Raw genomic sequence first — 57,671 nt, 5'->3', positions numbered from 1 at the left:
CAACGTGTCCAGACCCTGCCCTCTCAGTCGCCGGCGGAGGCGGTCTGAGAGTTCCAGGACCCGTTCCCGCCGTCCCGGGTCGCCCCCGGCGATTTCCAACGCCGCCTCCAACGCGTAGAGGAGAAGGGGCGGCGTGGATGTGGTGAAGATGAAGCTGCGGCAGGCGTTGACCAGGTACTCGATGACGGTTCGGGGGCCGGCCACGAACGCGCCGGCCACGCCCAGACCCTTGCCGCACCCCGAGACGATGGCGGCGGCGCGCTTCTCGATCCCGAAATGCTCCGTCAGGCCCGACCCTCGACCGGTGCCGAAGAGCCCGGTGGCATGGGAGTCATCCACGATCAGGTCCGCTCCCCATTCCTCCGCCAGGTCCGCATATTGGTCCAAGGGCGCGATGTCCCCGTCCATGCTGAAGAGGGACTCGGTGACCAGGAAGGTTCGGCCGCGGGGATGGGGAGTCGCGAGAGCGGCTCGCACCGCCTCCAGATCCCGGTGGGGATGGATGACCTTCCGCGCCCCGCTCAAACGAATTCCGTCGATGATGCTGGCGTGGTTGAGACGGTCCGACACCACCCGGTCCCGGGGGCCCATGAGGGCGGAAAGGAGACCCATGTTGGCCTGGTAGCCGCTGGGAAACACCAGGGCGGCTTCGGTCCCCTTGAACCGGGCCAGCTTCTCTTCCAGCAGCCGGTGGTGCGGCGTGTTTCCCCGCAGCAGCCGGGAGGAGGGTGCCGAGACGGGACGAGACTCGGGCTCGTCACGCAAACGCTCGATCAGGAACGTCCTCAGCCGCGGATCGCGGGACAGGTCCAGGTAGTCGTTGGAACAGAAATCCACGGCCTCGGGGGACGCGTCCTCGAGGGACCGGTAGAGCCCGGACGAGCGGACCCGCTCAAGACGATTCCCCAATTCCCGAACGAGAGTTCTCACGGAGTCCCTGCCAGCATGAGCTGCAAGCTATTGGAAATGCCGCAACCGGTCAAGAATTCCGCTGGGACACGGAGATTCGATCATTTGAGTTCCGATTCCGGCGTTTCCTATAATGGACGGAAACGGTGGCGGCGTACCCAAGTGGCTAAGGGAGAGGTCTGCAAAACCTCCATTCACCGGTTCGAATCCGGTCGCCGCCTCCAAATCCTTTGAAGAACCGTCCGGAGGCGAGAAATGGGCCCAGCCCGCCGGTTCCTCCTGCTTGCAGCGGCAGTCATTCTGGTTTTTCTGCTCTTCCGAATCGACCATCAGAATCAGGAACCCGTCCCGGCATCGGATTCTCGATCCGGCGGCCAAGCCCGGATTTCACAAGATGGACGCGGACAGCTTCCGTGGCTGCCAAACGGCGGCGGAAACGGCAGGGCTCGCGGGGTTCCGCCAATCCGGACCTCGAAGAGATCGGGCGAATGGACCGATGCACCCACCCGCCTCGAGATATTGGTCGTCGACGAAGAAACGCAGTCTCCCTTGCCGGAAGCCTCGGTTCAGGTCAGACAAGTGTGGTCGCGATCCAAGGAATTGTCGGGACAGACCGGATCCGATGGAAGGGCCTATTTCGAGCTGGACCGCGGCCAATACTGGGTTTGGGCCAACCACCCCGCGTATGTTCCCGACCATGTCGGCTTCGCCGCTGAGGGGTCGGAGTCTCGATGCACCGTTGTACTGACTCCCAGGAATCCGCCAGGGTTACTCGTGACCGGATCGGTCCGTGACACTGCAGGCCGGGGAGTTCCAGGCGCACGTGTTTCTTTGGAAATTCCACGCAGGAGGCGTAATGTCCGTTCCTCGGACCCGACAGAATCCCCGACTGCGCCGGTCCAGATCCGGAACCGCTACCTGAGAAGAATGGGGATACCGGGCTATTCCGAGACCGATCAGGCCGGCTCCTTCTCTCTGGAGATACCGGAGGGCACCTATCGACTCTCCGTTCACTCGATTTCCCACGAACCGTTTGAGGACGACGTGCAGGTTCCCACTTCGTCGCCTCTCGAAATCGTCGTGACGGAATTGGACGAGCTGGTCCGGCTTTCGGGCCGGGTTTCGGACGGGGATGGACATTCTCTCTCCGGCGCAACCGTTGACCTGGCAGTCAAGGCCAATTCCGGACGAATGGGATTTGCCGACTCCACAACTGGCGGCGGCGGCTTTTTCGAATTCATTTTGCCTCCAGGCGACGTCACACTGGAGGTCAAGATCAAGGGACACAAGACCTACTGGCAGACCCACGAGGTGACTCAGGACACCGAGATCTTTCCCGTCCTGGAGGAATTCAAGAAGTATCGGCGCTTCACGGTGCGCGTCTATGACAGCAAGGGACAATCCGTGGCGAATCCCTTCGTGATCGGGACCGCCCTGGAGAGCGGCAAGGGCGTCGTCTCCCCGGTCACCCGGAAGATCGACAGATCTGAGCCGACACAGACCTACCAGGCCAGCGAATATCCCTTTCGCATCTACGCCACGGCCCTTCATGTGGGACTCGGTATCACCGAGGCCAAGGTGATCCGCTCCTATCAGTCCAACATCGATCTTCGGGTCAAGGGCGGAGGACGGATCGAGGGCAATGTCGCCGACACGGATGGCAACCCCGTGCGGGATTTCACCATCGTATTGAGGAAGGATGGGTTCGATCTGGGGATCTTCCGGAGCTTTTCCCAGGAGGGCCGATTCATCCTTGAAGGAATCCCAACGGGCCTCTACTCCTTGAGCTTTTATTCGCGCCCCGAGATGACCCAGACGGAACTGGTGACGTTTCGACCGAAATTGGTCATGATTCAGAATGATCGGACCAGTTTCCTGGACGTCGTGCTCCGGCCGCAGGGATGGGTCAGGACCGCCGGTCAGAGGGGCGGAGAATCGGACTCCCGCCGCGAACTCCGCCCGGAATATTGATGCGAAGCGTCGTATTCCGTATCTTCCATTCCGATTCAGACCAGTGACGTTCCGTATTCCAGGAGGTGACCCGTGTCCAGTTCTCGAATCGACGGCGGCCAGACGCGCCGCGGTTTCCTTCACCGATCCGCCCAGGCCCTGGGGACCGCCGCCGCGGCCCACCTCGCCGGAGCCGAGGCGAGAAGCGCCGGTATCTCAAGTCAAACCAGGAAAGACGACACACCCATGAAGATCGATGCGCATGGCCACATCAGCCAGGTTGAGATTCAGGACCTGGAGGGCGAGTACAGGAAGAACTGGAAGTACGGGATGGGCGCCCGGGACAACCTCTACCTGATGGATTCCGTCGGCATCGACATGCAGGTGCTCCAGTGCGCCTTCTACCTGCACCGGTACCACCGCCGGATGATGAAGGAGCATCCGGGCCGGTTCGTCGCCATCAGCAAGATCGACGAACGGTTGCTGCCCGGTGACCGCGGGCTGAAGCTGATCCAGAATCACATCGAGGAATGGGGGTTCAAGGGGTGGTACTACGACTGCTGGCCGCCGGAGCAGAGGGTGGAAATGGGGATGGACCCCAAGGAGTGGGGTACTCCCGACCCCTTCCACCACTTCGACCACTCCCGTTACGACCCTCAATGGGAACTGGTCCAGTCACTGGGGGTTCCCGCGTGCGTCACTTCCTATTCGTACAACTTCAAGACCCTGGGACCGGGCCTCTTGAACGTGCTCAAGAAGTTTCCGGATCTGAAGGTGGTCATCATTCATGGTTACTGGCCGCCAAGCTGCGTGCAGGACGACGGTTCCGTCCGAATTCCTGACGCGGTCGTCGAGTTGGTCAAGAATTACAACGTGGTCATGGAGATCCTCCCCGGACTCCAGCACCGGTCCGACATGTACGGCCCCGGAGATGCGGTCCTCAAGGCGTATTACGACACCTTCGGCCCGTCCAAGCTCATGTGGGGCTCCGAGTACACCCACGTGGACCTTCCCACCGTCGAGCAGTACCTGCACCAGTTCGATTACATCAAGGAGCGGTGCCCGTACATGAGCGAAAGCGACATCGCCCAGATTCGCGGCGGGACCGCCATGGAGATTTACGGGATTCAAGGCTGACGGCGGATTGCGGTTTTTTCTGCCTTCACACGATCCGATAATCCAAAATTCGCTAAAGGCATGCTGACATCACCGATCCGCATACACCATCACTCGATGGGACTTGATTGTAAGACTATAGTTGGTAATACTCTTACAATGAAAATTACATCCAAGGGTCAGGTGACGATCCCCCAGCGATTCAGGCTGAAGTTCGGACTGCTCCCCAATACGGAGGCGGCCTTCGAAGAGTCCGACGGTGGAGTGTTGATTCGTCCCGTGTTGAGCAAACGAGCTCTCATCGAGCAGCGCCTCCGTGACGCACGCGGCGTCGCGGACAGAGGACTCAGTACCGATGATGTGATGCGGCTCACGCGCGGGGACGACTGAGTGTTTCTGGTCGACACCAACGTATTGCTCGACATCCTCTCGGACGACCCGGTCTGGCGTCCCTGGTCGGAGCACGCAATACGTGATTCTCTGGTTTCCGGAGTCGTTGGAATCAACCCGATCATCTACGCCGAGACATCCGTCTCTTTCACCGATCCCAGAGAATTGGATCATTACCTGAACTCCCTTATGCTGGTGCGTTTTCAGCTACCGTACGAAGCTGGATTCCTCGCGGCGAGAGCCTTTATCCAGTATCGCCGAGCCGGAGGTGTGCGGGCATCGCCGCTGCCGGATTTCTACATCGGCGCGCACGCCGAGACACAAGGACTGACACTTCTCACCAGAGACACAAGGCGATACCAGACCTACTTCCCTGCAGTGAAACTGGTGACACCGCGAAGCGCGTAGGCTACTTCGGTACCGAGGTTTTGTGGAGATCAGTCACGTTGAGAACGAGTCCCACCGTCTCCGGATGGAAATCGTAGAGTCTCCCCGGTTGCAGATGCCGGGAGCGAATCCCCTACCGGAACAGCACTACGACTTCTTCCAGGATCGGCGATACGACTCCCGTCGCTGCCGGATGGAGAGTCGCCCGGTATTGAATCACTGCATGTGAGGGGTCCGTATCCGGGATGGCGCCGGGATGCTCGAAGAAAGTCGCCGGACCGCCGGGTCCCCGCCACGCGGCGCCGTCCAATTCTTCTTCCGACTCGGCCGTCCTTATCTGGAAAAGCACCCGGCTGCCATGGGGCGTCTGAGCCTTCCAGGTCAGGTTGGCCGGACGGCCCTCCGAGAACGAGTGCGCCGACGAGACGTAGTCGAACTCGAAACGCCGGTCGTAGATGTTGCCCAGGTCCACTCCCGAGTCGTTGTGGGGTCCGCGGACCGGGATCTCCAGCCTGCGGTCCGCCCGGAAGCCGTCGCCTCCTCCCCAGTAGAGGAAGGAGTTGGTGACGTGATCGCCGAAGGAGCCGATCCGGTTGGGATCCCCCTCGGAACGATGGCAGACGAAGAGGATGTCGGCGTATCCGTCCTGGTTGAAGTCCGCCACCATGCTTCCGGCCCCCGAGTTGGTGGGCAGCTCGAACATCCGCTTCGGGTCGAACCCGTCGGGTCCGCCCAGATGGACCCGTGAGAGTGTCGCCCGGCTCGATCCGGTGTTGTAGTTGGGGCACACCAGGTCCAGCCATCCGTCCTGGTTCACGTCCGCCACCGTGATCAGGTTGGTCCCCTCGATCTCGAATTCGGTGCGCCGGCCGGCCGAGTATTCTCCTTTCCCCGCACCCCAATAGACGAAGCCTGTGGTCGACCGGGAGCCTGCTTCGATGGAGCGGCTCAGCACCAGGTCCAGCACTCCGTCCCGATTCAGGTCGGCGACCTCCACGCCCCGGAGGCTGGCCGATCCGGGCACGATACTGCGGCGCGACGAGGAGTAGCCCCGGCTTCCGTCACCCCAATAGATGGGGACGCCCTCCGCGTTGGCCGAGAACAGGAGGTCCAGGTGTCCGTCCCGGTTCAGGTCGGCAATGGCGGGGATGCCGGTGGGTCCGTTGTCCAATTCCAGCCGCTCCGTGACCACGAACCCTTCGCCGCCGCCCCAGTAGATGAACGCTCCCGTTTCCGCCAACTCCTCACTGGGGACGTTGGACAGGACCACGTCCAGCCATCCGTCCCGGTCCAGATCGGCGATGCTCACGCCGGCGCTGCCGCGTCCCATCAGGGCGGATCGCTTGCCGGCGTGGAACCCCTGCCTGTCACCCCAGTAGATGTGGCTTTCCTGGCGCCACCGGACCGTCTCTCCGAAATTGGAGACCACCAGATCGGTCCATCCGTCGTCGTTAAGGTCCGCCGATCCCCATTCATAGGGATCGACGGCGGGCAGCGAGATCCGCCGCTCGGCGCTGTACCGGCCATGCGCGTCTCCCCAATAGAGGAAAATGGGACTGTCCCCACCCCGGCTGCGCGCCACCGTGTTGTTGAAGAGGACGTCGAGGTGGCCGTCGCCGTCGAAGTCGGTCACCAGGTTGCCCACCGCTCCCGTTGTGAAGAGGGAGGTGCGGCGGGTGGGAGCGAACCCTTCTTCCGAGTTCCACTGGATATAGGAGGGAACCTCGAACGAAAAGTGTTCCTTGTAGTTGGAGATGACCAGGTCCACGTGCCCGTCCCGATTCAGATCGGCGGCCGAGGCGCCCCACGCTCCCACCGTCTCGAATTCCTGACGCCGATCCGCGGAGAACCCCTCCTCAGAGCCCCAGTACAGATAGGAGTGGGTGAGGGGGTTTCCGTGGGACTGGTGATTGGTGAAGAAGATGTCCTGGTGGCCGTCGCCGTTGAAATCGGCGACGGCGGCGTCCCGGGCGTCGCTGGTGGGAAGCTCCAGGCGCCGGTCGGCCGAGAAGCCCTCCTCGCCGTTGAGATAGACGAACGAAGCCGGTCCCTTCCCGTTGGCGAACACCAGATCGGTGCGGCCGTCGCCGTTCACGTCGGCCGGTTCCACGGCAAAGGCCTGATGGGTCGGAAGATCCACCTTGCGTTGGGGACTGAAACCCTTCTCCCCTCCCCACAGGACATAGGAGTCGATGTCCTGGTTCCCCTTGTCTTCCTGGTTGGCCAGAATGAGATCGGGCCATCCATCCTGGTTCAGATCGGCGACGGCGGCGTCCGAGGCCCCGAGCGCCGGGACGTCCACATAGCGCTCCCGGTCCGGTCCCTGCGCCGACCCCCAGAAGACCCGGGACGGTGAATCGTAACCGCCGTCCCGAAAGCCGACGCGGTATTCCCAGAACCCGGCGGACAGAGCCAGAATCACGTCAGGGTGCCCGTCCCGGTTAAGATCGGCGACGGCGGCTCCCTGGGCCGCCCGAGACGGAAGGGAGATCTTCCTGGAAAAGGGGTGGAAACCCCACGCCGAATCGTCGCGGCGGGTCTTCAATTCTTCGATCCCGCCGAAGTAGACGAACGAATCCATGCCGTCCCAAGTTCCGTTGGTATAGTTGGGGAAGACGACATCCATCCGCCCGTCACCGTTCAGATCGCCGGAGGCAGCCCACTGGGCGCCGTCGTTGGGAATGAAGGAGCGCCGGGACACGTCGAAGTCCCTGCCGTTTCCCCAATAGATGGCCGCGTCCATCTTCTCCTTGTGGGGATGCGTGTTGGAGAAGACCAGGTCGATGAACCCGTCCTGGTTCAGATCCCACCGATTCACCAACTGGATGCGCCCCCTCCGTGAAACGTAGGTGTTGGCGCCGCCGTCTCCGAAGCGGCCGTCGGCGAAATCCTCGAAGCTGGATTCCTGCCAGATCTTGGGCCCGGTCTGGCCCCGGGCCGCAACGGCGCAAGACAGAAAAAGCAAGGTCAGCCCCAGATTCCAGCGCATATCAGACCTCCAGGAATTCAGTGGCCAGCCCGTTCCAGGTATTTCCGGGCGAACTCCAGCAACTTCCGGGACCGCAGGCCAATCCTCCGGGCCTCTTCCTCCGCCTCGGCCAGGCTCCAGCCATGGTTGACCACCCGGTGAAGAATCCAGAACGCTCCGACCCGGTTGGCGCTGGCGCAATGGATGAAGAGAGGCCGATTCGACTCGTCCGAGACGATCCGCAGAAACTCGTCTCCCAACTTCGGAGTCAATTGGCTCGAGTCCACCGGCAGATGAAAATAATTGAGTCCCAGCGCCTGGACGGCAGCTCCCTCTTTCGCCACACCGGGATCCTCGGCGGTGGTCCGCAGGTTCAAGACCGATTGGACCCCTTTCTGCTTCAGCCGGATCAGGTCCTGGTGGGTCGGTTGCCCGGCGGTGCAGAAATCCTGGTTGACCCAGAGAAAGTTTCGAGCCGAAATCGGCGGCTCTGAATCCTGAGCCAAAACCGTTCCAGGCAAAATGACCACCCAGGCCAGAGCGGCCGGAAAGATGAACCTCATGGCTCGAGTATACCGGAGCTTTCCGGTGAAGGCGGACCCTGAAAAATTCCGGCGTCATCGGAAGACCGGGCCTGATAAAATGTTCCGCCTGTATTCTGTGACCGGACTCGAAGTCCTTTCTGTTGCCGCCATGCGATTTCGCCGCCTGTCGTGCGCCGTCGGTTTCCTGGGGTTCACTCTGGTTCCCGTCGATGCCCAGCAGGAGCCGGTCCCCTCTTTCCGGGCCCAATCCGAGGTCGTCCTCGTCGACCTGGTGGTCACCGACAAGCGGGGACAGTTCGTTCATGACCTGAAACCCGAGGAAATCCAGGTCTTCGAGGATGGCAAGCTCCAGCGGCTGACCTTCTTCGACCTGCGCAAGAGAGCCGGATCCGAGGAACAACTGGTTTCGGAAGTCGGAACGGGCTCCGTTCCAGCACCGGCCCTCGCCGCCAGGGCCCTCCCCACGACCCCGCAGGACAGGGGCTATTTCGTCTTCCTGTTCGACCTGCAGTCCATGTCCTTTCATGGGCTGGAACGGGTCAAGGAATCCATTCGACGGTTCGCCCGCTCCGAACTGGCTCCCACCGACCAGGTGATGGTGGCCAGCATTCGGCCGCAGTTTAAAGTCGAAATGCCCTTCACCAGCGACATTTCCCGATTGGACGCCACCCTCGACCAACTGGTCGCGAGGGATTTTGAAGAGACCAGCATCGCCAAGTTCATAGAGCAGATGGACTATGCATTCGCCCGCATGGAGGCGGGAGCCCTGGACACTTTCGATCCCGGCCAGACCGGGACCGGAGAGCAGAGACTCGATCCGAATCTGGATGGGGCCATCTCCGAAGCAGCGGACTACGGCCGCGATCTCCTGGTGAAGGTCGAGCTGCAAGTGGACTTCACCTGCGCCGCCATCAGCGCCCTCTCCCGGCATCTTGGCTCTCTGCCGGGACGAAAGCAGTTGATCTACTTTTCCAAGGGTTATCCTCTCGACGCCAAACGGACCATCAGCCACCTGATTTCCCAACGAGCCATCACCTACTCGCCGGGACAGATCACCCTGATCCATCTGGCAGCCAACAACTACATGGCGGGAGCCTCCCAGGCCTCCCACCTGCTCAACCGGCTTGGGTCGGCCGTACGCCAGGCCAATCGAGCCCAGGTTTCGGTGTACAGCATCGATCCTCGAGGTCTGATGGTCCCGGCGATCGGCAACCCTGAACACAGAGGTTCGGGCAATTATCTCTACCCGACCTATTCCACCGAGGACATTACGTCCCCGCACCAGTTTCTGGCCTCCCTCTCCATGGAGACCGGCGGGCTCTGGTTCGCCGACGACAACGACCTGGAACGCCCGATCCGCAACGCCTACCGGGACGGCAGCCGCTACTACCTCATGGGATATGTCCCGTCCTCGATTCGGAAGAAGGGCAAGTTCCACAAGATCAAGGTGAAGGTCAAAAGAAAAGGCGTCCGGTTGCGGTACCGGGAAGGTTACGTCGAAGAGGACCCGAGGGAAGCCGAAACCGTCGATCTGGCCAACGCGTTCAAGTTCCCCGATCTGTTCCAGGACTTTCCCGTCGACACGCAGGTCCTGAACCGGAACGGTCAGGTGCAGGTCCAGGCCCGAATCCCGACCGGAGCCTTCATCTTCAGATCCCAGGGCGGACAGAACCAGTGCGTCATCGAGATGTTCGGGGCACTCTTCGACGACTCCGGGAAATGGGTCGGGGAAAACTTCTACTTCGTTGAGAAGTTCGATCTGGACTTCAATCAGCAGGATCTGGCCAAGTTCCTACGCTACAAGCACTTCGTCCCCATGGCGGCAGGGATTACGCCGGACGGGCCCCGCGACCTGGTGGTCGTGGTTCGCCAGCGTCTCACCGGAAGAATGGCGACGTCGACCCATCGGATCGTTCCGAACTGAGGGGAAGCACGCAGGATCGGTAGAGTCCACTCGAGTTGAAGACGATGGACAAGCCCAACCTCGTCTACATCACCGCCGATCAACTCAAGGCCTCGGCGGCCCCCATTCTGGGGAACTCGCTGATCTCCTGCCCCTTCATGGGAGGCCTGGCCGCGGAAGGAATCACTTTTCCCGAGACCTATGCCGCCAGCACCATCTGCACTCCCAGCCGCGCCTCCGTCTTCACCGGCGTCCACCCTCTGGTCCACCAGGTCACCTGCTGGCAGAACAAGGCCCCTCTGAACCTGCCTCAGATGTCCGAGCTCTTCGCCTCAGCCGGTTACTACACGGCGGTGGCGGGTCATTTCGAGCAAGGGCGCAACCTGAGCCGCGGCTGGTACGAGCAGGTGGACCTGCGTGAGCCGGGGCCCCTGGCCCGCGCTCTGGAGACCAAGTACTCGCATGGCCGAAAGGACGTGGGCTGGTCGTGCGGAGCCATCGAATGCGCTCCCGAGGAGGGACATTCGGCGCTGCTGGCGGACCGGGCGATCCGCATGATCGACACGGCGCGGCGATCCCGGATGCCCTTCTTTCTCCACTTCTCCTTCAACGACCCCCATCCCTCCTATTTCGTGCCTCCTCCCTACGATTCCCTGGTGGACCCGGACCAGGTCGTTCTCCCGGTGATGGACCACGACGGGGCGAGGCCCGCCTGGCAGCGCCAGGCCCTCAGGGAAGTCAGGACCGATGAGGCATCGGAACGCGATCTCAAGAAGGTGGTGGCCGTCTACAACGGCATGATCCGCTACGTGGACGACCAGATGAATCGGGTCTTCCAGGCCCTGGCCGAACGGGACCTGCTGGAGAACACCTGGGTGGTCTTCGCCTCCGACCACGGCGATTTCATGGGGGAGAAGGGACTCTTCGAGAAGTGCGAGGTTCCGTACGAGTGCCTGACCCACGTCCCGTTGGTGATTCGTCCCCCCACGAACCTGACGGCCCGCCGGGAAATCCGGATCCCCGGCCTCGTGGATCTGGTGGATCTTTTCCCCACTTTCCTCTCCCTGGCCGGCATTCCGGTTCCCGAGTACGCGCAGGGCCGGGACCTGATGGACTGGGTGGGCCGGGGAGCGGAACGGCCGTTGCGAGATGCCGTCCATGCCCAGGTGGGCGACTACCATGGACATCTCCAGTCCACCTTCCCCACCGGAACCTTCAATTCGGGGCGGCGAAACGCCCTGGTTCGAGCCGGCCGGAGCCGGGAGTTCTCCTACATCCGGGATCCCCAATACGGCGATGAAGCCTACGACCTCACCCGTGATCCAGGCGAGCTGGACAACCTCCTGCAGCGGGGGGCGGTCCCCGAAGGCGTCACCCGGCTCAGGGACGAACTCGACCGCTGGGAGGAGGCCTGCCTCGACTTGCGGAGACAGTTGAACGTCATTCCCGGAGACCGGGGGTTCGAACCGGGGTGGGAGTAGCGGATCGGTGCGGGGGTTGGCCGCCCCCGACTCCGGAGTGTGGGGGACAGGGATGTCCCCTCTCCTATTTGGCGGCGCCGGCCTCTTGCAGGTAGCGGACGACTTCAGTGTGGCGATTTGAGGCGGCCGCCGAAAGGGCGGTGAGACCCTTCTGGTCCTTGAGGTCCAGTCGAGCTCCCGCGTTCACCAGCGCCCGGACCACCGGAAGGTGGCCATCCGTCGCTGCGCCGATGAGCGCGGTCTTTCCTTCGTTCTCGCGGGCATCAATGGCGGCGCCGGCCGCCAGCAGCGCTTTTGTGGTCTCCAGGCGGCCGTTCCACGCGGCCCACATCAGGGCGGTGGCGCCGGTGTAATCGCGCGACTCCAACTGGGCGCCGGCGGCAACCAACATGCCGATGATTTGGGTGCGACCCTCCCAGGCCGCCCCCATGAGCCCGCCGCGGTCGTTCTTGTCCTTGAGGTTCACGTCGGCTCCGGCTTCCAGAAGAACCCCCACGGTGTCTCCATATCCCTTCCAGCAGGCCCAGATGAGTGGCGTCATCCCAGCCAGCTCATCCTGCGGATCGATCTCGGACCCTCGCTCCAAAAGGATCTTGACCACTTCGCTCTGCCCCTCCCAGGCGGCGGCCGTCAGAGCCGTGGTCCCCTGCTCGTCCCTCCCGTTGACGTCCACGCCGAGATCCAGCAGGTATTTCACGGTGTTCACGTCTCCCCGTTCGGCAGCCTGGATGAGATGGACGGGTTTCTCCTGCTGCCGGAGGGCGCCAAGCACGGTTCCTGTTATCAGGAGCGCCGCACCCAGCGCCCACACCAATGCTTTTCCGCTCCTTGATCTCATGGTTGTGCAATCCTGGCCATGGAGTCGGCCTTGAGCCATCCCACGTTACCGTCGGCCAGCAGGACCTCGACCCACGATCCCGAGACTTCCTGCATTCGTACTTTGGTTCCCTCGTGGAGCGTGAAGACCTGGATGCCCTCTTCTCCCGGAGCGCTCACGGCTCTGACCTCCTTGGCCAGGATGATGGCCTCGGTGGATTCTCTCTCCTGGCGGACCTGACCCACAAGGCAGGAGGCGGACACGATCAGCATCATGGATCCGATCCAGACGATCTTGCCGGCAACCTTGCGGCCGCGACTCCACAGAAGCCTGAGGATCCAGGCCGCCGCCGCGACGGCGTAGGAACTCCACAACAGGATCCATAGAGCGTCGCGTGGAAAGTAGAACACGAGGCGTTCCAGAAGCACCAGTGGCCGGAAACGGGGCAGCTCCGGAATCCGGTCGACCACCTTGAGCCGGGCCAGCGACAGGTTGACCTCCAGGTCCTCGTCTCCGGGGATCAGCCGAGACGCTCGTTCGTAGTGAAGAATGGCCGGCCCCGTCTCGCCCAACTTGTAGTAGCAATTCCCCATGTTGAAATAGAGCGGACCCGACTCGTAACCCATGGCGGCGATGGCGGCATAGCTCTCCAACGCCTTCCGGTAGTCGCCGGCCTCGTAGTGACGATTCCCCTGCAGAAAGAGCCCCTCTCTGGAGTCTCCACGAAGCGGAGCGGCAACCAGAATCAGGAAGAGCAGAGCGGCTGCCCCCGGTTTCATTGAGCAGGCCTCCCTTCCGGCCGTGACGTCAATTCCTGCTCCATCCGGGTCACGGCCTCCCGGGCGCCGGCCATCAGGTCGCGCATTTCCTCCCGGCCGGAGGAAGAGGGCGCGAACTGCTTCAGGTCGCAAATTTGGAGACAATCGAAATAGCGAGAGAGAGATTCTTCCGAGACTCCCCTGGCCCGCAAGGATTCCTTGACCTCCTGACTGACCATTCCGGCCTGGGCGACGTTGAGCTTGTCGGCAAGATAGCCCATGAGCGCCTGTCCCACGGCCGGATAGAACTCCTGCTCGGCCCCCCCGTCCAGATAGGACTGGGCCTGAGCAAGTCGTTTCCTGGAGACTCGCCGAGCCCGCCTGGCCCGCGCGTAAGCCACGTCTCCCTTGAGCCTCATCTGGTGCCGCCGGTAACCGACGGCGCCCAGAAGACACAGAAGCGGCAAGGAAAAGGGAATCCAGAACCCGGTGACCGTCAGAATCGAATCCCCGATCTTGTGAAACGGCCCGGACCCGATCTTGATGAACCGGATATCCTGCGCCAGCAGCTTCACCTCCTGGCGGGAGAGCCCCGCTTTCGCCGCTTCCGCCAGTTGATCGCCCGGCGTTACGTTGACGGACAACTCGGGAGCGCGGCTGATGCGATAGGCATCCGAGGCCGGATCGAAGTAGGCCATCTGCACCGGTCCCAACCGCACCGGACCGGGGCGGCGTGGAATGAGCACGTACTCGAAGGTCTTCTCTCCGGAGATCCCGCCCGGGTCCCGGCGGATCTGCTGCTCCATCTTCGGCGGGTAGACTTCGAAGCTGGAAGGAAACTCAATCCGGGGTTCGCTCAGGCCGGCCAGATTGCCGTTGCCGGAGATCCGAACCTTGAAGCTCAAGGCCTCGTTGGCCTTGACCTCCGACTTGTCCAATTGACCGGAAATGGAGAAATCTCCGACGGCGCCCTGGAATTCCTGGGGCCTGCCCTCCTGGGGCAAGGGAAGGACCTGCACCCGAAGCGGATTGGAGGCGACCTGGCGGGTCACCTCGCGGCCAAAGATGTCACTGGAGAAAAAGCCCCGGAACGGATCCCGGGAACCGAAGGGATCCCACGAGCCGCCTCGGGTCTGCACCCGGCATTCCAGAACCAGGGGACCGATCTCCTTCTGCCCCGCACCGGTGGGGAACAGCACCATCTTCTTGATCTGAGCCACCGTGTAGCGCCGTCCGCCGATCACCTCCCCCTCGGTTTGGGGCTGCCGGGGCTGCGAATAGTCCTCCACCCAGAACCCGGCCGTCTCCGGCTGCTTGGAGATTCCGTATGAGGAAATCCTGACACCCGTATAGATCTTGTAGGTCACCACCAACGCCTGATTCCGGTAGACACGTTCCCGGTCGGCGGCTGCCCGCACGAAAAGATCCGCTGGCGATGCCGTATCGGCGGACCGGCCTCTGCCGGGAGGAGTGGGAACCGGCCTTCCCCCACTGCCGACTTGAATCCGAAGGGGAGCGGACTTGTGGATGTTGCCGTCCAAACGGACTTGGACCGCGCCGATCTCGAACTCGCCTTCCCGGGTCGCCCGAAAATGGAAACTGAAGGTCCGGGACGTGGACATGCGTCCATTCACCAGCCGATACTGCTGCGAGCTCCTCCGTCCCAGAAACGCAGCGAACTCCTCCATGGGGGGCAAGCGGGGTTCTCCGGCGCTGGAGGCTCCTTTGCCCGAAACCTCCACCGTCAGCGTAAACTGCTGTCCCCTGGCGACGGAGGTCCGGTCCAGAAACGCGCGGACGGCCGGGTCCTGGCCGCCCACCGGTCCGGTAAGCAGGACCGCCGCCAGAACTGTTCCCCGGAACTTTCTCACCAGTCCTTCTCGACCTTCGCGGTTCCGGGTCGCATTTCGAGCTTCTTCCTGACTCCCGCCTGGGCCTGAGCCAGGGCCTCCAGCAGGCGCTCGGCCGCCTCGCGAGACATGGGTTGAGCGCCGTGGGAAGAGGCTTGGGCCTGATCCTCCCGGGAAGACTCCTCTTGCCGGCCGCCGGAGGCGCGAGACTCTTGGTCCCTGTTTTCCTGCCGGTCTCCCGGGCGCTGTTCAGGATTTCCGGAATCCTGCCGGTCATTCCGGGCCTGGGACTGTTGCTCCTCGTCCTGCCGGTCCTGGTTCTCCTGCTCTTCCGGCTGGTCCTGCCGTCCCTGCTGCGATTGATCCTCGTTGCCGGACCCGCTCTCGTCCTGGTTCTTGTCCTTGTCCTGTTCTCCCTCGCCCTGCTGGTCCTGGTTCTGCTGTTGCTGTTCCTGCAACTGCTTGAGCACGAATTCCAGATTGTGCTTGGCGTCCCGGTCGCCGGGCGCCGCCTTCAGCGCCTCCCGGTAGGCGTTCAGGCTCTCCTGGAGCTTTCCCTGGCGATAGAGCGAGTTGCCCAGATTGTACTGGGCCCGCGACTTGATCCCGGGGTCCTCCGTCTGCAGCGCTCTGGAGAAAGAATCGGCGGCATCCTCCATCTCTTCCTTCTTGAATTGCGCATCGCCCAGATTAAAACGGATGGCCGGGGAATCCGGGTTCTCTTCCAGAGCCTCCCGGTACAGTTCCAGAGCCTTGTCGTAGGCTCCCTCCGAGTAGTTCCGGTTCCCCTCCAGAACTTTCTCCCTGCCGGCCTGGCTCCAGAGAGGCTGGGAGCCGGACAACAGTCCCGCCAGCAACAGTCCCGCGAACAGGCGCCGAAATCCCATCACCGAAAACGTCCCTTCCAGACTCTGTCGACGCGACGCCGCTCGGCCAACAGGAGGTCGGCCAGCAGCAGTATCAGACCCAACAGTACAGGGATCTGAAACCGCTCCTCATATTGGGCCACCTGGATGGAGGCGAGCTGCTTCTTTTCCATGGCCGCCACCTCCCCGTAGATCCCCTCCAATTCCGACTCGCCGGGGGAGGCCCTCCGATAGGCGCCACCCGTCTCCTCCGCAACTTCGCGAAGCGTGCTCTCGTCCAGCCGTGTCATCACGACTTCGCCGGACCTGTCTTTCTTGAAACCTTGGGTCCGGCCTTCCGAATCGAAGACCGGTATGGGAGTGCCCTGCATCGACCCGATTCCGACGGCGTGGATGACCACTCCCTGGCCGGCCGCTTCCCGCGCCACCTCCAGGGGCCGTCCCAGGTGGTCTTCTCCGTCGGTGATCAGAACCATTACCTTGTGCTTCTTCTCCTCGGCCGAGAAGAGCTCCAACCCCTTGCGCAGGGCTTCACCCAACGCCGTTCCCGGCACCGGAATCGACTCCGGTCCCATGGAGGCCAGCAGGGTTCTGGCCGCCCCGTAGTCGAGGGTCAGGGGACATTGGACAAAAGCCTCCCCGGCGAACCCCACGATCCCGATGCGGTCCCCCTCCAGCAGGCCGATGAGCGTTCCGATGGCGTGCTTGGCCTTTTCCAGGCGGCTCGGCTGGATGTCCCGGGCCAGCATGGAGGCGGACAGATCCAGGACCACCACCAGGTCCTGCCCCTCTCTTTCCACCGTCTCCAGACGGGTCCCGAACTGGGGCCGCGCCAGACCGCCCAACAGCAGGCCGACGGCCGCCACCACCATGAGCCCTTTGGACCACTGGCGCCGGCTGCTGGAGTTCCCGGTGAGCCGGGACGCCATGTGGGGCCCCACCAGAACCTGGACCGCGCGCCGCTTCCGCCGGATCACCCAGAACAGAAAGGCGAACAGCAGCGGCAACAGGACCAGCAGATACAGCAACTGTGGCTCACCGAATCGAAACAAGATCCCTTCCCTCTTGCCTGTCTGGTTTCACGGCACCTTGCGAAACCAGGTTCCGGAGAGTCCCACCTCGCCCAACAGAAGCACGACCGCCAGGGCCAGCGGATAAGGGAACAGCTCTCCGTATTGGGTATATTGATTCACCTTGATCTCGCTCTTTTCCAACTCGTCGATCTCGCGGTAGATCTGCTCCAGGCTCTCGCGATCCGTCGCCCGAAAATACCGCCCGCCCGTCACCTCGGCGGCTTGTCGAAGCGCCTCTTCGTCGATGTCGACTCGAATCCGGGTCTGGCGGCGGCCGAAGACCGGGTCGTCCACCGGATAGGGCGCCACGCCGCGGGTTCCGGCACCGATGGAGTAGATGCGGATTCCGAAGGCCTGCGCCATCTGGGACGCGGTGGCGGGGTCGATTTCTCCCGCATTGTTGCGGCCGTCGGTGAGCAGGATCAACACCTTCGATTCGGCTTCACTCTCCTTGAGACGGCCGACCGCGGTGGCGATGCCCATGCCCAGGGCGGTCCCGTCGTCCAGCAGGCCCACCTTCAACTCGTCCAGAAAATCCAGGAGGATCCCGTAGTCCAGGGTCAGCGGGCACTGGACGAATCCGTGGCTGGCGAAGACCACCAGTCCGATCCGGTCGTTGGTCCGGCGCCGGATGAAGTCGGCGGCGACCTGCTTCGCCGCTTCGATCCGGTCGGGCTCGATGTCCTGGGCCAGCATGGAGCTGGACAGGTCCAAGGCCAGAACGATGTCGATCCCCTCCGCCGTGACCTCCTCACGCGTGGCGCCGCTCTGGGGCCTCGCCGCCGCGAGAACCAGAAGCCCCAGGGCAACCAACCGAACGGCGAAGAGGAAATGGCGGGAACGGGCCGCCATGGGCTTGTACGCCTTCTTGAGAGAGCCCACATGCGGAAACCGCAGGCTGGAGTTCCGGCGGCGTCCCCGGCTCAGGATCCAGAACAGGATCAGGGGAAGGATCACCAGCAGGCTGAGAAACCAGGGATCCGCGAAACGGTACGACATGGTCAATTCTCAGGGCAAAGCAGCATCAGAGCGGAGGTCCCGAATCTGCGTGGCCTCAATGCCGGACACAATCCTCATCCGAGGAACCAGAGAAGACCGGCAACCACGCCCGCAATGCCTACGGCCTGCACCACCAGGGCTCGATAAATCCGCGTTTCCAGATCGCGAATGGTCGATTCCAGGTCTTCGGTCGTGGGACGAGACGCGATGGCCGCCCGGATTTGAAACAACTCGGCGTTCAGGGTCATCGTGGCCGCTTCGACGCCTTGGCGCACCTCGTCCGCACCGATGCCGGCGGGCTCTGCGCCTCGGTTCAGGCGCGAGTCAAGCACTTTCGAAACTCCCGTGACGACAGCGTCGACCAGGGCCCCAACCAAAATCGGGGGAATAGCAACCATGATGACCTCCTCAATCTTGTCCGTGGCGGCGACGATCCCGTCGCTGATGTCCCGCGGATTCCGGCGTGGACTCCTCCGTAGCAGGCAAAACCGGTTCCGTGGGGCGGGTCACTTCCAGAATTCGGAAAGCCAATTCTGTGATCCGCTCCTGCTCCGGAACCGTAGGGGCGTATTTGGCGAATTTGACCAGGTCGCAGCAGGGGAAGAAGTCCCGAAACAGTTTCAACTCATCCAGGGCGAGAGACATCTTCCGCAATTGGTCCAGGAGCTGCGTGGTCGTCGACTCCATGGCCTGAATCAGATACCGCCGTTCCAGGTAGCGGCGGATGATCTCCGAGAGCCGGGTGAAATACGGCTTCAGTTGACCCTCTTCCAGCAGTCCCGAGTCCCGGAGCCGGCGGAGCGCCTGATAGGCTTCATCATACGGCGAGAGCCGGGGTTCCCGCGAGACCGCCGACGGGGCCTCACCCCCTTTCCGGCGAAGATACAGGAAGATCAGGGCCGCCAGACCCAGGGCGGCGGCGAACCAGGGCCACAGGGACCAGAGGCTTCGCGGAATCTCCAGCGGCCCTTTGATGTCCAAAATGTCCTTGGAATCGTCAGACAGGGTGCTCTCGACCCGAACCGAATGCTCCTGGGTCCGGACCGATCCGGCCTGGACACCCTCGCCACGGTAGCTCACCGCCACCGGAGGAATCTCGAAACTGCCCGTCTTGTAGAGAGCCAGAGTGTAGACCACGGTCCAGATCCGGCGCCCGTCATCCTCGACCGGACCCGCGACCTCATGGCCGAGGACCTCGAACTCGCCCATATCGGGGTCCGGTTCGGGCAGGTCCACTTCCACGCCGGGGTCCGCCGTCACCGTCAAGGTGAGGCGAATCAGATCTCCCACGGTGACCTGTGCCGGATCCACCCGGGAATCCAACTGGACGGGGGATTGCCCCGGCAACGCCGGCAGGCAGAAGATCAGGATCGCGATCGGAATAATGCGGTGTCTCATCGCCGCAACCGCCGGCTCCGGGTCCGGAAGAACCGGATCAACAACTCCAGATAGCTGCGGTCCGAATCCACCTCGATGCTGTCGACGCTGATGGAGTTGAGGAAGCTCCGGAGTTCTTCGTCCTCCCGGCGAACCTGGGCCTTGAACGCCTCTCGAACCTCCGGGTCATTGGTGTTGAGAATCAGTTGCTCTCCCGTCTCGGCATCCTCGAACTCGACGAAACCCACTCGCGGAAGCTCCCGTTCCCTGGGGTCCCGGACCCGGACGGCCACCACGTCATGCCGCCGGTTGGCGACCCGGAGCCCGCGATGGAACCCGTCCGCGAGGAAGTCCGACACCAGGAAGACGATGCTTCTTCTGCGGATGACCCGCATCAGGTACTCAAGGGCCAGACCGATGTCGGTAGCCTGATTCCGGGGCTGGAAATACAGCAGCTCCCGAAGGACCCGGAGCACGTGGGAGCGGCCCTTGCGGGGAGGCACAAATTTCTCGATCTGGTCGGTGAAGATGATCAGGCCCACCTTGTCGTTGTTCTTGATGGCGGAAAATGCCAGCAGAGCGCAGATTTCGACGGCGACCTCTCCCTTCATGCGCTCTCCGGACCCGAACTCGCCCGAAAGGCTGGCGTCTACCAGGAGCATCACCGTCAAGTCCCTCTCCTCGTCGAACAGCTTGACGTAGGGACGATCCATCCGGGCCGTCACGTTCCAGTCGATGGTCCGGACGTCGTCCCCGATCTGGTACTCGCGGACCTCGGCAAAGCTCATGCCGCGTCCCTTGAACACCGAATGGTATTCACCCGAAAAGACGTTGTTCACCAAGCCTCGAGTGGCGATCTCGAGACGGCGCACCTTGCGTAGGATCTCGCGTGGAATCATCTCGGCAGATTTTCACCAGGCCGCAGCCGCGTCATGGCACTTCCACGTTGTCCAGGACCTTGCGGACCACGTCCTCGGCGGTCACCTCTTCGGCCTCCGCCTCGTAGGTCAGAATGACACGGTGCCTGAGCACGTCCATGCCGATGGCCCGGACGTCTTCGGGTGTCACGTAGGCGCGATGGTCCAGGAAGGCATGGGCCCGGGCCGCGCGAGCCAGAAAGATGGAGGCCCTGGGAGAAGCGCCGAAATTGATCAGGTCGACCAGCTCGTCCATGCCGCACTCGCCGGGAGTTCGCGTCGCGAAGACGATGTCGACGATATACCGTTGGATCTTGGCGTCCATGTAGATTTCCTGCACCGCGTCCCGGGCGCGGCGGATCTCCTCCGGCGACACTACGGGTGCGGCCTCGGGAGCGGAGTTTCCGGACATGCGGCGCATGATCTCCAATTCCTCCATGCGCGACGGATACCCCACCGCCAGCTTCAACATGAAGCGGTCCACCTGTGCCTCCGGAAGGGGGTAGGTGCCCTCCTGCTCGATGGGATTCTGCGTCGCCAGGACCAGAAACGGGTCGTCCAGGGGAAATGTGTTCTCGCCGATGGTCACGGTCCGCTCCTGCATGGCCTCCAGCAGCGCCGACTGGACCTTGGCCGGCGAACGATTGATCTCGTCGGCCAGAATCAGGTTGGAAAAGAGGGGTCCCTTCTTGGTCTTGAAGCTGCCGTCGCTCTGATCGTAGACCAGCGTGCCGATGAGATCCGCGGGGAGCAGGTCGGGTGTGAACTGAACCCGTTGAAACCCGGTGTCGATGGTCTGGGAGAGGGTCTTGACCGTCAGGGTCTTGGCCAGGCCGGGCACCCCCTCCAGCAGCACATGCCCATTGGTGAGGAGCCCGATGAGCAGGCGCCGGACCATGTATTCCTGGCCCACGATCACCTTGGAAACCTCCTCGAGAATTCGCTCCACCAGGACGCTTTCGGCGTCGATTTTCTTTTGGATCTCCCGGATCTCGATGTTCATCTTGGATGGTTCCCGCTTTCTCTGATGTTCAAGGAAGAATGGGATTTTCGGACTTCGGAATATTTCACGACGGCCAATGGAGGCGAGTTCCATTTCGCGGAAGCGAGGCCGGCAAACCAGGAGCGGCCGCAGTTGTTCTTGCGATCGGACGTCAGCCCACTGAAGCCGCTGCCTCACCAACCAGCCGTTTCAGGGTCGCCAGGTCCTTCCCAATGGACTCCAGGACCCGCTCCCGGTCCATGGTGAGCCGGCGGCGGCCACGCTCGGCGCCGCCGAGGGAGTATTCGCAGTGGAGGCTGATGGGACCTGCGAATCCCGATTTCAACAAAAGGGCCAGAAAGGGGCCGACTGGAACCATTCCCTCGCCCAACGGGCAGTTTTCCACCTTCCACCCATCGGACGTCTCCTTCCACCTGAAGTCTTTCACCACCACGGTGTGGATTTGGCCGGCCAGAGCCCTGAAGTTGGTGGGCCAGGCGAGCCCCCCTTCCACGGTGGCGTGGCGAATGTCGAACTGGCAGCCGAGCCAGCGGCTGGGGAGTCCCTCCAGCGCCTCGCGCAGGTCCCACAACGCCGCTCCAAAATGGGACGCGCCGGCGTGGTTTTGATAGTCGCCGCAGATCCGGAACCTTCGATTCAGATCGGCCAAGCCGGTCAGGCTCTTCCTGATCTCCGCCAACGTTTCCGAAATCTCCTTCTCTTCCGGGTAGCGATAGTAACCCAGCCGATAGAACGGGATCCCCAGGCCGCTGGCGGTCTCCAGGATCTCCCGGGTTCCCGGTCCATCCGGACGGGTAATGGCCGTCGTTATCGTGGGAACGGTGACACCCGATTCCGCAACCGCCGACACCGCCCCGGGAAGATCCGTCCTCACTTTTTCGGGCAGAACATGCCCTGTGGGACGGACGGTGAGGTCGACTCCGTCGAAGCCGAGTCGGGACACGGCCACGCCCAATTCCCGATAGTCCAGCCACTGCAGATGCTTGGAAAAGATGCAGTACGTCCAATCGGGGTCGGCCAGCGGCCCACCCTGACGGGAGGGTTTGCCCTCGAGCCGGGTGCCGGCGGCCGCCAACAGGCCAGTCCCCAGCCCGGCGAGGAATTCCCGGCGTCCGGTTCTTTCCGCGTCTGCCCGACCGTTGCTCATCCAGGTGTCAGGTGTTTCGTCCGGCTCCATAGCGCACGAGAAACCATGATAGGCTATCGGACCACTTCGACCGTTGCCGTCCGATTCTACACTGCATCGGACGGCGGCAAGGGAGGTTTTCGACGGAGGAGCAAATGTCCCTGATTCAGACCTTGAACCGGCTCATCGAATACGACACGGCACTGCTCGCCAACACCATCGGATTCATCGACCCGACTCCCCCCGAGGAGTTCTACATGTCGGGCTCCATCCAATCGGTCACCCCTTCCCTGGGGCCCAGCGTGGGAGTGGCCGTCACCTGCAAGCTGGACAGCAGCACACCGGGAAGAAGGCCGGACCTGAGCGGGTTCTGGGAGATGGTGAACCATATCGACAAGATGGAGGAACCGGCAGTGTGGGTGTGCGAGGCGGTCGGCTCCCGGCCGGAGCACGAGTGCGTGTTCGGGGATGGAATGGCCAAGGCGCTCGACGTCGCCGGTTGCAGCGCCCTCGTGACCAATGGCGGCGTCAGAGACATTCCCGGACTCATGAGCATTCCCTTCGCCGCCTATTCTCGAGGCCTCACCATCCATCACTGTGCGCTGACGGTCTCGGAAGTGAACGAGCCGGTTCAGGTCGGCGGCATCCGGGTGAACCCGGGAGACATCATCCACGCCAACAACGAAGGGGTCATCAAGATCCCCGCCAGTTGCCTCCGGATCCTGCCCGAGAAGGCGGGACAGATGGTCGTCTTCGAGAAGGAGGCGCACGAGATCATGCGCCGGCCCGATCTGCCTCCTCTGGAGAAACCGAAAGAGACGGCCCAACTTCTGAAGAAATTCGGGTTCTGACGCGACGGAGACTCACCGGAGCGAGGCCAGGACTGCGGCCGGCCCCATCACAGAACCCCCACCAGGCTCAGCGTGGTGACGATAGCCAGCAGTGTGAAGAAGGATCCCGCCAGGAACATTCCTATTCGCATGGCCCAGCCGGGGCGCAGATCCGGGGGCAGCAGGGTGACGTTGACGGCCAGCGTGTGGAAGCAGCTCACCCCCAGGGCATAGTTGAAGATGTTGGTGGCGATCTTCAAGAGTTCCAGCGGCGGCGCCACCGAGAGCATGATGAGGCCGAAAACGGCGTAGCCGGCCAGCACCTTGAAATAGACGATTCGGATCCGGCTCGGGTCCAGCTTGCGCAGTCGCGCGCTGGAGGTCCAGAAGACGTCCACCCACCGGCGGATGACTCCGTCGGCCGAGGTCGCCATGGTGGGAGCCAGGACCAGAAAACCGCAGAACATGGTGAGGTACCAGAAGAGCACGCCGGCATCCGCACCCCAGGCCGCCCCCACGTGGTCGCGCACGCCGGACGCCGTCATGCCGGCAGCCACCCAACTGCTGGCTTCCGTGCCCCGGGGCAGGAACTGCACGCTCAGCATGCTGGGCAGGGCCAGGCCCAGAAAGCAGGCGGGCATCCAGACGGCCAATTGATCACGGCACACGTGCCGGTACCATTGGCGGAATCTCCCCAGGGAACTGCGCGTCACCTCGAAGACCATACCCACGTGGGACAGGCTCAGGTTGTGCCCGCCGATGACGCTGGGGATGGCTCCCACGTGACGGCCCATTCCCCAACCCTGATCCCTGGTGTAGTTGCTGATGGGAGCATTGGAGAGCCCCCCGCTGCCGGCGATGGCGGCGAATGCCGCCAGGAGGGCGATGGTGCTGAAGTCGATCTCGGGCACCGTCCCCTTGTTCACCAGCGAGACGAAGATGTTCTCGGTCTCGGCCCCGCCGACGGGCACCGAACCGAACTTGAGGAAGCCGCCGAAAATCTCGGTCCAGGTGGAGAGGCTGGAGTGGAAGATCCCCAGGATCGAGAGAAACCCCAGGACGACCACGATCTTGAAGGTCATCACCGCCCGGAGCGAGTTGTAGATCTTGCCGCCGATGAGCAGCGGCACCAGGGCCGCCAGAAAAATCAGATAGCCCAGGATCCTCAGGAGCCACCAGTGGGCGTCGTTGTTCAGCGGGTCCGGAAGGACTCCCCCCAGGAGGACGGCGGCCAGCGGGGTGGCCGCGTTGGCCGCCAGGTAAGGGAAGACGGCTCCGAAATCCAGGAATATGTAGGCGATGAGCCAGAACCTGGGTCCAGGCAGGGTGCGGAACTTGCCGGTGAAGATCGGTTCCCCCGTGTAGAGGGTGTAGCGGCTGATCTCGATGTTGTAGAGAACCTGGCTCATGATGCTCAGGGTGGCGAGCCACATGAGAGCGCCGCCGTACTTGGCCGTGACGGCGGGACCCATCAGCCATTCGCCCCCGCCGATGGCGCCTCCTCCCAGGATCAGACCGGGACCCAGCAACTGGAACCAGTTTCGTCTCGTGAAGACGGGCGCATTCACCAGCTTGCCGGTCTGCCATCGCGGCATCTCCTTGGACCCGGGATGGGGCGCCCGGAAGCTACCGGCGCCCGAGTCGGGAGACGAGTTCTGCGGCGTCGTATCTGTCATTCCTGAAGCCTTTCCGCTAACTGAACTTCCGCCGAATTTCGTTATGCTAGACTGCGCCTGAGCACTCCGCAACATGCGCGTCCATATCAAAATCTTTCCAGTCAGGCTGACGTGGGCAGCGGTTGTTCTGTTGCTGACGCTGCCGAACCTTGCGGCAGCGCAGATCAAGAGCTCCGGCGCGCTTCCCTCTCCGGACGAGATCCCTTCGCCGCCGGTGCCGGGACAGCCGGCCCGCGAGGATCTGGATCGAGCCATCACGCGGGGGACCCGGTCCTTCATCCGGGATTTCGTCGAGCCTTCCTACGCGGCCGTCTCCAACGGCGGCTACGTCGACTACAAGGACGCCGAAGGCGCCGTCAAACGCTACGGACCCAAGGCCTACGTAGCCTACCAGCTCTACCTGTTGACCCATTTCCTCATGTACTACCAGGACTTCGGCGTCGACCCGGAGAGCGATCTCTTCCTAAAGGTCAGGAACTGGTTCGTGGAGGAATTCGATGGCCGGACCGGGAGTTGGCTCTGGTCCCACGAGGGCTGCCTCCATCCCAAGGGAATGATCGCACTCGCCAACCTGGGCCGCTCTGCCCTGGTCCGGAAGGCGTACGACTGGGCGCTCAGGTCGCCCCTCTCCCTTCCGTATCTGCCCCCCAGCTCTCTGCCCGTCTCCGAGCGGGTCTTCACCATCATGCAATCGGGCAACATCATCCAGACCCTGGGCAACGCCCGGAACTCGCTCACCGGAAAGCACGGCTGGGAGCACGGCAGCCCGGTGCCCGACATGGAGAACAGCGCCAAGCTGCTCTACGCGCTTTTGCAGGCCGGGTTCCCCTCCACGGACGCTCGTTTGACCGATCTCCGCCGGGGACTGGCAAACCGGCTTCTGGCCCTGCGGCCGCCCATGATCGCCGCCGACTACATAGGACTGGCCTGGTACGTCTTCCTGACCCACGACTTCGACATGGAGCCCGACCTGGCCTACCAGCGGTGTATTCAACTCATGGAGACGACCATCGGCGGCGGCTGGAAGTCGCATTTCGCGCTGACGGAGTTCCCGGGCTTCCGCGGCCTCATGGTGCGGGCGCTCATGACCGCCGGCCGTAGATCGCCTGATGTGGACGCCGCCGTGAACGGGTACGTCGCATCGCAGAGCGAATCCGGGGATTGGCCGCTGCCCCGTGCTCTCAGCCTGTGGGGACTGGACAAGCCGCCCGCCGCCGGGATCAAGCTGGGCACCATGGACGGCGCCAACACCTACCTGTTGACATTGAGCCTGATCCATTATCGGGACAGGCTAACCAGTGACGATTCGGCATTTGCCGTCCCTTCCCTGTCCCTGAAACACCGTCCCGCGCCGGCCGCCGTACTGGACGACTCTCCCGGAGCCAGGGCGGTGGAGAGGGCCTGCACCGGTTGCCATGCCCGGCCGCACCCCGACGCCTACGGCCGGGAGGATTGGCCGGGCGTGACCCGGAAAATGGAAGAGTACATGTTCGAGAAGGGGATGAGCGTCGCGCCCCGGGACCTCACCCTGGTGCTTGAGTACCTGATGGAGAAAGCCTCTTCCCGACCGGAGTCAAACTAACCGGTCCCGCCGGTTTCGACCGAAGCCGCCGGGACGGCGCCTATTCCCGTTCCTGGAGCAATCTGGCCGTGACCTTTCGGCCTTCCGCTTGAGCCAGCATGAGGGGCACGGTGATCAGGATTGCGTCAGGACATCTCCCAGTGCTTTCTTCACTGCTTCGCCATCTTGTTCCGACAACCTCCCGAGTTTGCGAACGACCAGATTGTCATCGAGCGTGAAGAGCTTGAAACGGATTTTGCAGGGCACGTTGAGGCCTGCTTCCCGCCAGTCCTGGATTGCCACGTCGCTCGGCCAATTGCTCCCAGCCGAGGTGATCATGGACAGGATCGACTGTTCATGATTCCGATTGAAGTTTGCCGATGAGACGATCAAGGCGGGCCGCCGCTTTGCGGCCCAACGATCCGTAAAGGGAAAGGGGACGACGACCACATCGAGCGACTCAAAGGTCACGCCATGCTTCCTCATCCTCGGGGGAGATCCATTCGCTCAAAATTTCGGAGAGGCCCCCTAGGTAGGTGTCCTGACCCGGCGTCACCTTGTGTACTATCAGATGATCGTCCTCGATCTCGAAAGAGAGCACATCACCCTCGCCGAGGTTTGCCGCCTCCCGGATACGCTTCGGGATCGTCGTCTGTCCGCGTGCGGTGATCTTGGCAAGGTCCATTGTTGGTACACCTGACTGATTTTCTGATTATACAGAAAAGTGGTTATCGACCGCTATCACGTCAAGCAGGACAAAAGAAGCGGTCTCGGAAATGAGAGGGCCCGGCTTGGCATAGGTTCCTTCCGGAGAATGGAGGTTTGTGGTTGGGGCCTCCGGACTACTGCTGCTCCTGGAGCAATCTGGCCGTGACCTTTCGGCCTTCCGCTTGAGCCAGCATGAGGGGAGTCCTTCCCTGGTGGTTCCGGATGCCGGCATCCGCGCCGCGGCTCAACAGCAGCCGGACCAGATCCGTCTGCCCTCGTGACGCCGCGAGGGCCAGGGCGGTGACGCCCTCACGGTCCTGAAGATCGATCCCGGCCTTCCGGTCCAGCAGCAGTTCCGCCACTTCGGCGTGACCGTTCCAGGCGGCTTGCATCAAAGGAGTGCGACCGGAGTCGTCCTGAACGTCCGGCGCCGCTCCCTGGTCCAGCAGCATCCGCGCGATCTCCGGAAGTCCCTGGTGCGCCGCGAAGGCGAGAGCCGTTTGCCCCCCCGCGCCCCGGGTTCCGACGCGGGCGCCGCGTTTCAGCAGTTTCCGCACCGACTCGATTCGACCCCGGTAGGCGGCCATTCCCAGGAACGACTGGCCGCCGGGGGCTACCGAATTCACGTCCACACCCGCCGCCAGGAGAGCGTCGATGATGGCGACGCGATCCTGGCTCAGCGCCAGACCCAGGGCCGTCCAACCCTCGTTGCTCCGGGAGTCGAGCCGGGCGCCGCCGTCGATGAGCTGCCGGGCCACTTCGGCATGGCCATGGAGGGCGGCGTAGATGAGGGGCGTCCTCCCCTCCCGGTCGGGCCGGTCCGGATCGGCCCCTCTGCCCAGCAGGACCTTGACCGTCGCCTCGTTCCCTTCCAGAGCCGCATGAACCAGCAGGGTGCGGCCCGCTTCGTCGGGCGCATCGGCCCCTTCCCCGACCGGGAGCAGCGCTTCGATGACCTTCGTGTGGTCGTACCAGACCGCCAGGTCCAGAGCCGTCTGGCCCCGATTGGACTTGATGCGCGGATCCGCGCCGGCGTCGAGCAGCGCCTTGACCACATCCGCCTTCCCCTGGGAAGCCGCCTGAATCAAAGGAGTCCGGCCCTGGCTGTCGCTGCTGTCCACCGACGCGCCCGCCCGGATCAGAGCCTCGGCGATGGGGGCGAAGCCATGGTAGGCCGCCGCCGCCAGTGGGCCATTGCCCTCCTTATCCCGGAAGCCGGTGGCAGCGCCGTGAGCCAGCAGGAACCGAGCCGCTTCGGTCTTCCCCCCCGACGCCGCATGCATCAGGAGCGGTATGCCGTTGACGTCCACCTCATCGACATCCGCACCATGGCGGACCAGCAGGGCGGCCGTTCGTCCGTGGCCCTCGAACAGAGCCAGGGCGAGAGCCGTCCAGTTGTCACGGCTCCGGGTCCCGACCTTGGCTCCTCCTTCGAGCAGCGCCTCCACCACAGGGAGATCGCCCTGGGATGAAGCCCGCATCAGGACGGTCCAGCCCGTCTTGTCCCCCGCGTCGGGTCCGGCCCCGGCCGCAATCAGGGTCCGGACCACTCCCGCGCTTCCTCCCAGGACTCCCCAGACCAACGGCGTATGCCCACTGGCGTCGGTGGCGCGCAGGTCCGCTCCCGCCTCCAGCAGGGCTCGAACCGCGCCCTCGTGACCGGAGCCGGAACCGATCATCAAAGCGGTGGCGCCGTCCCGGGTCCTGGCTTCCAGTTCCGAACCCCGGGAGAGAAGCAGGAGGACGGTCTGTTCATTCCCGCCCATGGCGGCGTACATGAGCGGATTCAACCCATCCGGGTCCCGGACCAAAACGCTGGCGCCCCGGTCCAGCAACGCCGCGACCTGATCCGTGCGGCCTTCCACGGCGGCCCCGATCAGGGCCGCATTGAGCTCCTGGTCCTGACCGGCGGCGAGGGTGTTGGACGCCAGAAGGCCGAGAATCAACCACCGTGCGGGAAAGTCCCGGCGCCGCGGTCCCGGCCTTGCCCGTACTTGATATCCGGTGCCTCGGAACATAAAATTTCGTCCCTGGAAACCCACTCCAGTCTAGTTTAAGCGACCGCTCCCATGCCAAGAAGAAGTGTCGTCGATCTTCCGCCCTCCAGTATCCGCATGATGTTCAACGAGGCTGCGGGGAAGGAAGACGTGGTTCATCTCTCCATCGGGCAACCCGATTTCTCGACTCCCGGTCCGGTCATCGACGCCATGGTGCAGGCCCTTCACGATGGGAAGACCCGCTACGCACTGGACTCGGGCGTTCCCGAATTCCGGGAGGCCATCGGCGGCTACTATGAGAGAACCCAGGGCGTTCAAGTCCATCCCGAAGAGATCCTGGTCACCGACGGCGCCGTGGAGGCCATCACCCTGACGCTGCAGGCCTTCATCAGTCCCGGCGACGAAGTCATCCTGCTGGAACCCGCTTTCGTTGTCTACGCTCCGTTCATTCAAATGATCGGAGGGGTGCCCGTCTCCGTGGTGACCCGAGTCGAAGACGGATATATACCGGATCCCAGTGCGGTCGAAGCCGCCGTCACTCCCCGAACCAGGATGATCCTGGTCAACTCCCCCTGCAATCCGACCGGGTCGACTTATCCGGTGGAGGTACTCCGGGAGCTGGCCGCGGTGGCGCGGAGGCATGGCCTGCTGCTGGGTTCCGACGAAGTCTATGAGCAGTTGGTTTACGACCACGAGGGAAACTACCCCTCCATGCTCACGCTGGAGCCCGACCGGAACCGTCTGTTCGTGTTCCACAGCCTGTCCAAGACCTACGCCATGACCGGCATCCGGGTCGGCTGGGTGGTGACCGGAAATTCCAATTGGCGGCTCCTGCAGAAGCTCCACACCTTTACCACAACCGTGGCCAACACTCCGGGCCAGTGGGCCGGAATCGAGGCTCTGACCGGAGATCAGAGCTTCATTTCCCCCATGGTTTCCGAGTACCGGGAGCGGCGCAATCTGGCCCTGGATCTGCTTCGAGACATCCCGCATCTCTCCAGTTACACCCCCGGAGGGGCCTTCTACATCTTTCCCAGGTACGATCTGGACCTGGATGCGGATACGTTTTGCCTGCGCCTCCTGGAGGAGGCGCGAGTCTGTTGCATTCCCGGAACCGGCTTCGGCGATTCTTGCCGCCGGGCTTTTCGAATCTCATACGCCGTGGGTCCGGACACCATCCGGGAGGGACTCAGGAGGATACGACAGTGGCTTACCCGATTCTGATCATCAGCCAGAAGGAGATCATCACACGATTCAGCATCCAAGAGGCCATCGACATGGTCGAACAGGCCTTCGCCAATCATGAGAAGGGAAACGACATCCTTCCCAAGAAACTCATCTTCCAGGTCCCGGGCGGCATCAGCGCCTGCATGGCCAGCATGCTCCCGGACCTGGACGTGCTGGCCATGAAGCTGGGACAGGGCCGGGAGGAGAACCCGAAGCGGAACCTGCCCAACATCCTTTCCCAGATCTCGCTGTTCGATCCCGACACTGGAAAGCCTCTGGCCCTGATGGACGGGTCCTGGGTGACCGGGCTCAGAACCGGAGCCTCGGCGGCGGTGGCCGTCAAGCACCTGGCCCGGAACGACGTTCGGACGCTGGGAATCCTGGGAGCCGGATATCAGGGAAGGCACGCCCTGAGAGCCGCCGTCCAGGTCCGGTCCTTTGAGGAGATCCGGGTCTACGACTCCTTTCCCAAAGCCCTGGAAAGCTACGTTGCCGAGCTCTCCGAGGAACTTGGCCGACCGGTGGAGCCGGTCCGCCTCCCGCAGGATCTGGTCGTGAACAGCGACGTCATCATCACCTGCACCAATACGACCGTCCCTATCGTTCAGAAGGACTGGTTACGGCCCGGGATGCACTTCTCCTGCATGGGGGCCGATCAGGCCTGGAAACAGGAATTGGCCAATGGAGTGCATACGCGATGCACCATCTTCGGCGACCACATCGAGCAGATCTGCCATCTGGGCGAGGTCTCGGAGCCGCTGGAGAAGGGCCATATCGACCGGGACGACATCCGGGGAACTCTGGGCCAGGTGATCAACGGCACCGTTGAGGGCCGCACGTCCGACGACGAGATCACCCTCTTCGACGGGACCGGAATGGCCATCCAGGACGCGGCCGTCGCCCGCCGCATCTACGATCTGGCCGCCGAGGAAGAATTCGGGATCTGGGCCGAGCTCTGACCGCCCCCCTCTATCTTGGCGGTGTGGCCTTCTGCTCCGGCTCGAGCTCGCTTTCCACGGATTCTGTGCAGTCGATGAAGAACCAGGTCACCGCGCTGACCAGATACATGGCGGCGACGACGACAAACAGGGGGTTGTAATTGGTGGTCTGGACCCAGGCGCCGTCCACCCATAGCCGGGCCGTATTGTAGTCCAGGATCAAACCGAACAGTGGCGGGGCGAGAACGCCCCCCGCACTGGCAGACGTGTTGACGATCCCGAAAAGAGTCGCCGAATACCTTCCCCCCAGATCGGTGCAGGTTCCCCACACCGTCGGTTGGCTCCAGTCGGTGAAGAATTTGACCGCGAACAGGGAGATCCCGGCCGCCACCGCGCTCTCCTGGCGGATGGTCACGAGCATCAGCAGGCAGGCCACGAACTTGCCGGTGAAACCGATGACGCTCCGGCCCCAACGCCGGCTTCCGCTCCATTGGATCGCCCAGTCGTTGCAGTAACCTCCCACCATGCCTCCCACGGCTCCTCCCCACAGGGGCAGGCTCACCAGCACGCCCGCCTGGATCATCTCGACACCTTTGGCGTTCAGGAAATAGTCGCCCATGAAGGAAACGTAGATGGTGTCGGCGGCCGCGCTCGCGATCTGGCCCAGGATGAAATAGCGCATGCTCCGATTGCGGGCGGCCCGGCGCCAGGGGAGAACGCGGGAACCCCCGGACTTCGTTTTCGGCGATCCCTCCCGGATCAGGTCCCGCTCGGCCTGGTTGGTCCTGGGGTCCACTTCCGGTGAATTGCGAAACTGGTGCAGGAAGAGGACGCCCAGAAAGACCCCTCCTCCTCCCAACAACACCAACGCGGTTTGCCACGAGAAGCCGCAGTAGCCCATGAACAGGGTGCCGAAGAGGATGGGAGACATGGCCGCGCCGCCCCGGCCGAAGAATGTGGCCACCCAACCCTGGACCACGGTGCGCCGGCTCCGGGGGAACCAGACCTGGGTGACCTTGGTCAGGTTGGGATAGCAGCCCGCCTGGAAGGCGCCGAAGAGAACCCGGACCACGGCCAGCGATGCGAAGCTGCCGGCTGCGGCATGCAGGGGAAGCGACAGCGACCAGAGGATCATGATCAACCCCAGGAAGAGGTGGGGGCCGACCAGGTCGCTCAGGATCCCGCTGGGAATCTGGAAGATTCCGTAGGGTGGCATGAAGAAGGAGAAGAGCGTGCCCAGCTCCGCCTTGGAGAGGCCATGGGTCCGCTCCAACTCGGGTCCGATGAAATTCCAGGTGTACCGGTGCAGGTAGAGCATCCACGACGAGGCGCACGCCAAGCCGAAGACCAGCCAACGGACTCGGGTGGGAGACTGGACGGGTTGCCCCATGCTCGCCGCCGGATTCACGGGGAAAGGTGACGGGATTGGCGGGACCGACGAGACTCGAACTCGCGACCTCCGGCGTGACAGGCCGGCGTTCTAACCAAGCTGAACTACGGCCCCGCTCGGCCGAACGGCCATTATATTCATTCCCCTTCCGTCAGGCAACGAGGACGGACGAGGAGTGAATGAAGAGGTATTGGCAAGGCACGATGGTGGCGGGGGCAAGACGCAGGGTGAGCGATGAAGAGGGGGACAGGTATTTTCCCTCTCCTGGAATAGACGGGTTCTTGGATTTGGCAGCCGGTCCGCGATTCCGTCGACAGCTCTGAAAGCGCCTACTGACAGTTGTACTGTTGGTTCAGCCGCTCCTGCAGGCGCTGTCGGATAGCGCTGTGGTCGGCGTCAGCCAGCTTGCACCAATAGGGGAAGCCGTCTTCGTCGCTGACGATCCACTCGATGGCCTTCTTCTTGAGCAGGCGATAGTCTTTGCGGGAGTTTTCCTTGACGATCCGCAGGTCGATGACGGCTTCGTGCCACGCCTGTCTCAAGATGGCAACAGCTAAGTTTCGCTCGGACCTGAAATCTACCTTTTGACGCGTCTCGGTGTTTCGACCGATGCCCCTCATCCGCACGGTCAGCGATCATAACACAAGTTCATGGATTTCCTAAGAAAAAACTGAACCGGGTCCCGGAGCGGGAGGTTCCGAAAGCTGGCAGACCGTGGAAAAAGCGGACGCCGTATCCTCTTCTTCCCTCATTCCCTGGAAGCCGGGACGATGGTCAAGGTGACCCGCTCTCCCTCTCGCCGAACGACAATATCGGTCGGAGAGCCGATCTCCAGAAAATCGATGGCGTAGGTGTAGTCGTAGATATCCCTGATCTCGCGTTCGGCCAGGCGCACGACCACGTCTCCCGCCCGGACCCCCGCCTTTTCGGCGGGCCCTCCGGGTGCAACCCCCGAGAGGCTGAGACCCTCATTCTCGCCCTGGGCGTAATCGGGGATCGTACCCAGGTAGGCTCTCAGTCCGGTCCTGGCCCCTCGCCTCCTGGGGTCGCTCATTTCCTTGTAATCGGGACGATCGGGGTCCTCCAGGAGCTGGACGGCAATCCGGCTCAGGAATGACGCAATCTTCCGCGTCCCCTGGTAGTTGAGTTTTTCGGGGCGGTCTCCGGGCGTGTGGTAGTCCTCGTGGGAACCGGTGAAGAGACTCAGGATCGGGACCTGTTTGACGTAGAAGGAGGTGGCGTCGGTGGGCAGATGGCTCTCGGGCTGCATCACGATGGGCAGGCCGAGATTCAGATTGGCCCGCTCGATGGCCGCGGGCCAGACGGAGCTCGAACCGACGCCCTGCACCACCAGGGAATGTCTCAACCGCCCCACCATGTCCAGATTCAGATAGGCCAACAGGTCGTTTTCGGACCCACCCTCCTGGTCCGATCCGTAACTCTTCATGAAATGGTTCGAGCCCAGGAGACCCAGCTCCTCCCCGGACCAGAGCGCGAACAGCACGTCTCGTCCCGGCGGAAGGCCCCCCTGGTCCCGGAGGTCCACGAGATGCTCCGCCATCTCCAGAACGGCGGCGACCCCGGACGCGTTGTCGTCGGCCCCGTAGTGGATTCCACCCTCCTGGTCTGACCGGGCCAGCGACGAAGCGGTGGCCCCCGAGCCCAAATGGTCCACGTGGGCTCCGACCACCAGCACTCCGTTCGCGGCCTTGCCGGGCTCCGCCTGCAGCAACCCCAGAACGTTGCGGCCCGTCCTCTCTTCCGTGTTCAGAGCGACGTTGGAAGCCATCTCGACACCGGGCAGCACAAACCCCATCTGCAGTTCCCCGGAATCCAGTCCCAACTGAAGCTCTTGCAGCGTCCGGCCGTCGGACTCCAGGAGAATTCCGGCGGCCCGGTCGGTGAGGGAGATGACGGGAAGGCGCCCGTCCGTGACCGACCCGTCCAGCCTCAACGGGATCAGCTCCCGCCGGACCTTGGAAGCGGGACCGCTGGCGATGAGGAGTCCCTTGGCCCCCCGGTCCAGGGCCTGCATGGCCTTGTAGCGAAGGCTTCCATAGCGGGCCAGATGCCGCCGCCGTTGGGGAGACACCTCTTCCGGGTAATAGCGCAACACCATGACCCACTTGCCGGCCACGTCCAGGTGAGCGTACGAATCGTAACCGGCGTTGTCCTCCAATTCCGGCGCCACGATTCCATACCCGGCGAAGACCACCGGCGAGGCTCCGAAAGATCCCGCGGCCGAGAAGGACAACGGCCTCCAGTCGTGGTCCACGCGCAACGGCTTCTTCTCGCCTCCACTCACGATCTCCAACCGGTTCCCGGTGCCCAGGGAGACTCCCGCCGTGAAGGGGAAGGACTGGAAGTAGGATCCGTCGTCTCCAGCCGGCTCCAATCCCAGGCGAGACAGGACCGAAGCGGCGTACGCGGTGGCCAGAAGCTCTCCCCGGGTCCCGGTCATTCGCCCCTCCATCTCCTCGGAAGCCAAACGGTTCACGTGGCGGCGAAGGTCCTGATCGCGGATCCGGGACGCGCTCGGAATCTCCGGTCCGGGATCGGCGGCCACCTGCCCTTCCGGCGCGGAGAGTCCCAACAGGCGTCTCGCCTCACGGTCGTCCCAGCCGGCCAGGAATATCTGGGAGGTCTTCCCGGGAGTCCGGTTGGAGGTCCAGGTCAGCGTCTTGCCGTCCGGCGCGAAGACGGGCAGACCATCGAATCCGGGGGTCCGGGTGACGCGGACCGGTTCGGAGCGACCCTCGGCGGACACCAGGTAGAGCTCGAAGTTGTCCAGGCCATGAAGGTTGGTGGTGAAGACCAGGTAGTCTCCGGAAGGATGGAAAAAGGGCGCCCAGGACATCTTCCCCAGTCGCGTCACAGGCCGCTGGCGGTCTCCGTTCGCGTCCATCAGGAAGATCTCGGCCACCATTCCGTCCTCGGTGAACCTCCGCCAGCAGATCGTCCGGCCGGAGGGGCTGAAGAAGGGACCGCCGTCATATCCCGGTGAGGCGGTCAGCCGGAGAACGTCGGTTCCGTCCGAATTCATGGAGTAGAGATCCAGGAAGGACGAAGGGTCCCCGTCCCGCGACTTCACCTGCTCCGGAGTCAGACCGCCTTCGTAGGCCAACCGGTTCGAGGCGAACACGATCCGTCCGCCTTCCGGAGACCAGGAGGCTTCGGCGTCATATCCCAACTTGTTGGTGAGGTTGCGAAAGGTCTCCGTTTCCAGCGAGAGCCCGTAGATCTCATATTCGGGATCGAAGTCCCACGTGTACCGGCGGGTTCGTCCCGAAGCCCGGCGCTCGAATTCCTCCCGTTGCTTCCGGCCGGATTCGGGATCATGGTGGGTCGAAGCGAAGAGGACCTGGCCGCCCGACGGATGAATCCAGCCGCAGGTGGTCTTGCCGTGGCCGGGAGAAAGCCGGCTCACCTCTCTCCGGACCAGGTCCATCAAGTAGATCTGGAAGAACGGGTTTTCCTCCTCGCGCTCGCTCTGGAAGATGAAAAGGGAGCCGTCCGGACTGAAATATCCTTCTCCGGAACGCCGGCCTTCGAACGTGAGTTGCCGGATCTCGGAGAGCAGCGGCTCTCCTTCGCCCGAAGAAGATCTGGGTTCAGGGGCCGGTTGTCGACTGAATCCCTGGATGCCCGAGATGGCCGCCAAGACCAAGGCCGCCAGCAGGGTGGAAGATGACCCGGGACGCGCAGCGGGTGACCCGTCTCTCATGGGGCTACAATATCAGTCCCTGCCAATAGGGGCACCATTTGTGGTTGCCCTCTTTCGTCGCGTGTCGCGGGCCCCAGATTCCAGGGAGCGTGGGGAAAAAAGAATGGGGGACAAGAATGTCCCCCCTCCTGTTTGACACCCGAAAAGAGGGGTGACTATTCTGCCGGGATGGCCTCGGACCCCACATCGACGCTGCAGCGGGCCCCCCTTCGGGAGGGTGAACTGGTTCTGCTCATCGGACCCAAGAACAAGCGCCACATGTTTCAACTGCGCCCGGGAGGCCTCTTCCACCACTCCCATACCGGACACGTCTACCATGACGAGATCGTGGGCAAGCCCCCCGGCTGCCGATTTCTGAGCCGCCAGGGAATACCCATCGTCTGCGTGCGGCCGACCCTGGAACGGTACGTTCTCAAAGGGCTGCGCCGCCGCACCCAGGTCATCTACCCGCGCGACTCGACACATATCCTGATCCGGGGAGACATCTATCCCGGAGCCCGGGTCCTGGAGGCGGGCCTGGGGTCCGGATCGGTGGCCCTGGTTCTGCTCCGTTTCCTGGGCCCGCAGGGTCATCTCATCTCCTACGAGCGCCGGGAGGAGTTCGCTTCGATGGCCCAGGATACGCTCTCCGAATTCGCGGGCCTCTACGGGGCTTCGGGAGCGCGGCACACGGTCGTTTTGGAGGACGTCTACGAAGGGATCCGGGAGAAGGACCTGGACACGATCCTGCTGGACGTCCCCGAACCGGATCGTGCCGTCGACTCGGCGGCGGCGGCGTTGAGACCCGGCGGCAGCCTTCTCTGTTGGCTCCCCACGGCGCTTCAGGTGTACCGGCTGGTGAGAAAACTGCAGCGCGACCCGGACTGGGCGCACATCGAAACCACCGAGTCGCTGGTCCGTCCCTGGCACGTCAGCGAGGAGTCCATCCGGCCGGTTCATCGGATGGTGGCGCACACCGGTTTTCTGGTTTCCGCCCGGCGCGTCTACCCGGAACCGGAGGATCAGAACTCCACGGTAGGAGCCGTTTCGGCTCCCTCGGAGGCTTCGAAGTAAGCCGTGCTGCGCTCGAAGCCGAAAAATCCGGCCACCAGGTTGGTGGGAAACCGGCGTACCGTGGTGTTGTAGTTCTGGACCGTCTGATTGTAACGGCGCCGCTCCACGGCAATCCTGTTCTCGGTCCCGGTCAACTCATCCTGCAGGGCCAGGAAGTTCTGATTGGACTTGAGATCCGGGTAGCGCTCGGCAACCAGGAGCAGGCGGGACAGGGCTCCTTCCATCCGGCCGGCGACCTGAGCCTTGTCGGCGGTGGTCCGGGCCGCTCCCCACTGGCTGCGCAATCGGGTGACCTCGGTAAAGACCTCCCGCTCCTGGGCCGCAAAACCCTTCACCGTGTTCACCAGGTTGGGGATCAGGTCGTAGCGCCGCTGCAATACCGTCTCCACCTGGGCCCAGGCGCTCTCCACCCCCTCGTTCAGGGTGACCAGCCGATTGTAGGAGCCGGTCAGACTCATGCCGATGATGAGGAACAGAACCAGCAACACTCCCAACGACACGCCCAAGACGATCAATACCTTCTTCAAGACGACAACTCCTGTTCCTCAGCTCGCTCCCGCCCGTGTACGTAGCTGTCGATGGCGTCCACGACGGTCTCAACGGTCTTCAGATAGTCCCCGAAGAGGGCGTCCGCATTGACCTTTCTGACCTTGATCCGCCCTTCCTTGAGGGCCTCGACGTTCTCGAACGGCGTGGCATCCAATGGGATTTGCCGCGCCAGGGCCGCCAGAGCGTCCAGTTTCCTGGCCGGGGCCTCGACCTGGTAGAGGCGAAGGGCCGCCCGAAAGAGAACCAGGAAGGAGGCGACCGAACGGACCAGGACCTCCACCACGGCCCGGGGCTTGCCGCCCGTGATCAGGTAGGCTTCGCGGAGTTGGATCAGCTTCCCCTTGAGCTCCGACTCCACCTGGTGCCTCAGATTCTCTTCATTGACCGGAATCCGACTCAGGATGTCCTCGCCGTAAAGGACCCGGTTCGCCGCCTTCATGTCCAGAATTTCGATGGGGAAGACGTCCGCCGACTGCTTCAGCCGCTCGAGGGTAAACAGCAGCGGAGGCGGATTCCCGGCCTTGACCCAACGCCGGGCCGGGCCGGAGAGGGCCCGCAGCTCCGCCACCCCCAGGCGTTCGGCGATGACGAGCACATTGTAGTCGGAGCGCTTCTTTACGAAGTCGCCGGCGACGGCCGACCCGTACAGAATGACCGACCTGAGACTCAAGGGTTGGACTTTGCGCAGTTTCTCGACTAGTTCTTCCGGTTTCATTTCCTCAACCCGACTCGCAACCTACCAGCTCCTGCCGGCGCCTCCTCCTCCGGAAAGCCCGCCGCCGAAGCCGCCGAAGCCCCCTCCCGAAAAGCCGCCGCCATAACCGCCGCGCGGGAACCCGGCACCCATCCCCAGCGGCAGGAACATTCCCAACAGGGGCCGCCGGAGGAAAAGGAACAGCAGAAACAGGAGATAGAGCAGATTGCCGGCGCCCGGACGGCGGCTTCGCCGGGAATCCCGCGGGACGGCGGCCCCACTGAGAGTGACTCCCGAATCCTGTGCGATCACCCCGGCAATGGTGAGCGCGCCCCGCGCCAATCCTCCGCCATGGCGGCCGTGGCGGAATTCCGGCAACACCGCCTGATCCAGAATACGTCCCACCCTCGCGTCCGGAAGGATTCCCTCCAAGCCGTAACCGACCTCGACCCAGATCTTGCGATCCTCCAGCGAGGCCAGCATCAGAACGCCGTTGTCCTTGCCTTTCCTCCCCACTCCCCAACGCTCGAAGAGGCGATTGGCGAAGTCCCGGATCTCTCCGCCCTTCAGAGACCGGAGAGCGACCACTGCGATCTGAGCCGTCGTCTTCTGCTCCAATTCCCTGAGCCGGCCCTCCAGCGACCGCCTCAGATTGGCGTTCATCACGCCCGCATAGTCGCTGACGTAGCCCTGGGGCTTCAGACTCTCCAGCAGCGTGTCCGACTCGACCTGGGCCTGGGATGGACTGCTCAGCAGGAGGAGCAGGGGCGCCAACAACCAACGGCTCGTCTTCACGGGCTCCATTGTACTCGACTCGCCGCCGGCGCTGACGTCGTTGAGAGCCGAACCCGGCGCAATCTCAAGGCGTTGGCGATCACCGAGAGAGAGCTGAGAGCCATGGCCGCGGCGGCCAGCATGGGATTCATCGTGATTCCCCAGAGGGGATACAGGACCCCGGCCGCGACCGGCACACCCAACATGTTGTAAAGAAACGCAAAAAACAGATTTTGGCGAATGTTGTCCAGGGTCGCCCGGCTCAATCGGAGCGCTTTGAGGATGCCGTTCAGATCCCCCCGCAACAGCGTTACTCCGGCACTTTGGAGGGCCACGTCGGATCCCGTGCCCATGGCGATGCCCACTTGGGCCAGCGCCAGGGCCGGCGCATCGTTGACGCCATCTCCCGCCATGGCCACGATCCGGCCTGCCTCCTGGTATCCACGGATCAGATTCGCCTTCTCGTCGGGCAGCATCTCCGACCGCACCCGTTCGATCCCCAGCTCACTCGCCACGGCGTCGGCCGTGGTCCGGCCGTCCCCGGTGACCATGACGACGCGTACGCCCTCAAGCCTCAGTTGCGCCAGAGTCTCCCGGGCGGACGCCTTGAGGGGATCGCCCAGGCCAAGAACGCCGCAGGCCCGGCCATCGACGGCTACGAAGAAGGCCGTCATCCCGCGCAGGCGCAACTCTTCCGCCCGCCGCTCCAGGCCGCCAATCCGGATCGAAAGACCCGCCAGGAACCGCCGGCTGCCCACCGCCACTTCCCGGCCCTCCACCCTTCCCCGGACCCCCTGTCCCGCCACGGCATCGAAACGTTCCACCGAAGGCAAATCCAGTCCTTCCCGGCGCGCTCCGGCGACCACGGCCTCGGCCAGGGGATGCTCGCTCCCCTGTTCCAAGCCGGCGGCGAGTCTCAGGATCTCCCGGCGTCTCCATCCGTCGGCCGGATTCACGGCCTCAAGCCGCGGACGTCCTTCGGTGAGAGTCCCCGTCTTGTCGATCATGAGGGTGTCGACCCGCTCCAGGACCTCCAGCGACTCGGCGTCCCGAATCAGGACGCCCGATCGGGCGCCCTCCCCCACGCCCACCATGATGGACATGGGAGTCGCCAGACCGAGGGCGCAGGGGCACGCGATCAGCAAGACCGCCGCCGCCGTGACGAGCGCGTTGGCCCATCTGGGTTCGGGCCCCAGCAATCCCCACGTCAGCGCCGCCGCCACGGCCACGACGATGACGGCGGGGACGAACCACGCCGCGACGCGGTCGACCAGGCGGTGGACCGGGGCCCGGGAGCGTTGGGCCTCGGTGACCATCCGGACGATGCGCGCCAGGAGGGTTTCGCTCCCGACCCGGCGAGCCTCCATGACCAGCGAGCCGGACCCGTTCGACGTCCCGCCTGTCACGGCATCTCCCGGACGCTTCAAGACGGGGATGGACTCGCCGCTGATCATGGACTCGTCGACGCTGCTCTCTCCTTCCAGCACCCGGCCGTCCACCGGAATCTTGTCCCCCGGGCGCACTCGCAGCCGGTCGCCCGGCTTCACGTCCGCCAAGGGAACTTCTTCATCGCCACCGGCGGCGATCTTCCGGGCGGTGGGCGGAGACAGTTCCAGGAGGGACCGGACGGCCCTGCCGGTACGCGCCGTCGCCCTGAGTTCGAGAACCTGCCCCAGAAGCACCAGGGCCGTAATGACGGCGGCGGCTTCGAAATAGACGCCCACGTGACCGTGGACGTCCCGATAGGCCTCCGGGAAAAGGCTGGGAAAACCGACGGCCGCCAGGCTGTAAAGGTAGGCCGCGCCCGTACCCAGGGCAATCAGGGTGAACATGTTGAGGCTGCGATTCCAAATGGAGGTCCAGGCCCTCCGCCAGAAGGGAAGCCCGCCCCAAATCACCACGGGAGTCGCCAGGAGCAGCTCGAGCCACTGGCGGAGATCCGGAGTCAGGATCCGGGAGATCGGCTGTCCGGACGCCATATCCAACATGGACAGCAGAAAGAGGGGACCCGTGAAACCGAGACTCCAGCGAAAACGCCGGGTCATCTCACGCAATTCTCCGCCGTCTTCCGCAGTTGCTCCGTACGGCTGCAAGGCCATGCCGCATGAAGGACACGACCCCGGCACCGGCGACTCGACGCCGGGACACATGGGGCAGATGTAGCGGCCTGCGTCCCCGTGGTCATGCGCATGGACCTGGGGACGGTCTCCTTCGTGGTGCGCAAGGGCGAGCTCCGGATCGGACCGGAACAGTTCTGCGCAATTCGGGCAGCAAAAATAGTACGTCTTCCCACCGTGGGAGACGTTGGGAACGCCGGGGCCGGGACTCACCTTCATCCCGCAGACCGGATCGATTTCACTTTGCCCGGATACCGGACTCATACTTCCTCCAACGGCAACTCGATTCTGAAGGTGAGCCCGCGGTCCTCGTTGGCCCGGGCCGCAATGGTGCCTCCATGGTTCTTCACGAGTTGAAAGCAGATGGACAGACCCAAGCCGGTCCCCTCGGCCTTGGTGGTGTAAAAGGGGTCGAAGATACGCTCCAAATCCACTCCTTCCGATCCGGAGCCGTTGTCCGAGATTTCGATGGCGACATGCCGGCTCTCCGGCGCCCTGAAGACTCTCGCTTCCAGCACTCCCCCGTCGGGCATGGCCTCGAGGCCGTTGAGCATGACGTTCAGCATGACCTGCCGGATCTGGTCGGGGTCCATGGGCACCGGCGGCACTCGGAGATCGTCGAAGACACGGATTTCGATCTGAGCGTCCCGCGCCGGCTTCTGCAGCAAGGTCACCGTTGAATCGAGAAGCTCTCCGACGGGAGTCGGCTGAATCGACGGTTGGGGCGGCCTTCCGAAGCGGAGAAAGTCCTCCACGATGGCATTGAGCCGAGCGATTTCCTGGTGGACGATGCCAAGGAATTCCCGCTTGGGATGATCGGCGGGGAATTCCCCCGACAAGATCTCGATGGAGCCCTTGATGGTGCCCAGCGGATTCCGGATCTCGTGGGCGATGCCGGCGCTGAGCCGTCCCATGGAGGCGAGACGATCCGCCCGCCTCAGATGCTCGAAGGTCTGCTGCAGCGATTCATACGCCTCGGACAGGCGCCGCGAGGTTCGCTCCAGGTCTCTCCGCTGCCGCCTCTCCCGGCTGGAGAGGACCCCCACCAGGAGCCCGATGGCGTGGTAGAGGCAGATCTCGGCGTATTGGTTGAAGGTGTACATGGGGACGTGATGCCAGTCCCGCTGGATGTGGTAAAGATACAATCCGCTGGTCAGGAGCGCCGTGCAGACCCCGCCGACGGGTCCGTACCAGAAGGCCGCCAGCAGAATGGGAACGTAGTAGACGCGCTGGTAGATCTCGTGCAGATACCGGTGCTCCGTGCTGGTGGTGTAGTGGAAGGCGGAGATGACCAGTACACCGGCCAGAATGGAGGCCGGACCGAGCCAGTTGGCGCGCTGCCCCATCATAACGGAGGTTTTCCCCCACCCCTGATCCGCCGGAGTTCGAACTTCCGCATCCGGTAGATCAGAGTGTTCCTGGTGATTCCCAGGTACCGCGCCGTCCGAACCTGGTTCCACCGGTTCCGCTCCAGCGCCGCCAGCAGGATGTCGCGCTCCAGCTCTTGCAGAGAAAAGCCTTTCTCCGGGAGCCGGAACATTCCCCGGTCCGTATCTCCGGCCGGCCGGCGGATTTCCCCGGGCAGATCCTCGCACTCGACCGTTCCGGTCCGGTTGAAGAGCACCAGCCTCTCGACGACGTTTTCCAACTCCCGGACGTTTCCGGGCCAACCATAGGACTGCAGTCGCGAAACCGCCTCTTCCCCGAACCGCACCTCCTTGCCCAGTTTCCGGGACGACTCATTCTGGAAATGGTGGATCAGAAGCGGGACGTCCTCCCGGCGCTCCCGCAAGGGAGGGATCCTCAACGGCGCCACCGAGAGCCGATAGAACAGGTCTTGACGGAATCGCCCCCCGGCCATGGCCTGGCCCAGATCCTGGTTCGTGGCCGCCAGGATCCGGACGTCCACGGGGGAGGGCTCCGGGTCTCCGACCACATCCATCTCCTTCTGCTGCAATACCCGGAGCAGCTTCACCTGCATATCCAACGGAAGCTCCGCCACTTCATCCAGGAACAGAGTTCCGGTGTCCGCCGCGGCGAACTTTCCCCGCCTGTCGGCGACGGCGCCGGTGAAGGCGCCCTTGCGGTGGCCGAAGAGCTCGGACTCCATCAGGTCCCGTGGAATGGCGCCACAGTTCACAACCACGAAAGGACTATTCTTTCGCGGTCCGTTGAAATGGATGGCCCGGGCCAGCAGCTCCTTCCCGGTTCCCGTCTCTCCCTGAATCAGGACCGTCGTCGCCACCACCGCCAGTTGACGGGCCAACTCCAGAACATCGCGGAACTCCTTGGACGATCCCACGATCCCCCCGAATTCGAACCTGCGCTGCACCTCCCGGGACAGTCTTCGGTTCTCACGAATCAACCGCGTCAGCTCCAGGGCTTTCCGGATGGAATGGTGGATCTCCTCCTGCTCGAAGGGTTTGGTCAAAAAGTCGGAGGCGCCGCCCTTGACGGCGTCGACGGCCCCCTCGATGGAACCGTGGGCAGTCAGGACGATCACGGGAAGATCGGGATCCAGCCGGCGGATCCGTTCCAGCAACTGGAGGCCGTCCATCCCCGGCATGCGCAGGTCGGTGACCACCAGGTCCACCGCGGACTCGCGGACCCGCTCCAGGGCGCGGGCTCCGGAAGAGACGCAGCAAGTGCCGTACCCGAACTGCTGGACCTGGTAACCCAGGACCCGCAGAAAATTCCGGTCGTCGTCGACCAACAGAATCCGTTCGGGTTTCATCTCTCAACTATTGTACCTGGAAAGTGTGTTATATGAGTCATCTGATCTATTTCCAACACCCAATGATTCATATAAATCAAAATTTCGGCTTGTCTCCCGCCGAACCGTCTCCGGGCAACGAGAACTAAATACCTGGAATAAAGGGACTTTTGGCCCCATGCATGGCAGGCGTTCCCGTTGGATCGAAAATTGCGTACGGAAACGAGTGTGCCGGACCAGAGACCATGATGAGATCGACGCTTCCGTTGCTGACGGCCATATTGTTGGGACTGGGCTTCCTCCTGCCGGGGCTGCCGGGAACCTACGGTGCCCAGCCGGACCCGGAGAACGCCTTCCACGTTCCGGACCCTCTGCTGGGCGAATACCTTCGGACCGCCCTCGACTCCAATCCATCCATCCAGACAGCGTATGCCCGGTACCGAGCGGCTCTCCAGAAGGTGCCCCAACAGACGGCTCTGCCCGATCCCGCCCTGACCTTCGGCCGCTTCCTTCGCAGCGTGGAGACCCGGGAGGGGCCTCAACTGAGCACCCTCACGCTCAGTCAGCGGTTTCCATGGTTCGGAAAGTTGGACCTGAAAGGGAAGATCGCCGTCAAGCGGGCGACGGCCCAATTCCGGCTCTTCCGCGCCCGGGAACGGGAAATCGCCGCCGGCGTGAAACGGGCCTTCTACGACGTGGCCTACCTGGACCGGGCCCTGGTCATCGTCCGGGAAGAACAGTCTCTGCTGGATCACTACGAAGATCTGGCCCAAGCCCGATACGCATCGGGAAAGGGGCACCAGCAGGAGGTGATCCGGATCCAGGCCGAGATCAGCCGGACCATGAGCCGGCTGGAACTGCTGCGGCAACAACGCCAGTCGGCGGCGGCGCGGCTGAACAGCCTGTCGGACCAGCCGCCGGAGAAATCCGTGCCGCGGCTCCGGCGCCCCGCTCCGGCGAAGGTGGCGATCAACCTGGAGGAACTCTACGAGCTGGGGGCGCGTCACCGGCAGGAACTCAAGGGAGCCATGGCCCGGATCGAAGCGACGGAGCAGGGCGTCGAGCTGGCGAAGAAGAGTTTTTGGCCGGACGTCACATTGAGCGCGGGAACCGTCAACGTGGGCGGTCTTCCGGCGCGGGACCTGCTTCCGGCGCCGCGTCCCGGCGGCGGCAAGAACGCCTACAACCTCTCGGTGAGCATCAACATTCCCCTTCAGAGGCACAAATACCGCGCGGAGGTGATGGAGGCCGCGGAAAACCTGGTCGCCGAACGAAGCACGTATCGAGATCTGCGGAACCGGATTCAACTCTCCATCCGGGACCTGGCGGTTCGCATCCGGACCCTGTGGAGACAGATGGACCTGTTTGAACGGGTCCTGATCCCCCAGACCCGGGAGGCCCTCCTCTCCGCCGAATCCGGATACCGGAACGGGCAGTTGGGAGCCCTGGAGCTGTTGGACAGCGAACGGTCCTTGCTGGAGACGCAGGTGCTCCAGGCTCGATACGAGGCCGACTACATGCAGGCCCTTGCGGAAATGGAGCAGGCCGTCGGAACACGTTTCCCCGGATCGGGAGAAGAGCGATGAAGGCGAGGGTTCTTTCAGGCTTGCTGGTTTTTCTGGCGGCTTCTGCCCTGATCCTGGTGGATCCTTTCGATTGGCGCCTGATTCATCGGATCCGGACCGGAATTCCCTCCTGGATCGGCATTCCGTCTCCTCAACGGGACACCCCGGAAGGACAACTCTGGACCTGCGGCATGCATCCGCATGTGATCCGGCAGGGGCCGGGAAGCTGTCCGCTCTGCGGGATGCGCCTGAGCCCGTTGAAAGGATCGACCGCCGGCCGGGAAGGTTCCGGGACACACTCGGAAGGTTCGCGGACGCACCCGGAAGGCTCCGGGACAGACCACGCCATGTCCCGTTCCAAGAGCTCGACCGGGTCCATGGGCGACCGCGGTGTTTCCGGCGAAACGTCGACTCGAACCGCCGAAAACCAACAGGCGGACGTCTTGGAAACGGAACTCGATACCCGTCACCAGGACGTGGTTCGAATCGATCCCTCCTTCGTCCAGAACTTCGGGGTGCAGTCGGTCGCGATCCGGCGGGTCGATCTCTCCTTCACCATCCGAACCGTGGGAAACCTGGTTTACGACGAAGGGAAGATGGCCTGGATCAACACCAAGTTCGACGGTTGGATCGAGAAGGCCCACGTCAACTACGTGGGAGAGCCGGTCAAGGAAGGCCAGAAACTTCTGGAGATCTACAGCCCCGATCTGGTGACCAGCCAGCAGGAGTATCTGCGGGCCATGGAATACGCCGAGCGGCTCAGCGGAAACGATTACCCCGAGGTCGCCGAGCGCGCCCGGTCCCTGGTGGTCTCCAGCCGGCAACGCCTGGATCACTGGCACATCGACTTGGAGCAGATCCGTCAACTGGAAGAGTCCCGGGAGCCGCGGCACACGGTGACCCTGGTCTCGCCGGTCGGCGGAGTGGTGGTGGAGAAGATGGACGAGGCCTTGGAGGGAATGCGGGTCCATCCCGGAATGAACATTTACAAGATCGCCGATCCATCCGGCCTCTGGGTGGAAGCGGAGGTCTTCGAGCACCAGATTCCCTGGCTGCAGATCGGACAAACCGCCTCCGTCGAGATCCCCGCCCTGCCGGGACGGAGATTCCGCGGCGCGGTCCGGTTCCTGTCCCCCGCCTTCAGCGACCGGACCCGGACCCTGCAGGTGTCCCTGGAATTGATGGATCCCGATCCGAGCCTCCGCTCCGACATGTACGCCAACGTCACCTTCGACATCTCGTCGGTCCCGGGCGCCCTGGCCGTTCCCGAGGACTCGGTGATCCACAGCGGGCGGCGAAACCTGGTGGTCCTGGATCTCGGAAACGGAGCCTTTCAGGTCCGGGAGGTGGCGTTGGGAAGAAACGGAAATGGATTCTGGGAAGTGAGGAAGGGACTGTCCGAGGGCGATCGCGTCGTGATCTCTTCCCAATTCCTCATCGATTCGGAGAGCCGACTGAAGGAAGCCATTCGAAAAATCGTCTCTCCCAACTCCAAGGGCACGGCGGGGGACACGGGATCCCCCATGCATCATCAGCACTGAGGGTCCGATCCGCGGTGATCTGAGACATGCTGGGAAGAATCATCGACTGGTCCCTGGAAAACCGGCTCCTGATCGTCCTGGCCACCGGTTTCGCCATCCTGGCGGGACTCCATTCCTTCCGGCAGACACCCCTGGACGCCATTCCGGACCTCTCGGACGTGCAGGTCATCATTTACGCCGAGTACCCGGGCCAGGCCCCGCAGGTGGTGGAAGACCAGTTGACCTACCCCATCACCACCCAGATGCTCTCGGTGCCCTATTCGAAAGTGGTGCGGGGCTACTCCTTCTTCGGCTACTCCTTCGTTTACGTCCTCTTCGAAGACGGAACCGACCCGTACTGGGCCCGGAGCCGGGTGCTGGAGTCCCTGAACTACGTCAGCGCCCGCCTCCCCGAAGGAGTGAGCCCCACCCTGGGCCCGGACGCCAGCGGCGTCGGCTGGGCCTTCATGTACGTCCTCAAGTCGGACCGGAGAAACCTGGCCGAGCTTCGAAGCATCCAGGACTGGTTCCTCAAGTACGAGCTCACCTCGGTGGACGGCGTGTCGGAAGTGGCAAGCGTCGGCGGCTTCGTCAGGCAGTACCAGATCACGGTGGACCCCAACCGGCTCCGGGCCTACGACATTCCCATCTCCAAGATTCGCCGGGCCGTCCAGCGGAGCAACAACGAAGTGGGGGGGCGGGTCCTGGAGATGTCGGAAACCGAGTTCATGATCCGCGGCCGAGGCTATATCCGGAACGTGGCCGACCTCCGGGAGATCGCGCTGGCGGTGTCGCCGACCGGAACGCCGATTCTCCTGCGAGACGTGGCCACGGTCCGGATGGGACCCGAAATGCGCCGCGGGATCGCCGAATACAACGGTGAGGGGGAGGTCGTCGGCGGAATCGTCGTGGTCCGGTCCGGAGCCAATACGCACCAGGTCATTCAAGGGGTCAAGGAGAAGTTGGAGGAGCTGCGGCAGGGTCTGCCCGAAGACGTCGAGATCCTGACCGTCTACGACCGGTCGGCCCTGATCGAGCGGGCGGTGAAGACGCTGGGGGAGAAACTCCTGGAAGAGGGAGTGGCGGTCGCCCTGGTGTGCATCCTGTTCCTGCTCCACCTGCGCTCCTCGCTGGTGGCCATCATCACCTTGCCGGTGGCGGTCCTGATCTCCTTCATCGTCATGAAACAGCAGGGCATCGACGCCAACATCATGTCCCTGGGCGGCATCGCCATCGCCATCGGAGCCATGGTCGACGGCGCCGTCATCATGATCGAGAACGCCCACAAGCACCTGGAGGAGGATCGCGGCCGCAAGGACCACTGGAAGATCATCGGCGAGGCCTCCAAGGAGGTGGGGCCGACCCTCTTCTTCGCCATGCTGGTCATCACCGTCTCCTTCATCCCGGTCTTCACGCTGGAGGCCCAGGAAGGGAGGCTCTTCAAGCCGCTGGCCTTCACCAAGACCTGGTCCATGGCGGCGGCCTCGATTCTGACGATCACGCTGGTGCCGGTCCTCATGGGTTACTGGATCCGGGGGAGGATCCGCTCCGAGAAACGGAATCCCCTCAGCCGCATCCTGATCGCGCTCTACGACCCGGTGCTCCGGCTCCTCCTGAGGTGGAAGTGGACGGTCCTGATCCTCACCGCCGGAACCCTGGGTTTGACCTGGTTTCCCTATTCCCGCCTGGGCTCCGAGTTCATGCCTCCCCTGTATGAAGGCGACCTGCTCTACATGCCCACCACCCTGCCCGGAATCTCCACCACCAAGGCCAGGGAAATCCTGCAACAGACGGACAAGATCATCGCTTCCTTTCCCGAGGTCGACCGGGTCTTCGGGAAGATCGGGCGGGCCGACACGGCCACCGATCCCGCACCGCTGAGCATGATCGAGACCACCGTCATGCTCAAACCCGAGTCCGAGTGGCGTCCCGGCATGACTCCGGACCTCCTCATCGACGAACTGAACCGGGCGATTCAGTTCCCGGGCCTCACCAACACCTGGACCATGCCCATCAAGACCCGGATCGCCATGCTCTCCACCGGCATCAAGACGCCGGTCGGAATCAAGGTCTCGGGACCTGATCTGTCCGTGCTCCAGAACCTGGGACAGGAGATCGAGGCGGTGGTCCGCCGTCTTCCGGGGACCCTTTCCGTCTACTCGGAGCGGGTCATGGAGGGCAACTACCTGGACTTCGACATCCGGCGCGGCGCCATTGCCCGCTACGGACTCACCGTGGGCGACGTGCAGGACGTGATCCAGTCCGCCATCGGGGGAATGAACATCACCACCACCGTCGAGGGGCTGGAACGTTATCCGGTGAATCTGCGCTACAGCCGGGAACTCCGGGACAACCTGCCGGCCCTCCGCGAAATCCTGGTTCCCACGCCCCGCGGTTCCCAGATCCCCCTGGGGCAGTTGGCCACCATCCGGATTCGCAAGGGGCCGACTGCCATCAAGACGGAGAACTCCCGTCCCAACGCCTGGATCTACGTCGACCTGGCGGACATCGACGTGGGGAGCTACGTGACGATGGCCCGGCAGGCGGTCGCCGGCCGGGTCGAGGTTCCGGACGGATACAACGTCATCTGGAGCGGCCAATTCGAGCACATGGAGCGGACCCGGCAACACCTGATGGCCGTCGTCCCCATGACCCTGCTCATCGTCTTCGTCATCATCTACCTGAACACGCGCTCCGTCTTCGAAACGGCCATCGTGTTCCTGGCGGTCCCCTTCTCTCTGGTGGGGGCGTTCTGGCTGCTCTACCTGCTCGACTACAACATGAGCGTCGCGGTCTGGGTCGGGATCATCGCCCTGATGGGACTGGATGCGGAAACCGGCGTGGTGATGCTACTCTACCTGAAAGTGGCCTACCGGAAGGCGGTCCGGGAGGGCCGCATGCGAGGGCTTTCGGATCTGACCGAAAGCATCCGCCACGGAGCCGTCCACCGCGTGCGGCCCAAGGTGATGACGGCCTGCATCATCCTGGCGGGCCTGTTGCCCATCATGTGGAGTCATGGCGCAGGAGCGGACGTCATGAAGCGAATCGCCGCGCCCATGGTCGGCGGAGTGACAACCTCCGTTCTCCTGGAACTCTGCGTCTACCCCGTCATCTACTACATTTGGAAGGGTTGGAAGCTGAAATGAAGCGAAGTCTTTTCACACTCCTGACACTGTTCTGTTTCGCCGCGGGGGCCTGGGGAGAAACGGTGCGGGTCCGGCACGACCACGATCCCTGGGGCAAGTGCGAGGGAGAATTGATCATCGACCAGGAGGGGATCGAATACCGGTCGCCGAAAAAGATGGACCACAACCGGAGGTGGATCTGGCAGGACATTCAGAGCGTGGACCGCAAGTCCCCGTCCCGCCTCAGCGTGCTCACCTACGAAGACCAGAAGCTACGGCTGGGCCAGGACAAGGTCTTCGACTTCGAGTTGCTGTCTTCCCATCGGACGTTTTCGGACCAGGCATTGGCGCTCATCTCCAATAAGCTGAAGAAACCGGTGACCGACCGCGTCACCGATCCCATCGACGCCGAGTACCAGGTCCCGGCCAAGCACAAGCACACTTTCGGAGGCTGCGAGGGAACCCTCTACTTCGGCCCGGATCACATCGTCTACGACAGCGAGGACTCGTCGGATTCGAGGAAGTGGAAAAAGGACCGCGACGTGGCCAACGTCTGGTCCTCGCAACGGTACGAGCTGGAGATCCGGACCTACGAGGAGAACCGCCGCAACTTCGACAAGATGCGGGTCTTCCGCTTTCAACTCAAGGAGCCTCTGAATCAGGCATACTATGAGAAACTCCGCCGTGAGTTGCCATAGTCTTTGGCGGCACAGACGGGCCTCCATGGAGACTGTTTCATGAAGGAAAATGGGCCACCGCCCGCCGCTCCGGCCGAACGTGCCGGAACACACTCCAAGGTGCTCCGGGGAACCGCGCTCATTCTGTTATTTCTGCTGCTGGCCGGCAGCACCTATTTCCTGTACACCCTGGAGTCGGGAACCTGCGCCGTTTGCCAGAGACCGTTGCATGGAGATTCAACCTACCGAATCGTACTGGCCGGAGGAGGGAACCTGGACGTCTGCTGCCCCCGGTGCGGGCTCCACTACCAGGAGCTGAACGGACACCGGGTGAAAGAGGCGTGGATCGGAGACACCTCCACAGGAGAAATCCTCCCCGCCGAGCAGGCCGTCTACGTCGAAGACAGTTCGGTCCAACATTGCTGCTCCATGGAACGCCCCCGGGAGGATGGATCCGGCAGTCAGTACACCCTGGCCTGGGACCGCTGCCTGCCCGGCCTGGTCGCCTTCAAAGACCGGCGAAGCGCCCTGGATTTCCAGCAGGACCGCGGCGGCGTCATCAAGAGCTACCAGGAGCTGTTCTCGGCGGGGCATCGGTAACGCCGGATCCGCTTGGCAGCTTGGTCAGGGAGAAAACCATGAAGAGAAGACGATTTCTTGGTGCGGCCACGGCATCGGTGTCGGCGGGATTCCTGTCCGGAGAAGCGTCCGAATCGCTGGCTGCAACCCGGCAGCTCCCCCGGAAACTTTCCCTGCGCCTGGGGACGGTGACGTACAACCTGGGCCGGAATTGGGACCTGGACACGATCATCCGCAACTGCGCCGAAACCGGCTTCGAGGGGGTCGAACTGCGCAGCACCCACGCCCACGGCGTCGAGATCGACATCTCTCCCGAGCAACGCCGGGAAGTCATGATGCGATTTCAGGATTCCCCCGTCCGCCTGGTCGGCCTGGGCAGCGCCTGCGAGTACCACTCGCCCGATCCGGAAATCCTGCGCCGCAACATCGAAGAGACCAAAGCCTTCGTGCGGCTGGCCCACGACGTGGGCGCCCCCGGCGTCAAGGTGCGTCCCAACGGACTCCCCGAGGGGGTCCCCGAGGAGAAGACCCTGGAACAGATCGGACTGGCCCTGAGGGAATGCGGAGCCTACGGCAACGGCTGGGACGTTCAGATCCGGATGGAGGTTCACGGACGGGAAACCGGCCGCATCCCCCGCATCCGCAAGATGCTGGACTACGCCGATCACGACAACGTCCGGATCTGCTGGAACTCCAACAAGACGGATCTTCTGGACGGGGGCGTGGAAACCAATTTCAACCTGATCAAGGACCGGATCTCCCTGGTCCACATGCGGGACCTCTACGTCGAGGAGTACCCCTGGCGGCTCCTGTTCCGCCTGCTCCGGGAGATGGAATACCCGGGCTACTGCATGGCCGAGATCCCCGAGAGCACCGACCCGATCCGCGTCATGCGATACTACCGGACCCTGTTTCGAGCCTTCCAGGATCTGGTCTGAGGCCGCTACTGTAGCCACCCATCACATCGCGGGCCAATTCACCCAAGTGGCGGCGTAGCTGTTCCGGCGCGTCGAAGATCTGGAAGGATCCGGAGTTGATGTTGACGATGCCGATCTCGGCCGCTTCCCGTAACCTCTTCAGTTGGGCTTCGTACTTCTGTTCTTTTCTCTTCATCAACCGGATCCCTTCGCATGGAACCGGGACTCGATGCTCAGATGATCGAGTTTCGCGTCCTTCAGTGGCGCAAATTCAGACCGGACAAACCCAGTGATTTCCGCCGGCGCTTCCGCCTTGAGGCGGCCGATCCCGACGAGATTTTCGCGCTGTTCATGCGCCATCGATTGAGCCCATGAGAACCAGGTGTGAATCCTGGAGGATCCTCGTCAAAAACCCTGTCCCGGAGGCACGGCGGCGTCGGAACTCGCTCGACGTGTACAGCATCGGGTTCACGCGTCGATCCAATTGCTTTTCGGCTGGAGCGAGAGCAGTACAGACCGCTTCCAGCGTCAGAGTATCGGAAACCACAAGGAGATCGATATCGCTGGCCGCCGTCTCCTGCCGTTTTGCGATCGATCCATAGATCAGTGCGAGAGTGATTTGTTTGGAGACGGCTTGCAGCGCAGCGAGAACAGGGTCTTTGAGACCCACGGTCTTTCGGATGATGCTGCAGAGTTCGCGGAACAGAGGCGAGTCGCGATTGGCCTGGTAGTGCTTCTGGCTGCCCACCCAGAATACTGTCGTCAGTCCGCACTCGGCCAGGCGGCACAGTTCACGTTGAACTGTGCCTCGGCCCAGGTCCGCCAGGCCGATGATTTCGGTCACGAAGAAACTGCGATCCGGTTGACCGAACAATAGAGCCAAGACGCGTTGTTGAGTCGTAGTGAACAGCGCATCCCCCAGGGCGGAACTGATTAAAGACGAGTCGTACTGATTCGATACGGGGGACTCTGTTGAGACGAAAGAATTTCCGATACCCATTTCGGGGATGATTATACCTGAAATGGGTATTTAGAATTTTTCCTATATGAAACGGTCCCGATTCGAGTCAGGGATTCTTTCGAGAGCGCTTTCCCTTGTGGGGGTTTTCTGAACTTTCCGACCGAGAACGGGGACAGTTCCTTTTTTTCCTGAGGTAGCGCCCGAACGCTCAACGGGTTGGTGGGAACCCCGCTAACCCGATTCCAACCAGCGCGTGTGGAAAAACTCGCCGCGGGGCCGGTCCACTCGCTCGTAGGTGTGGGCGCCGAAGTAGACCCGCTGGGACTGCAGGAGGTTGGCGGGGAGCCAGTCCTGCCGGTAGCCGTCGTAGAAGGCCAGGGCGCTTGAGATCGCCGGAACCGGGACGCCCCAGCCGACCACCCGGGAGACGACGCCACTCGAAAAGGGGACAGTCACGTGCTCAATGTGAAAAATTCCCCTTTGGGGCACGGAAGCCCATGCGCAACCCAACCTGTGCACCTCACCGAGAAGTCGAACGGGGGCCGCTAGTATTCGGATCCCGAGTTGTCGGCGCTGGTGCCTGAGTCTGGGGCGCTGGTGGCTGGGCCGCCGGCGGTGCCGGACGAGTAGAAGTTGGACGCGGGCTGTTGCGTCCCCCTTTCTTCATGCCATTAATGGTAAACAAGACAGAAGGCTTACTCACGACAGTCTCCTCATTGGGCTAGATGTCCAAACTTGGGAACTCAACAATCTTATTCCCATGCTTCGTCGATAGATACACAAGAACGGGGACCGAGAACGGGGACAGTTACTCTCTCTCCTGACGCAACGTCCGAACGCTCAGTAAGTTGATGGGAATTCAGTTACCCCGATTCCGTCCAGCGGGTGTGGAAGAACTCGCCGCGGGGCCGGTCCACTCGCTCGTAGGTGTGGGCGCCGAAGTAGTCCCGCTGGGACTGCAGGAGGTTGGCGGGAAGCCAGTCCTGCCGGTAGCCGTCGTAGAAGGCCAGGGCGCTTGAGGTCGCCGGAACCGGGACGCCCCAGCCGACCGCCCGGGAGACGACCCGGCGCCAAGACTCCTGGGCACCCTCCACCTGCTCCTTGAAATAGGGATCCAGGAGCAGGTTCTTCAGATCCGGCTCCCGGTCGAAGGCCTCCTTGATCTTGCCCAGGAACACGGACCGAATGATGCAACCGCCCCGCCACATCAGGGCGATGCCCCCGAAATCCAGATTCCAACCGTATTCGGCCGCCGCCGACCGCATCAACTGGTAACCCTGTGCGTAGGAGACGATCTTGGACGCATAGAGGGCCTGCTCCAGGTCATCGACCAGATCCGCTCGAGGCGCGGCGCCGTCCGGGCTGGGTCCGGTCAACAACCGGGAGGCTTCGACCCGGTCCTCCTTGATGGCCGACAGGGCCCGCGCCAGGACAGCCTCGCCGATGAGAGTGAGGGGAACTCCCAGGTTCAACGCCGAGATCACGGTCCACCGCCCGGTTCCCTTCTGACCGGCGGTATCCAGGACCTTTTCCACCAGGGGCCCTCCGTCGCCGTCCTTGACGGCCAGGATGTCCCGGGTGATCCGGATCAGGTAGGAATCCAGCCGCCCCCGGTTCCAGCGGGCGAAGACGCGGCTGATTTCATCCGCGGGCATTCCCAGTCCCGCCTTCATCAGATGATAGGCCTCGCAGATGAGCTGCATGTCTCCGTATTCGATGCCGTTGTGGACCATCTTGACGAAGTGGCCGGCGCCGTCCTCACCGACCCAGTCGCAGCAGGGTTCTCCCCCGTCCACCTTGGCCGACACGGCCTGGAAAAGGGGCCGGACCTGAGGCCAGGCCTCGGCGGACCCGCCGGGCATGATGGAGGGTCCCCGCCGCGCTCCCTCCTCGCCTCCGGAAACGCCGGTTCCGATATAGAGAAGGCCCTTCGACTCCACCAGGGAAACCCGCCGCCGGGTGTCCTCGTAGTTGGAGTTCCCTCCGTCGATGATGATGTCACCCGGCTCCAGGTGGTCCAGGAGCTGCCGGATGAATTCGTCCACCGGCCAGCCGGCCTTGACCATCAGCATGACCCGCCTCGGCCGTTTGAGCATACGGACGAGTTCGTCCAGGGAATGGGCGCCCAGGACCCTCGTTCCCCGGGCCTCCCCCGAGAGGAAGTCGTCCACTTTGGAGACCGTCCGGTTGAAGACGGCCACCGTATAGCCGTGATCGTTCATGTTCAGGACCAGGTTCTGGCCCATGACCGCCAACCCGATGAGTCCGATATCCGCCTTGGCTTCCATATTCGAATTCTCCTGTCCTGTGCGACGAGTTCCCTATTCTAGCGCGAAGCCGTCCATGCGCCGGTAAAGCTCCAGGTGCCGCTCCATGGCCTCGAGATGCCGGCGGCGGCGGGCGGGATCGGGGTCGTAACTCTTTCCCATGGCCGGCGAGACCGCCGCCAGGTCCGAGACCAGACCCAGGGACTCGAGCGCCAGTAGCGCCGTTCCCCGGCCCGTCACTTCGGGCTCGGCGCAGGCGATGACCCGGCGGCCCAGGACGTCCGCCAGGATCTGCAGCCAGGCGGGAGAAGAGAGCAGCCCGGCGCCGCCGCCGATGATCTCGTGCTGCCGGGACAAGTGGGGCTCCATGAGCCGGTAGATCAGGCAAAGCCGGTAGGCCATCGATTCCAGAGCCGCCCGGACGATTTCCGCAGGCCGTGTCGAAAGCGTCAGCCCCACCAGGCTTCCGCGGGCTTCGTCGCGCCACCCGGGACTCCGTTCTCCCGCCAAAAACGGCAGGAAAACCAGGCCGTGGGCAGCCGGCTCCATGGCCTGCAGCTCGGCCTCCAACCGCTCGGGTTCGACATCGGCCTGCAGCCGGCTCGTCAACCACGAGAAGACGCTCCCCCCCTCGGTGGTGGCTCCTCCCATGAGGGGCCGGCCGGCATCGACGAAATAGCTCCAGAGACCCGCCGGAAGGGGGGAAGCAGGACGGTCCAGGACCGCGCGGATGGCTCCGGTGGAACCGATGGTCAGGGCAACCCGGTCCGAACGCACGCAGCCGCTGCCCACGTTGGCGGCGGCCCCGTCTCCCACCGCAGGGAACCAGGGTATTCGATCCAGGGCCGGCCAACGCCGAGCCCAGGGATCATGCAATCCCGTGAAGGGTTTCGTGCAATCGCGAAGCGTCGAAAGCTGAGTCCGCCGGATCGGGAGAAGGGAGATCCAGGACTCGTCCCAGTCCAAGCGGTGGCGGTTCAGCAGCCCGCTCCACGAGGCGGCCGAATAGCTCACGCCGCCGGTCCCAAAGAATCGCGAATAAACGAACTCGCCCAGAGTCATCCAGCGGGCGACCCGGGAGAAGAGCCGGGGCCGGCTCCCCTCCAGCCAGAGGAGGCGGGAGGGCAGGTAGCTGCTGTGGATGGGACACCCCGTCCGCTCGTGGATCTCCGCAGAATCCAGCCTTTTCCTGAGTTCCACGGCAGCCTGCCGGCTGCGGGTGTCGGCATAGGTGTAGATGGGCGTCAACGGCTGGGCCTGCTCATCCACTCCCAGGAGCGTGGGAGAGAGCGTGTCTGAAGCGACGGCGGCGATCCGGGCGCCGATGGACTCGGCTCGGGCCACCGTCTCGTCGAGCGCATCGGATACGGCCGCAAGGACCTCCTCCGGCTCCAGCCAGGCTCCTCCCTCCGGGTCGGTCCAAAGGCGATAGTGGGCCCGGGCCCCGATCCCCCGAAAGGGACGCCCATCCACTCCCCACACCTGGGCCCGCAAGGAAGACGTTCCCGCATCCAGTGTCAGGACATGGGGGTGGGGCGGCCCGACGCCGGTCAAGGTCCGTGCTCCACGGTGATTTCGGGGGCCGTCACACTGCACCTGGGGACACCGGGCGGATACAATAGGGACTTATAAAGACTAGTTGACGTGCGTTGACCAATGTCACGCCTATTGAGT

Annotated in this window: 50 protein-coding genes and 2 tRNA genes (1 of these 52 running past the window's edge); 19 read left to right on the top strand and 33 right to left on the bottom strand. The window is 63.3% G+C overall.

Annotated elements, in window-relative coordinates:
* On the bottom strand, positions 1-930 hold the 5' portion of the coding sequence (locus OXT71_05335; GenBank protein ID MDE2925805.1) for an 8-amino-7-oxononanoate synthase. It extends 222 nt beyond the left edge of the window; the window shows 930 of its 1,152 coding nt (coding positions 1-930); its start codon is at positions 928-930; the stop codon falls past the left edge of the window.
* A gap of 127 nt (positions 931-1,057) precedes the next feature.
* On the opposite strand from OXT71_05335, the gene OXT71_05330 reads away from it, so the two are divergent.
* The 5 genes from OXT71_05330 (at position 1,058) to OXT71_05310 (ending at position 4,773) form a co-directional block, all read left to right on the top strand.
* Positions 1,058-1,133: transfer RNA gene (locus tag OXT71_05330), tRNA-Cys, on the top strand.
* A 703-nt stretch (positions 1,134-1,836) separates the two neighbouring features.
* Positions 1,837-2,880, top strand: a complete 1,044-nt coding sequence (locus OXT71_05325) for a carboxypeptidase-like regulatory domain-containing protein (GenBank protein ID MDE2925804.1) — start codon at positions 1,837-1,839, stop codon at positions 2,878-2,880.
* A gap of 72 nt (positions 2,881-2,952) precedes the next feature.
* Positions 2,953-3,996 (top strand): amidohydrolase family protein, encoded by a 1,044-nt coding sequence (locus OXT71_05320; GenBank protein MDE2925803.1) that lies wholly within the window; start codon positions 2,953-2,955, stop codon positions 3,994-3,996.
* A 138-nt stretch (positions 3,997-4,134) separates the two neighbouring features.
* On the top strand, positions 4,135-4,365 hold the full coding sequence (locus OXT71_05315; GenBank protein MDE2925802.1) for an AbrB/MazE/SpoVT family DNA-binding domain-containing protein: 231 nt from the start codon (positions 4,135-4,137) through the stop codon (positions 4,363-4,365).
* Entirely contained in the window at positions 4,366-4,773 is a 408-nt protein-coding gene (locus OXT71_05310) for a type II toxin-antitoxin system VapC family toxin (GenBank protein ID MDE2925801.1), read from the top strand.
* Positions 4,774-4,885: 112 nt separating this feature from the next.
* On the opposite strand, the gene OXT71_05305 is transcribed toward OXT71_05310, so the two are convergent.
* Entirely contained in the window at positions 4,886-7,741 is a 2,856-nt protein-coding gene (locus OXT71_05305) for a VCBS repeat-containing protein (protein ID MDE2925800.1), read from the bottom strand.
* Positions 7,742-7,758: 17 nt separating this feature from the next.
* On the bottom strand, positions 7,759-8,283 hold the full coding sequence (locus OXT71_05300) for a protein tyrosine phosphatase family protein (protein MDE2925799.1): 525 nt from the start codon (positions 8,281-8,283) through the stop codon (positions 7,759-7,761).
* Between the two features lie 130 nt (positions 8,284-8,413).
* Here OXT71_05300 and OXT71_05295 point away from each other — a divergent pair, with 130 nt between their 5' ends.
* Both OXT71_05295 and OXT71_05290 read left to right on the top strand, forming a co-directional pair.
* Positions 8,414-10,189: a VWA domain-containing protein gene (locus OXT71_05295; protein ID MDE2925798.1), complete on the top strand. Its 1,776-nt coding sequence runs from the start codon at positions 8,414-8,416 to the stop codon at positions 10,187-10,189.
* A 44-nt stretch (positions 10,190-10,233) separates the two neighbouring features.
* Positions 10,234-11,649 carry a sulfatase-like hydrolase/transferase gene (locus tag OXT71_05290; GenBank protein ID MDE2925797.1) on the top strand — a complete coding sequence of 472 codons (1,416 nt, stop codon included), beginning with the start codon at positions 10,234-10,236 and terminating at the stop codon, positions 11,647-11,649.
* A gap of 64 nt (positions 11,650-11,713) precedes the next feature.
* On the opposite strand, the gene OXT71_05285 is transcribed toward OXT71_05290, so the two are convergent.
* The 11 genes from OXT71_05285 to OXT71_05235 form a co-directional block, all read right to left on the bottom strand.
* Entirely contained in the window at positions 11,714-12,487 is a 774-nt protein-coding gene (locus tag OXT71_05285; GenBank protein MDE2925796.1) for an ankyrin repeat domain-containing protein, read from the bottom strand.
* Complete coding sequence (locus tag OXT71_05280; protein ID MDE2925795.1) at positions 12,484-13,245, bottom strand: tetratricopeptide repeat protein; 762 nt, start codon at positions 13,243-13,245, stop codon at positions 12,484-12,486. The genes OXT71_05285 and OXT71_05280 overlap by 4 nt, the downstream gene beginning before the upstream one ends.
* Entirely contained in the window at positions 13,242-15,095 is a 1,854-nt protein-coding gene (locus tag OXT71_05275; GenBank protein MDE2925794.1) for a BatD family protein, read from the bottom strand. The genes OXT71_05280 and OXT71_05275 overlap by 4 nt, the downstream gene beginning before the upstream one ends.
* On the bottom strand, positions 15,092-15,961 hold the full coding sequence (locus tag OXT71_05270) for a tetratricopeptide repeat protein (protein ID MDE2925793.1): 870 nt from the start codon (positions 15,959-15,961) through the stop codon (positions 15,092-15,094). Before OXT71_05270 ends, OXT71_05275 begins: the two co-directional genes overlap by 4 nt.
* Entirely contained in the window at positions 15,961-16,992 is a 1,032-nt protein-coding gene (locus tag OXT71_05265) for a VWA domain-containing protein (protein ID MDE2925792.1), read from the bottom strand. Before OXT71_05265 ends, OXT71_05270 begins: the two co-directional genes overlap by 1 nt.
* 27 nt (positions 16,993-17,019) lie before the next feature.
* Positions 17,020-18,012, bottom strand: a complete 993-nt coding sequence (locus OXT71_05260; protein ID MDE2925791.1) for a VWA domain-containing protein — start codon at positions 18,010-18,012, stop codon at positions 17,020-17,022.
* Positions 18,013-18,086: 74 nt separating this feature from the next.
* Positions 18,087-18,410 (bottom strand): hypothetical protein, encoded by a 324-nt coding sequence (locus OXT71_05255; protein ID MDE2925790.1) that lies wholly within the window; start codon positions 18,408-18,410, stop codon positions 18,087-18,089.
* Positions 18,411-18,420: 10 nt separating this feature from the next.
* A complete protein-coding gene (locus OXT71_05250; GenBank protein ID MDE2925789.1) occupies positions 18,421-19,410 on the bottom strand; it encodes a BatD family protein in 990 nt (329 codons plus the stop codon).
* A complete protein-coding gene (locus OXT71_05245; protein ID MDE2925788.1) occupies positions 19,407-20,288 on the bottom strand; it encodes a DUF58 domain-containing protein in 882 nt (293 codons plus the stop codon). The genes OXT71_05250 and OXT71_05245 overlap by 4 nt, the downstream gene beginning before the upstream one ends.
* 31 nt (positions 20,289-20,319) lie before the next feature.
* On the bottom strand, positions 20,320-21,309 hold the full coding sequence (locus OXT71_05240) for a MoxR family ATPase (GenBank protein MDE2925787.1): 990 nt from the start codon (positions 21,307-21,309) through the stop codon (positions 20,320-20,322).
* Positions 21,310-21,460: 151 nt separating this feature from the next.
* On the bottom strand, positions 21,461-22,456 hold the full coding sequence (locus OXT71_05235) for a TIM barrel protein (GenBank protein ID MDE2925786.1): 996 nt from the start codon (positions 22,454-22,456) through the stop codon (positions 21,461-21,463).
* 134 nt (positions 22,457-22,590) lie between these two features.
* Here OXT71_05235 and OXT71_05230 point away from each other — a divergent pair, with 134 nt between their 5' ends.
* Complete coding sequence (locus OXT71_05230) at positions 22,591-23,286, top strand: RraA family protein (GenBank protein ID MDE2925785.1); 696 nt, start codon at positions 22,591-22,593, stop codon at positions 23,284-23,286.
* Between the two features lie 47 nt (positions 23,287-23,333).
* Here the strand turns inward: OXT71_05230 and OXT71_05225 are convergent, their stop codons facing one another.
* Positions 23,334-24,941 carry an Nramp family divalent metal transporter gene (locus OXT71_05225; protein ID MDE2925784.1) on the bottom strand — a complete coding sequence of 536 codons (1,608 nt, stop codon included), beginning with the start codon at positions 24,939-24,941 and terminating at the stop codon, positions 23,334-23,336.
* A 130-nt stretch (positions 24,942-25,071) separates the two neighbouring features.
* Here OXT71_05225 and OXT71_05220 point away from each other — a divergent pair, with 130 nt between their 5' ends.
* Positions 25,072-26,523, top strand: coding sequence for a hypothetical protein (locus tag OXT71_05220; GenBank protein ID MDE2925783.1), 1,452 nt, complete (start codon positions 25,072-25,074; stop codon positions 26,521-26,523).
* A gap of 114 nt (positions 26,524-26,637) precedes the next feature.
* On the opposite strand, the gene OXT71_05215 is transcribed toward OXT71_05220, so the two are convergent.
* The 3 genes from OXT71_05215 to OXT71_05205 all read right to left on the bottom strand — a co-directional run bounded on the left by OXT71_05215 (position 26,638) and on the right by OXT71_05205 (position 29,156).
* Entirely contained in the window at positions 26,638-26,973 is a 336-nt protein-coding gene (locus OXT71_05215; protein MDE2925782.1) for a type II toxin-antitoxin system PemK/MazF family toxin, read from the bottom strand.
* Positions 26,963-27,187, bottom strand: a complete 225-nt coding sequence (locus tag OXT71_05210) for an AbrB/MazE/SpoVT family DNA-binding domain-containing protein (protein ID MDE2925781.1) — start codon at positions 27,185-27,187, stop codon at positions 26,963-26,965. Before OXT71_05210 ends, OXT71_05215 begins: the two co-directional genes overlap by 11 nt.
* A 157-nt stretch (positions 27,188-27,344) precedes the next feature.
* Complete coding sequence (locus OXT71_05205) at positions 27,345-29,156, bottom strand: ankyrin repeat domain-containing protein (protein ID MDE2925780.1); 1,812 nt, start codon at positions 29,154-29,156, stop codon at positions 27,345-27,347.
* A 123-nt stretch (positions 29,157-29,279) separates the two neighbouring features.
* Here OXT71_05205 and OXT71_05200 point away from each other — a divergent pair, with 123 nt between their 5' ends.
* A complete protein-coding gene (locus OXT71_05200) occupies positions 29,280-30,431 on the top strand; it encodes a pyridoxal phosphate-dependent aminotransferase (protein MDE2925779.1) in 1,152 nt (383 codons plus the stop codon).
* Positions 30,413-31,393 carry an ornithine cyclodeaminase family protein gene (locus tag OXT71_05195; protein MDE2925778.1) on the top strand — a complete coding sequence of 327 codons (981 nt, stop codon included), beginning with the start codon at positions 30,413-30,415 and terminating at the stop codon, positions 31,391-31,393. Before OXT71_05200 ends, OXT71_05195 begins: the two co-directional genes overlap by 19 nt.
* A 10-nt stretch (positions 31,394-31,403) precedes the next feature.
* On the opposite strand, the gene OXT71_05190 is transcribed toward OXT71_05195, so the two are convergent.
* The 4 genes from OXT71_05190 to OXT71_05175 form a co-directional block, all read right to left on the bottom strand.
* On the bottom strand, positions 31,404-32,762 hold the full coding sequence (locus OXT71_05190) for an MFS transporter (GenBank protein MDE2925777.1): 1,359 nt from the start codon (positions 32,760-32,762) through the stop codon (positions 31,404-31,406).
* Positions 32,763-32,798: 36 nt separating this feature from the next.
* Positions 32,799-32,876: transfer RNA gene (locus tag OXT71_05185), tRNA-Asp, on the bottom strand.
* A 215-nt stretch (positions 32,877-33,091) separates the two neighbouring features.
* A complete protein-coding gene (locus tag OXT71_05180; protein ID MDE2925776.1) occupies positions 33,092-33,304 on the bottom strand; it encodes a hypothetical protein in 213 nt (70 codons plus the stop codon).
* Between the two features lie 206 nt (positions 33,305-33,510).
* Positions 33,511-36,486: a M28 family peptidase gene (locus OXT71_05175; GenBank protein ID MDE2925775.1), complete on the bottom strand. Its 2,976-nt coding sequence runs from the start codon at positions 36,484-36,486 to the stop codon at positions 33,511-33,513.
* Positions 36,487-36,618: 132 nt separating this feature from the next.
* Between OXT71_05175 and OXT71_05170 the strand changes: the two genes are divergently transcribed.
* The gene (locus OXT71_05170; protein MDE2925774.1) at positions 36,619-37,539 is read left to right on the top strand and encodes a tRNA (adenine-N1)-methyltransferase; all 921 of its coding nucleotides are present in this window, start codon (positions 36,619-36,621) and stop codon (positions 37,537-37,539) included.
* Here the strand turns inward: OXT71_05170 and OXT71_05165 are convergent.
* The 6 genes from OXT71_05165 to OXT71_05140 are packed head-to-tail and all read right to left on the bottom strand — an operon-like array spanning position 37,488 to position 44,407.
* Positions 37,488-38,066 carry a LemA family protein gene (locus tag OXT71_05165; protein MDE2925773.1) on the bottom strand — a complete coding sequence of 193 codons (579 nt, stop codon included), beginning with the start codon at positions 38,064-38,066 and terminating at the stop codon, positions 37,488-37,490. The two genes, OXT71_05170 and OXT71_05165, sit on opposite strands and share 52 nt — an antisense overlap.
* Entirely contained in the window at positions 38,063-38,803 is a 741-nt protein-coding gene (locus OXT71_05160; protein MDE2925772.1) for a hypothetical protein, read from the bottom strand. Before OXT71_05160 ends, OXT71_05165 begins: the two co-directional genes overlap by 4 nt.
* A gap of 21 nt (positions 38,804-38,824) precedes the next feature.
* Positions 38,825-39,577, bottom strand: a complete 753-nt coding sequence (locus OXT71_05155) for a TPM domain-containing protein (GenBank protein MDE2925771.1) — start codon at positions 39,575-39,577, stop codon at positions 38,825-38,827.
* Positions 39,574-41,937, bottom strand: a complete 2,364-nt coding sequence (locus OXT71_05150) for a heavy metal translocating P-type ATPase (protein ID MDE2925770.1) — start codon at positions 41,935-41,937, stop codon at positions 39,574-39,576. The genes OXT71_05155 and OXT71_05150 overlap by 4 nt, the downstream gene beginning before the upstream one ends.
* Positions 41,934-43,022: an ATP-binding protein gene (locus OXT71_05145; GenBank protein ID MDE2925769.1), complete on the bottom strand. Its 1,089-nt coding sequence runs from the start codon at positions 43,020-43,022 to the stop codon at positions 41,934-41,936. The genes OXT71_05150 and OXT71_05145 overlap by 4 nt, the downstream gene beginning before the upstream one ends.
* Positions 43,019-44,407 (bottom strand): sigma-54 dependent transcriptional regulator, encoded by a 1,389-nt coding sequence (locus OXT71_05140; protein MDE2925768.1) that lies wholly within the window; start codon positions 44,405-44,407, stop codon positions 43,019-43,021. Before OXT71_05140 ends, OXT71_05145 begins: the two co-directional genes overlap by 4 nt.
* A gap of 224 nt (positions 44,408-44,631) precedes the next feature.
* Between OXT71_05140 and OXT71_05135 the strand changes: the two genes are divergently transcribed.
* From OXT71_05135 to OXT71_05110, 6 genes are read left to right on the top strand one after another with little or no spacing between them, the layout of a single operon-like run.
* Positions 44,632-45,972 carry a TolC family protein gene (locus OXT71_05135; protein ID MDE2925767.1) on the top strand — a complete coding sequence of 447 codons (1,341 nt, stop codon included), beginning with the start codon at positions 44,632-44,634 and terminating at the stop codon, positions 45,970-45,972.
* The gene (locus OXT71_05130) at positions 45,969-47,492 is read left to right on the top strand and encodes an efflux RND transporter periplasmic adaptor subunit (protein MDE2925766.1); all 1,524 of its coding nucleotides are present in this window, start codon (positions 45,969-45,971) and stop codon (positions 47,490-47,492) included. The genes OXT71_05135 and OXT71_05130 overlap by 4 nt, the downstream gene beginning before the upstream one ends.
* A gap of 26 nt (positions 47,493-47,518) precedes the next feature.
* On the top strand, positions 47,519-50,617 hold the full coding sequence (locus OXT71_05125) for a CusA/CzcA family heavy metal efflux RND transporter (protein ID MDE2925765.1): 3,099 nt from the start codon (positions 47,519-47,521) through the stop codon (positions 50,615-50,617).
* Positions 50,614-51,294: a hypothetical protein gene (locus OXT71_05120; protein ID MDE2925764.1), complete on the top strand. Its 681-nt coding sequence runs from the start codon at positions 50,614-50,616 to the stop codon at positions 51,292-51,294. Before OXT71_05125 ends, OXT71_05120 begins: the two co-directional genes overlap by 4 nt.
* A gap of 39 nt (positions 51,295-51,333) precedes the next feature.
* Positions 51,334-51,873, top strand: coding sequence for a hypothetical protein (locus OXT71_05115; protein MDE2925763.1), 540 nt, complete (start codon positions 51,334-51,336; stop codon positions 51,871-51,873).
* A gap of 38 nt (positions 51,874-51,911) precedes the next feature.
* On the top strand, positions 51,912-52,790 hold the full coding sequence (locus OXT71_05110) for a TIM barrel protein (protein ID MDE2925762.1): 879 nt from the start codon (positions 51,912-51,914) through the stop codon (positions 52,788-52,790).
* On the opposite strand, the gene OXT71_05105 is transcribed toward OXT71_05110, so the two are convergent.
* Positions 52,741-52,965 (bottom strand): hypothetical protein, encoded by a 225-nt coding sequence (locus OXT71_05105; protein MDE2925761.1) that lies wholly within the window; start codon positions 52,963-52,965, stop codon positions 52,741-52,743. The two genes, OXT71_05110 and OXT71_05105, sit on opposite strands and share 50 nt — an antisense overlap.
* A 17-nt stretch (positions 52,966-52,982) precedes the next feature.
* Between OXT71_05105 and OXT71_05100 the strand changes: the two genes are divergently transcribed.
* The gene (locus OXT71_05100; GenBank protein ID MDE2925760.1) at positions 52,983-53,144 is read left to right on the top strand and encodes a hypothetical protein; all 162 of its coding nucleotides are present in this window, start codon (positions 52,983-52,985) and stop codon (positions 53,142-53,144) included.
* Here OXT71_05100 and OXT71_05095 read toward each other — a convergent pair.
* From OXT71_05095 to OXT71_05080, 4 genes are all read right to left on the bottom strand, one after another.
* Positions 53,119-53,769, bottom strand: a complete 651-nt coding sequence (locus tag OXT71_05095; protein ID MDE2925759.1) for a nucleotidyltransferase domain-containing protein — start codon at positions 53,767-53,769, stop codon at positions 53,119-53,121. The two genes, OXT71_05100 and OXT71_05095, sit on opposite strands and share 26 nt — an antisense overlap.
* Before the next feature lie 192 nt (positions 53,770-53,961).
* Entirely contained in the window at positions 53,962-54,219 is a 258-nt protein-coding gene (locus OXT71_05090; GenBank protein MDE2925758.1) for a hypothetical protein, read from the bottom strand.
* Between the two features lie 374 nt (positions 54,220-54,593).
* Positions 54,594-56,018, bottom strand: a complete 1,425-nt coding sequence (gene gnd / locus OXT71_05085) for a decarboxylating NADP(+)-dependent phosphogluconate dehydrogenase (GenBank protein MDE2925757.1) — start codon at positions 56,016-56,018, stop codon at positions 54,594-54,596.
* Between the two features lie 33 nt (positions 56,019-56,051).
* Positions 56,052-57,551 (bottom strand): gluconokinase, encoded by a 1,500-nt coding sequence (locus tag OXT71_05080; GenBank protein MDE2925756.1) that lies wholly within the window; start codon positions 57,549-57,551, stop codon positions 56,052-56,054.
* Positions 57,552-57,671: the final 120 nt, after the last annotated feature.

The organism is Acidobacteriota bacterium (assembly GCA_028874215.1).
Taxonomy (GTDB): domain Bacteria; phylum Acidobacteriota; class UBA6911; order RPQK01; family JAJDTT01; genus JAJDTT01.
This window is presented reverse-complemented; position numbering and strand designations above follow the sequence as displayed.

Bases quoted from the DNA above. Each gene is read 5' to 3' on its own strand.
- OXT71_05325 (MDE2925804.1), top strand. From the start codon at position 1,837: ATGGGGATACCGGGCTATTCCGAGACCGATCAGGCCGGCTCCTTCTCT.
- OXT71_05315 (MDE2925802.1), top strand. From the start codon at position 4,135: ATGAAAATTACATCCAAGGGTCAGGTGACGATCCCCCAGCGATTCAGG.
- OXT71_05305 (MDE2925800.1), bottom strand. From the start codon at position 7,741: ATGCGCTGGAATCTGGGGCTGACCTTGCTTTTTCTGTCTTGCGCCGTT.
- OXT71_05300 (MDE2925799.1), bottom strand. From the start codon at position 8,283: ATGAGGTTCATCTTTCCGGCCGCTCTGGCCTGGGTGGTCATTTTGCCT.
- OXT71_05295 (MDE2925798.1), top strand. From the start codon at position 8,414: ATGCGATTTCGCCGCCTGTCGTGCGCCGTCGGTTTCCTGGGGTTCACT.
- OXT71_05290 (MDE2925797.1), top strand. From the start codon at position 10,234: ATGGACAAGCCCAACCTCGTCTACATCACCGCCGATCAACTCAAGGCC.
- OXT71_05285 (MDE2925796.1), bottom strand. From the start codon at position 12,487: ATGAGATCAAGGAGCGGAAAAGCATTGGTGTGGGCGCTGGGTGCGGCG.
- OXT71_05280 (MDE2925795.1), bottom strand. From the start codon at position 13,245: ATGAAACCGGGGGCAGCCGCTCTGCTCTTCCTGATTCTGGTTGCCGCT.
- OXT71_05270 (MDE2925793.1), bottom strand. From the start codon at position 15,961: ATGGGATTTCGGCGCCTGTTCGCGGGACTGTTGCTGGCGGGACTGTTG.
- OXT71_05260 (MDE2925791.1), bottom strand. From the start codon at position 18,012: ATGTCGTACCGTTTCGCGGATCCCTGGTTTCTCAGCCTGCTGGTGATC.
- OXT71_05255 (MDE2925790.1), bottom strand. From the start codon at position 18,410: ATGGTTGCTATTCCCCCGATTTTGGTTGGGGCCCTGGTCGACGCTGTC.
- OXT71_05250 (MDE2925789.1), bottom strand. From the start codon at position 19,410: ATGAGACACCGCATTATTCCGATCGCGATCCTGATCTTCTGCCTGCCG.
- OXT71_05245 (MDE2925788.1), bottom strand. From the start codon at position 20,288: ATGATTCCACGCGAGATCCTACGCAAGGTGCGCCGTCTCGAGATCGCC.
- OXT71_05240 (MDE2925787.1), bottom strand. From the start codon at position 21,309: ATGAACATCGAGATCCGGGAGATCCAAAAGAAAATCGACGCCGAAAGC.
- OXT71_05235 (MDE2925786.1), bottom strand. From the start codon at position 22,456: ATGAGCAACGGTCGGGCAGACGCGGAAAGAACCGGACGCCGGGAATTC.
- OXT71_05230 (MDE2925785.1), top strand. From the start codon at position 22,591: ATGTCCCTGATTCAGACCTTGAACCGGCTCATCGAATACGACACGGCA.
- OXT71_05225 (MDE2925784.1), bottom strand. From the start codon at position 24,941: ATGACAGATACGACGCCGCAGAACTCGTCTCCCGACTCGGGCGCCGGT.
- OXT71_05210 (MDE2925781.1), bottom strand. From the start codon at position 27,187: ATGGACCTTGCCAAGATCACCGCACGCGGACAGACGACGATCCCGAAG.
- OXT71_05200 (MDE2925779.1), top strand. From the start codon at position 29,280: ATGCCAAGAAGAAGTGTCGTCGATCTTCCGCCCTCCAGTATCCGCATG.
- OXT71_05190 (MDE2925777.1), bottom strand. From the start codon at position 32,762: ATGGGGCAACCCGTCCAGTCTCCCACCCGAGTCCGTTGGCTGGTCTTC.
- OXT71_05175 (MDE2925775.1), bottom strand. From the start codon at position 36,486: ATGAGAGACGGGTCACCCGCTGCGCGTCCCGGGTCATCTTCCACCCTG.
- OXT71_05160 (MDE2925772.1), bottom strand. From the start codon at position 38,803: ATGAAACCGGAAGAACTAGTCGAGAAACTGCGCAAAGTCCAACCCTTG.
- OXT71_05150 (MDE2925770.1), bottom strand. From the start codon at position 41,937: ATGAGTCCGGTATCCGGGCAAAGTGAAATCGATCCGGTCTGCGGGATG.
- OXT71_05145 (MDE2925769.1), bottom strand. From the start codon at position 43,022: ATGATGGGGCAGCGCGCCAACTGGCTCGGTCCGGCCTCCATTCTGGCC.
- OXT71_05140 (MDE2925768.1), bottom strand. From the start codon at position 44,407: ATGAAACCCGAACGGATTCTGTTGGTCGACGACGACCGGAATTTTCTG.
- OXT71_05135 (MDE2925767.1), top strand. From the start codon at position 44,632: ATGATGAGATCGACGCTTCCGTTGCTGACGGCCATATTGTTGGGACTG.
- OXT71_05130 (MDE2925766.1), top strand. From the start codon at position 45,969: ATGAAGGCGAGGGTTCTTTCAGGCTTGCTGGTTTTTCTGGCGGCTTCT.
- OXT71_05125 (MDE2925765.1), top strand. From the start codon at position 47,519: ATGCTGGGAAGAATCATCGACTGGTCCCTGGAAAACCGGCTCCTGATC.
- OXT71_05120 (MDE2925764.1), top strand. From the start codon at position 50,614: ATGAAGCGAAGTCTTTTCACACTCCTGACACTGTTCTGTTTCGCCGCG.
- OXT71_05115 (MDE2925763.1), top strand. From the start codon at position 51,334: ATGAAGGAAAATGGGCCACCGCCCGCCGCTCCGGCCGAACGTGCCGGA.
- OXT71_05110 (MDE2925762.1), top strand. From the start codon at position 51,912: ATGAAGAGAAGACGATTTCTTGGTGCGGCCACGGCATCGGTGTCGGCG.
- OXT71_05105 (MDE2925761.1), bottom strand. From the start codon at position 52,965: ATGAAGAGAAAAGAACAGAAGTACGAAGCCCAACTGAAGAGGTTACGG.
- OXT71_05100 (MDE2925760.1), top strand. From the start codon at position 52,983: ATGGAACCGGGACTCGATGCTCAGATGATCGAGTTTCGCGTCCTTCAG.
- OXT71_05095 (MDE2925759.1), bottom strand. From the start codon at position 53,769: ATGGGTATCGGAAATTCTTTCGTCTCAACAGAGTCCCCCGTATCGAAT.
- gnd (MDE2925757.1), bottom strand. From the start codon at position 56,018: ATGGAAGCCAAGGCGGATATCGGACTCATCGGGTTGGCGGTCATGGGC.